The organism is Pseudomonas sp. DC3200b2, assembly GCF_049895785.1.
GTDB lineage: Bacteria > Pseudomonadota > Gammaproteobacteria > Pseudomonadales > Pseudomonadaceae > Aquipseudomonas > Aquipseudomonas massiliensis.
Genome location: NZ_JAFCTA010000003.1, coordinates 613,893 through 671,563 on the forward strand (window position 1 = coordinate 613,893; position 57,671 = coordinate 671,563).

46 protein-coding genes (2 of these 46 cut by a window edge) are annotated in these 57,671 nt (G+C 64.5%); 29 read left to right on the forward strand and 17 right to left on the reverse strand.

The genetic code is table 11. The annotated features are described in order from the left end of the window. On the reverse strand, positions 1-949 hold the start of the coding sequence (acnB, locus tag ACP691_RS12185; protein WP_426149718.1) for a bifunctional aconitate hydratase 2/2-methylisocitrate dehydratase. Its footprint begins 1,652 nt before the window's first position; 949 of the gene's 2,601 nt are visible here — the first part of the coding sequence; its start codon is at positions 947-949; its stop codon lies off the left edge, out of view. A 392-nt stretch (positions 950-1,341) separates the two neighbouring features. Between acnB and ACP691_RS12190 the strand changes: the two genes are divergently transcribed. From ACP691_RS12190 to ACP691_RS12230, 9 genes are all read left to right on the forward strand, one after another. Then, positions 1,342-1,809, forward strand: a complete 468-nt coding sequence (locus ACP691_RS12190) for a DUF1289 domain-containing protein (protein WP_426149667.1) — start codon at positions 1,342-1,344, stop codon at positions 1,807-1,809. A 49-nt stretch (positions 1,810-1,858) separates the two neighbouring features. Then, the gene (locus ACP691_RS12195) at positions 1,859-2,467 is read left to right on the forward strand and encodes a tRNA-(ms[2]io[6]A)-hydroxylase (protein ID WP_426149668.1); all 609 of its coding nucleotides are present in this window, start codon (positions 1,859-1,861) and stop codon (positions 2,465-2,467) included. Positions 2,468-2,574: 107 nt separating this feature from the next. Further along, positions 2,575-3,048 (forward strand): MarR family winged helix-turn-helix transcriptional regulator, encoded by a 474-nt coding sequence (locus tag ACP691_RS12200; RefSeq protein WP_426149669.1) that lies wholly within the window; start codon positions 2,575-2,577, stop codon positions 3,046-3,048. Continuing rightward, entirely contained in the window at positions 3,045-4,502 is a 1,458-nt protein-coding gene (locus ACP691_RS12205) for an efflux transporter outer membrane subunit (protein WP_426149670.1), read from the forward strand. Before ACP691_RS12200 ends, ACP691_RS12205 begins: the two co-directional genes overlap by 4 nt. A gap of 15 nt (positions 4,503-4,517) precedes the next feature. Continuing rightward, complete coding sequence (locus ACP691_RS12210) at positions 4,518-5,726, forward strand: HlyD family efflux transporter periplasmic adaptor subunit (RefSeq protein WP_426149671.1); 1,209 nt, start codon at positions 4,518-4,520, stop codon at positions 5,724-5,726. A gap of 52 nt (positions 5,727-5,778) precedes the next feature. After that, positions 5,779-7,308 carry a DHA2 family efflux MFS transporter permease subunit gene (locus ACP691_RS12215; RefSeq protein WP_426149672.1) on the forward strand — a complete coding sequence of 510 codons (1,530 nt, stop codon included), beginning with the start codon at positions 5,779-5,781 and terminating at the stop codon, positions 7,306-7,308. Between the two features lie 146 nt (positions 7,309-7,454). Continuing rightward, complete coding sequence (locus ACP691_RS12220; RefSeq protein ID WP_426149673.1) at positions 7,455-8,138, forward strand: response regulator; 684 nt, start codon at positions 7,455-7,457, stop codon at positions 8,136-8,138. Next, the gene (locus ACP691_RS12225; RefSeq protein ID WP_426149674.1) at positions 8,135-9,481 is read left to right on the forward strand and encodes an ATP-binding protein; all 1,347 of its coding nucleotides are present in this window, start codon (positions 8,135-8,137) and stop codon (positions 9,479-9,481) included. Before ACP691_RS12220 ends, ACP691_RS12225 begins: the two co-directional genes overlap by 4 nt. Positions 9,482-9,671: 190 nt before the next feature. Continuing rightward, positions 9,672-10,397, forward strand: a complete 726-nt coding sequence (locus tag ACP691_RS12230) for a gamma-glutamyl-gamma-aminobutyrate hydrolase family protein (protein WP_426149675.1) — start codon at positions 9,672-9,674, stop codon at positions 10,395-10,397. A 302-nt stretch (positions 10,398-10,699) separates the two neighbouring features. Here ACP691_RS12230 and ACP691_RS12235 read toward each other — a convergent pair whose 3' ends face one another. Next, a complete protein-coding gene (locus ACP691_RS12235; protein ID WP_426149676.1) occupies positions 10,700-12,148 on the reverse strand; it encodes a sodium:solute symporter family protein in 1,449 nt (482 codons plus the stop codon). A gap of 343 nt (positions 12,149-12,491) precedes the next feature. On the opposite strand from ACP691_RS12235, the gene ACP691_RS12240 reads away from it, so the two are divergent. Continuing rightward, positions 12,492-13,787, forward strand: a complete 1,296-nt coding sequence (locus ACP691_RS12240; RefSeq protein WP_426149677.1) for an MFS transporter — start codon at positions 12,492-12,494, stop codon at positions 13,785-13,787. On the opposite strand, the gene ACP691_RS12245 is transcribed toward ACP691_RS12240, so the two are convergent. Then, positions 13,781-14,710, reverse strand: a complete 930-nt coding sequence (locus ACP691_RS12245) for a DUF1853 family protein (protein ID WP_426149678.1) — start codon at positions 14,708-14,710, stop codon at positions 13,781-13,783. The genes ACP691_RS12240 and ACP691_RS12245 overlap by 7 nt on opposite strands. Positions 14,711-14,822: 112 nt before the next feature. Here ACP691_RS12245 and ACP691_RS12250 point away from each other — a divergent pair, with 112 nt between their 5' ends. The 8 genes from ACP691_RS12250 (at position 14,823) to ACP691_RS12285 (ending at position 24,850) form a co-directional block, all read left to right on the forward strand. Next, positions 14,823-15,713: an NAD(+) kinase gene (locus ACP691_RS12250; RefSeq protein WP_040260648.1), complete on the forward strand. Its 891-nt coding sequence runs from the start codon at positions 14,823-14,825 to the stop codon at positions 15,711-15,713. Continuing rightward, complete coding sequence (locus ACP691_RS12255; protein WP_426149679.1) at positions 15,713-16,684, forward strand: metallophosphoesterase; 972 nt, start codon at positions 15,713-15,715, stop codon at positions 16,682-16,684. The genes ACP691_RS12250 and ACP691_RS12255 overlap by 1 nt, the downstream gene beginning before the upstream one ends. Further along, positions 16,681-17,553 carry a rhomboid family intramembrane serine protease gene (locus ACP691_RS12260; protein ID WP_426149680.1) on the forward strand — a complete coding sequence of 291 codons (873 nt, stop codon included), beginning with the start codon at positions 16,681-16,683 and terminating at the stop codon, positions 17,551-17,553. Before ACP691_RS12255 ends, ACP691_RS12260 begins: the two co-directional genes overlap by 4 nt. A gap of 23 nt (positions 17,554-17,576) precedes the next feature. Then, entirely contained in the window at positions 17,577-17,837 is a 261-nt protein-coding gene (locus tag ACP691_RS12265) for a YeaC family protein (protein WP_040260645.1), read from the forward strand. Next, positions 17,834-18,664 carry a DUF2797 domain-containing protein gene (locus ACP691_RS12270; protein ID WP_426149681.1) on the forward strand — a complete coding sequence of 277 codons (831 nt, stop codon included), beginning with the start codon at positions 17,834-17,836 and terminating at the stop codon, positions 18,662-18,664. Before ACP691_RS12265 ends, ACP691_RS12270 begins: the two co-directional genes overlap by 4 nt. 12 nt (positions 18,665-18,676) lie before the next feature. Further along, positions 18,677-21,334 carry an aminopeptidase N gene (pepN, locus tag ACP691_RS12275; protein WP_426149682.1) on the forward strand — a complete coding sequence of 886 codons (2,658 nt, stop codon included), beginning with the start codon at positions 18,677-18,679 and terminating at the stop codon, positions 21,332-21,334. Positions 21,335-21,500: 166 nt separating this feature from the next. Then, positions 21,501-22,487 (forward strand): WD40/YVTN/BNR-like repeat-containing protein, encoded by a 987-nt coding sequence (locus ACP691_RS12280; RefSeq protein WP_426149683.1) that lies wholly within the window; start codon positions 21,501-21,503, stop codon positions 22,485-22,487. Next, positions 22,484-24,850, forward strand: coding sequence for an efflux RND transporter permease subunit (locus ACP691_RS12285; RefSeq protein ID WP_426149684.1), 2,367 nt, complete (start codon positions 22,484-22,486; stop codon positions 24,848-24,850). Before ACP691_RS12280 ends, ACP691_RS12285 begins: the two co-directional genes overlap by 4 nt. Before the next feature lie 47 nt (positions 24,851-24,897). Here ACP691_RS12285 and ACP691_RS12290 read toward each other — a convergent pair whose 3' ends face one another. Beyond that, positions 24,898-25,674, reverse strand: a complete 777-nt coding sequence (locus tag ACP691_RS12290; RefSeq protein ID WP_426149685.1) for a FadR/GntR family transcriptional regulator — start codon at positions 25,672-25,674, stop codon at positions 24,898-24,900. Positions 25,675-25,888: 214 nt separating this feature from the next. Further along, positions 25,889-26,641: a hypothetical protein gene (locus ACP691_RS12295; protein ID WP_426149686.1), complete on the reverse strand. Its 753-nt coding sequence runs from the start codon at positions 26,639-26,641 to the stop codon at positions 25,889-25,891. Between the two features lie 23 nt (positions 26,642-26,664). On the opposite strand from ACP691_RS12295, the gene ACP691_RS12300 reads away from it, so the two are divergent. Then, the gene (locus ACP691_RS12300; RefSeq protein WP_426149687.1) at positions 26,665-27,669 is read left to right on the forward strand and encodes a hypothetical protein; all 1,005 of its coding nucleotides are present in this window, start codon (positions 26,665-26,667) and stop codon (positions 27,667-27,669) included. 13 nt (positions 27,670-27,682) lie between these two features. Here the strand turns inward: ACP691_RS12300 and ACP691_RS12305 are convergent, their stop codons facing one another. Further along, complete coding sequence (locus ACP691_RS12305; protein ID WP_426149688.1) at positions 27,683-29,431, reverse strand: IlvD/Edd family dehydratase; 1,749 nt, start codon at positions 29,429-29,431, stop codon at positions 27,683-27,685. Positions 29,432-29,629: 198 nt separating this feature from the next. Here ACP691_RS12305 and ACP691_RS12310 point away from each other — a divergent pair, with 198 nt between their 5' ends. The 5 genes from ACP691_RS12310 (at position 29,630) to ACP691_RS12330 (ending at position 33,783) form a co-directional block, all read left to right on the forward strand. After that, complete coding sequence (locus tag ACP691_RS12310) at positions 29,630-30,940, forward strand: MFS transporter (protein WP_426149689.1); 1,311 nt, start codon at positions 29,630-29,632, stop codon at positions 30,938-30,940. Positions 30,941-30,961: 21 nt separating this feature from the next. After that, complete coding sequence (araD1, locus tag ACP691_RS12315) at positions 30,962-31,954, forward strand: AraD1 family protein (RefSeq protein ID WP_426149690.1); 993 nt, start codon at positions 30,962-30,964, stop codon at positions 31,952-31,954. 52 nt (positions 31,955-32,006) lie between these two features. After that, positions 32,007-32,279 (forward strand): DUF5629 family protein, encoded by a 273-nt coding sequence (locus tag ACP691_RS12320; RefSeq protein ID WP_426149691.1) that lies wholly within the window; start codon positions 32,007-32,009, stop codon positions 32,277-32,279. 65 nt (positions 32,280-32,344) lie between these two features. Then, a complete protein-coding gene (locus ACP691_RS12325; RefSeq protein ID WP_426149692.1) occupies positions 32,345-33,508 on the forward strand; it encodes a lactonase family protein in 1,164 nt (387 codons plus the stop codon). Between the two features lie 89 nt (positions 33,509-33,597). Then, entirely contained in the window at positions 33,598-33,783 is a 186-nt protein-coding gene (locus ACP691_RS12330; protein WP_426149693.1) for a hypothetical protein, read from the forward strand. 89 nt (positions 33,784-33,872) lie between these two features. On the opposite strand, the gene ACP691_RS12335 is transcribed toward ACP691_RS12330, so the two are convergent. The 9 genes from ACP691_RS12335 to moaA all read right to left on the reverse strand — a co-directional run bounded on the left by ACP691_RS12335 (position 33,873) and on the right by moaA (position 46,772). Further along, complete coding sequence (locus ACP691_RS12335; protein ID WP_426199702.1) at positions 33,873-37,508, reverse strand: AAA family ATPase; 3,636 nt, start codon at positions 37,506-37,508, stop codon at positions 33,873-33,875. After that, positions 37,505-38,737, reverse strand: coding sequence for an exonuclease SbcCD subunit D C-terminal domain-containing protein (locus tag ACP691_RS12340; RefSeq protein ID WP_426153907.1), 1,233 nt, complete (start codon positions 38,735-38,737; stop codon positions 37,505-37,507). The genes ACP691_RS12335 and ACP691_RS12340 overlap by 4 nt, the downstream gene beginning before the upstream one ends. 17 nt (positions 38,738-38,754) lie before the next feature. After that, the gene (locus ACP691_RS12345) at positions 38,755-40,362 is read right to left on the reverse strand and encodes a BatD family protein (protein ID WP_426153909.1); all 1,608 of its coding nucleotides are present in this window, start codon (positions 40,360-40,362) and stop codon (positions 38,755-38,757) included. 2 nt (positions 40,363-40,364) lie between these two features. Beyond that, a complete protein-coding gene (locus tag ACP691_RS12350) occupies positions 40,365-42,140 on the reverse strand; it encodes a VWA domain-containing protein (RefSeq protein ID WP_426154000.1) in 1,776 nt (591 codons plus the stop codon). Positions 42,141-42,148: 8 nt separating this feature from the next. Beyond that, positions 42,149-43,213, reverse strand: a complete 1,065-nt coding sequence (locus ACP691_RS12355; protein ID WP_426153911.1) for a vWA domain-containing protein — start codon at positions 43,211-43,213, stop codon at positions 42,149-42,151. Next, the gene (locus tag ACP691_RS12360) at positions 43,206-43,715 is read right to left on the reverse strand and encodes a DUF4381 domain-containing protein (RefSeq protein ID WP_426153913.1); all 510 of its coding nucleotides are present in this window, start codon (positions 43,713-43,715) and stop codon (positions 43,206-43,208) included. The genes ACP691_RS12355 and ACP691_RS12360 overlap by 8 nt, the downstream gene beginning before the upstream one ends. After that, positions 43,712-44,671: a DUF58 domain-containing protein gene (locus ACP691_RS12365; protein WP_426153915.1), complete on the reverse strand. Its 960-nt coding sequence runs from the start codon at positions 44,669-44,671 to the stop codon at positions 43,712-43,714. The genes ACP691_RS12360 and ACP691_RS12365 overlap by 4 nt, the downstream gene beginning before the upstream one ends. 10 nt (positions 44,672-44,681) lie before the next feature. After that, the gene (locus tag ACP691_RS12370) at positions 44,682-45,641 is read right to left on the reverse strand and encodes an AAA family ATPase (RefSeq protein ID WP_426153917.1); all 960 of its coding nucleotides are present in this window, start codon (positions 45,639-45,641) and stop codon (positions 44,682-44,684) included. 132 nt (positions 45,642-45,773) lie between these two features. Further along, positions 45,774-46,772 carry a GTP 3',8-cyclase MoaA gene (gene moaA / locus ACP691_RS12375; protein WP_426153919.1) on the reverse strand — a complete coding sequence of 333 codons (999 nt, stop codon included), beginning with the start codon at positions 46,770-46,772 and terminating at the stop codon, positions 45,774-45,776. 346 nt (positions 46,773-47,118) lie between these two features. On the opposite strand from moaA, the gene tpx reads away from it, so the two are divergent. The 5 genes from tpx to ACP691_RS12400 all read left to right on the forward strand — a co-directional run bounded on the left by tpx (position 47,119) and on the right by ACP691_RS12400 (position 56,829). After that, complete coding sequence (gene tpx / locus ACP691_RS12380; RefSeq protein ID WP_426153920.1) at positions 47,119-47,619, forward strand: thiol peroxidase; 501 nt, start codon at positions 47,119-47,121, stop codon at positions 47,617-47,619. 171 nt (positions 47,620-47,790) lie between these two features. Next, positions 47,791-49,098, forward strand: coding sequence for an MdtA/MuxA family multidrug efflux RND transporter periplasmic adaptor subunit (locus tag ACP691_RS12385; protein WP_426153921.1), 1,308 nt, complete (start codon positions 47,791-47,793; stop codon positions 49,096-49,098). Then, positions 49,095-52,283 (forward strand): efflux RND transporter permease subunit, encoded by a 3,189-nt coding sequence (locus tag ACP691_RS12390; RefSeq protein WP_426153923.1) that lies wholly within the window; start codon positions 49,095-49,097, stop codon positions 52,281-52,283. Before ACP691_RS12385 ends, ACP691_RS12390 begins: the two co-directional genes overlap by 4 nt. Then, positions 52,280-55,387: an efflux RND transporter permease subunit gene (locus ACP691_RS12395; RefSeq protein WP_426153925.1), complete on the forward strand. Its 3,108-nt coding sequence runs from the start codon at positions 52,280-52,282 to the stop codon at positions 55,385-55,387. The genes ACP691_RS12390 and ACP691_RS12395 overlap by 4 nt, the downstream gene beginning before the upstream one ends. Continuing rightward, complete coding sequence (locus ACP691_RS12400) at positions 55,384-56,829, forward strand: efflux transporter outer membrane subunit (protein WP_426153927.1); 1,446 nt, start codon at positions 55,384-55,386, stop codon at positions 56,827-56,829. The genes ACP691_RS12395 and ACP691_RS12400 overlap by 4 nt, the downstream gene beginning before the upstream one ends. A gap of 68 nt (positions 56,830-56,897) precedes the next feature. Here the strand turns inward: ACP691_RS12400 and ACP691_RS12405 are convergent, their stop codons facing one another. Together ACP691_RS12405 and ACP691_RS12410 are read right to left on the reverse strand one after the other, a co-directional pair. Beyond that, on the reverse strand, positions 56,898-57,230 hold the full coding sequence (locus tag ACP691_RS12405) for a hypothetical protein (protein ID WP_040260616.1): 333 nt from the start codon (positions 57,228-57,230) through the stop codon (positions 56,898-56,900). Between the two features lie 103 nt (positions 57,231-57,333). Then, positions 57,334-57,671: the end of an efflux transporter outer membrane subunit gene (locus tag ACP691_RS12410; RefSeq protein ID WP_426153929.1), read on the reverse strand. The gene runs 1,072 nt beyond the window's last position; only the last 338 of its 1,410 coding nucleotides appear in the window; its start codon lies beyond the right edge, outside the window; its stop codon occupies positions 57,334-57,336.

Here is a 57,671-nt window from a genome sequence, read left to right on the forward strand (position 1 = left end):
ACACCTTGCCAGCGTGCGGGTACACGTCGATCACGTCGCCCATGTTCAGGTTCGATACGTCGAACTCGATCGGCAGGGCACCGGCGTCTTCCATGGTGTTGTAGAAGATCGGGGCGATCTTGGTACCGAAGCAGAAGCCGCCGGCGCGCTTGTTGGGCACGTAGGGGATGTCGTCGCCGAAGAACCAGAGTACGGAGTTGGTCGCTGACTTGCGGGAAGAACCGGTACCGACCACGTCGCCGACGTAGGCGACCGGGAAGCCCTTGGCCTTGACTTCCTCGATCTGCTTGAGCGGGCCGATCGAACCGGGCTGCTCGGGCACGATGCCTTCGCGGGCCATTTTCAGCATGGCCAGGGCGTGCAGCGGGATGTCGGGGCGGGACCAGGCGTCCGGCGCCGGTGACAGGTCGTCGGTGTTGGTTTCGCCAGGCACCTTGAACACGGTCAGGGTGTACTTCTCGGCAATGGCCGGCTTCTTGGTGAACCACTCGCCGGCGGCCCAGGATTCCAGCACGGCCTTGGCGTGGGCATTGCCAGCCTTGGCTTTCTCCGCAACATCGTGGAAGGCATCGAACATCAGCAGGGTATGCTTGAGCTGTTCGGCGGCCACGCTGCCCAGCTCGGCGTCATCCAGCAGCTCGACCAGGGTATGGATGTTGTAGCCGCCCTGCATGGTGCCCAGCAGCTCGGTGGCGCGCTTCTTGTCGATCAGCGGGGAGGTGGCTTCACCCTTGGCCAGCGCGGACAGGAAACCGGCCTTGACGTAGGCGGCTTCGTCCACCCCTGGCGGTACGCGGTTGGTGATCAGGTCGACGAGGAAGGCTTCTTCGCCAGCGGGCGGGTTCTTCAGCAGCTCGACCAGGCCTGCGGTTTGTTCGGCGTTCAGCGGCTGGGGCACGATACCCTGGGCGGCACGCTCTTCGGAATGTTTGCGATAGGCTTCAAGCACAGTTATTACCCTCATCAGTGGTCCCGCGCAGGGACGCTTATCCAGCGGCGCTCCCGTACACCCGGGCCATGCGGCTTTGGGAGCCGGCTGACCGGTGTAGCGATGAGTGCCAGGCAGAAGCTGCTTTCAAAGTTTTACGCCGCAGAATGGCTGGGCTGATGAGGGGTGGCACGGTGAGGGGAGGCCGCGCCAACGCCATTCTGACGGATCGACTGTGCTCGTGACGCTTTGAAAACAGCTTCTAGATGGACATTGGTGCCTTCAAGCAGGCTGGATGATTCTACGGCAAAAATTTCCCGAAGGTAAGTTGCCCGTTCGTAGCGAAGGGGTGAAAGCGCTACGACGAAGGGCTAAGATGGCCGGCCCACCGCTTCGTCGATGCTGCTTTGACCATGGCCAAATCCCCGATCAAAACCCCCTGTGTAGGCCTCTGTTCCACCGTGTACGGGGACCTGGTATGCCGTGGCTGCAAGCGTTTCCACCATGAAGTGATCCACTGGAACAGCTATGACGAGGCGCAGAAGCGGGCGGTGTGGCTGCGCCTGGAGCAGTTGCTGGTGCAGGTGATGGTGGCCAAGCTGGAGGTCTACGCGCCGGCGCGCCTGCGTGGGCAACTGGAACAGCGACAGATCCGCTTCCAGCCGCAGCAGTCCGAATACTGTTGGGCCTACCAGCTCATCGCCCGGGGCGCGCGGGTCATCTCCAACCTCGACGCCTACGGTATCGCGCTCATGCCGGAATTTCGCGACTGGGACCTGCCCGCGCTGCGCGATGCCATCGATCGGGAATTCTTCCTGCTGTCCGAGGCGCACTACCAGCGCTATATCGCGCCGGCTTTCTTGCGCGAGGCCATGGGGTAGGGCAGGGACAGCGGGTATACTGCGCCGTTTCCCCTGCACGAGACGGCGCATGCTGCCTGAAATCCACGAATTCCTCGGTTGCCGCACGCCCCAGGCCTGGGTCGAGGCGGCCCTGGCGGACCAGGAAACCTTGCTGATCGACCACAAGAACTGCGAGTTCAAAGCCGCTTCCACGGCCCTGAGCCTGATCGCCAAGTACAACAGCCATGCGGATTTGATCAATTTCATGTCGCGCCTGGCGCGAGAAGAGTTGGTGCACCATGAACAAGTACTGCGTTGGATGAAAAAGCGCGGTGTGCCGCTGCGCCCGCTGAACGCCGGCCGCTATGCCTCGGGCCTGCGCAAGCTGGTGCGCGCCCATGAGCCGGTGAAGCTGGTGGATACCCTGGTGGTCGGTGCTTTCATCGAAGCGCGCAGCTGCGAGCGATTCGAAGCCTTGGTGCCTCACCTGGACGCCGACCTCGGCGGCTTCTATCACGGCCTGCTCAAAAGCGAGGCCCGGCATTTCCAGGGTTACCTGCGCCTGGCTTACCAGTACGGGGACGCCGGGGACATTGCTCACACCATCGACAAGGTGCGGGAGGCTGAAGTCCTGCTGATCCAGAGTCCGGACGAAGAGCTGCGCTTTCACAGCGGCGTGCCTGCTCTGGCCCACTGAAGACAGGTCGCGGGAGTTGGTCCGGCAAGGTAGATGCCTTGACATTATCTGCCTAGGCAGTAATATCTCGAAACATTCTCTGCCTGGGCAGTCATTGTTTCTTCCTCATGAGCCATTTCACTCCCGAGAACTTTTTCGATAGCCAGCTGGGCATGCTGCTGGGTCGCACGGCCAGTCTGAAGGACCGTATCCTGGACCAATACCTGGAGGTCCACGGCGTCACAGCGGCGCAGTTCAAGGTGCTGATCATCGTGGCGGAGTGGGGGCTGGACAGCCCTGGGGATCTGTGTCGCCACCTGTCTCTGGACAGCGGCTCGATGACCCGGATGCTCGATCGCCTGGAGCAGAAAGGGTTGATCCGCCGTGCCCGTAGCGAGGCGGACCGCCGGCAGATCTGTATCACCCTGACCCCCGATGGCCAGCAACTGGTGGCGCGCCTGCCGCATATCGGCGCCGACGCCATGAACCGGCTGGTCGGCGTGCTGGATACCGCCGAGCTGGCGGAGCTGGAGCGCCTGTTGAAAAAAATCCTTCTCAATGCCGGCGACCCTGTGGCCTGCTGGCGCATGGGTAAAAAATGAACGCCCGATTGCCTTTGTTCAAATGCTTGCCACTGGTACTGGCCCTGGCCGCGGCAGGCTGCGCCAACGACCATGGCCTCAAGCCGAACGCCAATCTGGCCAAGGCTGAAGGTCTGGGTGTCCAGGCCAGCCTGGCTGATGTCGCGATCAGCCCCGCGGCCTGGCCATCGCCCACCTGGTGGACAGGCCTCGGAGATCGCCAGCTCGATGCCCTGATCGATGAAGCGCTGCGTGACAGTCCGGACCTTCAGGTCGCCGCCGCGCGCGCGCACCAGGCCATGGCCGCAGCCAATGCCGCTGACGCCGATCGTCAACCCTACGTGGCGGCTGATGCCAGCGTGTCCCGCTCGCGCCTGGCCAAGGTGCAGGATCCCCTGCTGACCGGCGATCGCTATTCCACCCTGCGCAGCGCCGAAGTGACCTTCGACTACAGCTTCGATCTTTGGGGTGGTGAGCGGGCCGCCTGGGAAGCGGCCCTGGGCCGGGCCCGCGCGGCCGAGGTGGACCAGCAGGCGGCTCGGCTGACCCTGGCGGTGGACGTTGCGCGCGCCTACAGCGACCTTGGCCATGCCTATATCAGCGCGGACCTGGCCCGGGAAGATCTCGAGCGCACGCGGCAGATGCTTCAGCTAGGGCGTCAGCGCCTGGCCGCGGGCATCGATAGCCAATACCAGTTGCAACAGACCGAAAGCCTGGAAGCCAGCGCTCAGGAACAGGCGCTCAACGCCGACAAGCAGTTACGCAGCGCTCGTGTCGCCCTGACGGCGCTCCTTGGCAAGGGGCCTGACCGTGCCGGCGACATCGCGCGGCCGCGGATCCTTCAACCCGCCGCTGTGGCCTTGCCTTCCCAGTTGCCGGCCGACCTGCTGGGCCGGCGACCGGACCTGGTGGCCGCCCGGTGGCGCGTGGAAGCGGCCAGCCGGGATATCGACGTGAGCAAGACGCGTTTCTACCCCAACCTGAACCTGACCGCCGCCGCCGGGACCCAGTCCATGCTCGGCGATGCGTTGTTTGGCACCGCCAGTCGCTTCTTCAATGTGGCGCCCGCCGTCTCGTTGCCGTTGTTCGATGGCGGTCGCCTGCGCGCGGGCCTGGACGCCCGTGACGCGGACTACGAACTCGTCGTGGCCCAGTACAACAAGACACTGGTAGGTGCGCTCGCAGAAGTGGCCGATGCCATCAACCGGCTACAGGCCCTGGGCAACCAGGTCGCTGCCAAGCAGCATGCGGTGGACGTGGTGCGCCAGTCCTACGACACGGTTACCCAGCGGTACGGCTCGGGCATCGGCAACTACCTGGATGTGCTGACCCTGGAGCAACAGCTGCTTGGCGCCCAGCAGCAATTGGCCGCGCTCAATGCCGAGCGCATCGACGTCTCGATTCAACTCATGCAGGCCCTCGGTGGCGGCTACCAGGGGCAAACCCTGGCCAGCACCCAGGCCCCACGCGATTAACCAAGGTACCTTTCCATGGCCACTGCCAATTCCCAAGCTCACGGCGACCAGGCTGGAAATGCCCAGCCCCAGGGCAACCCGCGCAAGCGCAAGCTGATGCTTTTCCTTTTGCTGCTGCTGGTGGTCGCCGCCGGGGTGGCGGTATTCGCCTGGCACGAGCTGCATGGACGCTTCTATGAGGAAACTGACGATGCCTACGTCAACGGTAACGTCGTAGAGGTCACCCCATTGATCGCCGGCACCGTCGTCAGTATTGGCGCCGATGATGGTGACCTGGTACATGAAGGCCAGACGCTGATCACCTTTGACCCGGCCGATGCGCGCATCGCCCTGGAAAACGCCCAGGCCAATCTCGCCCGGACGGTTCGCCAGGTGCGTGGGATGTACAGCAACGTAGACAGCCAGCGCGCCCAGACCAACGCTCGCCGGGTCGAATTGCAAAAAGCCCAGGAAAACTACAACCGCCGCAAGACCCTGGCCGCTACCGGCGCCATTTCCCAAGAGGAGCTGTCGCACGCTCGCGATGACCTGGCCGCCGCCCAGGCCGCGCTCGGAACGGCCCAGCAGCAACTGGCCGGCACCGTCGCGTTGGTGGACGACACGGTGATTTCCTCGCACCCGGACGTACAGGCCGCCGCCGCGCAACTGCGCGACGCCTACCTGGCCAGGGCGCGCACCACCCTGGTGGCGCCGGTGACCGGCTATGTGGCCAAGCGCACCGTGCAATTGGGCCAGCGCGTGCAGCCCGGCACGCCGACCATGGCGGTAATCCCCCTGGATCAGGTTTGGGTAGACGCCAACTTCAAGGAAACCCAGCTGCACGACATGCGCATCGGCCAGCCGGTAACCCTGACTTGCGACCTGTATGGCGATGATGTCAGCTATCACGGCACGGTGCAGAGCATCGGCGCGGGCACGGGTAGCGCCTTCTCGCTGCTGCCGGCGCAGAACGCCACGGGTAACTGGATCAAGATCGTGCAGCGCGTGCCGGTGCGCATCGAGCTCGATCCCGAGCCGCTCAAGGCGCATCCGCTGCGCATCGGCCTGTCCACCGTGGCGACCGTAGACCTGCATGATCAGAGCGGCGCGGTGCTGACCCAGCAGGCGACCCAGCAGGCGGTGTTTTCCACCGCCGTCTACGAGCAGCAGCTCAGCGAAGCCGATGACATGATCGCCCGGCTGATCCACGACAACAGCGCCCAAGGCAAGACGGCCCGGCGCTGAGCCCAGTCGCGTCTCCCATGCGAGGCGCGCCCTTCGTTTGCAGGATACCGCGATGAGTTCCAACGCGTCCTTTACGCCGCCCAGCCTGGTGCTGAGCACCATCGGCCTGTCCCTGGCGACCTTCATGCAGGTGCTGGATACCACCATCGCCAACGTCGCCCTGCCGACCATCTCTGGCAACCTGGGCGTGAGCGCGGAGCAGGGCACCTGGGTCATCACCTCCTTCGCGGTCAGCAACGCCGTTGCCCTGCCGCTGACGGGCTGGCTGAGCCGCCGCTTCGGTGAAGTGAAGCTGTTCATCTGGGCTACCCTGCTGTTCGTGCTGGCGTCCTTCCTGTGCGGTATCTCCACGTCCATGCCCGAGCTGGTGGGCTTTCGCGTGTTGCAGGGCCTGGTCGCTGGGCCACTGTACCCCATGACCCAGACCCTTCTGATCGCCGTGTACCCGCCGGCGAAGCGAGGCATGGCGTTGGCGCTGCTGGCCATGGTCACGGTCGTGGCGCCCATCGCGGGCCCTATTCTGGGTGGCTGGATCACGGACAGCTACAGCTGGCCATGGATCTTCTTCATCAACATACCGGTGGGCCTGTTCGCCGCCGCCGTGGTGCGCCAGCAGTTGGCAAAGCGCCCAGTCCAGACCAGCCGCCAACCCATGGACTACATCGGCCTGCTGACACTCATCATCGGCGTGGGCGCGCTGCAGGTGGTGCTGGACAAGGGCAACGACCTGGACTGGTTCGAGTCCCGCTTCATCATCATCGGTACCGTGATCGCCGTCATAGCGCTGGCCGTTTTCGTGATCTGGGAAATGACCGACGCACACCCGGTGGTGAACCTGCGGCTGTTCGCCTTCCGAAACTTCCGGGTAGGCACCGCCGTGCTGGTATTCGGCTATGCCGGCTTCTTCGGTATCAACCTGATATTGCCGCAGTGGCTGCAGACCCAACTGGGCTACACGGCCACCTGGGCCGGGTTCGCCGTGGCACCGCTGGGTATCCTGCCTGTGCTGATGTCGCCCTTCGTGGGCAAGTACGCGCACAAGTTCGACCTGCGGATTCTTGCCGGTGGCGCCTTCACCGCCATTGGCCTGAGCTGCTTCATGCGCGCTCAGTTCAACACGGAAGTGGACTTCCTCCACGTGGCGCTGGTACAGCTGTTCATGGGTATCGGCGTGGCACTGTTCTTCATGCCTACCCTGAGCATCCTGCTCTCGGACCTGCCGCCCCAGCAGATTGCCGACGGGTCCGGGCTGGCGACCTTCCTGCGCACTCTGGGAGGCAGTTTCGCCGCCTCCCTGACCACCTGGATCTGGAGCCGCCGGGCCATCGAGCACCATGCCTACCTGAGCGAGAACATCAGCACACTGGACCCTGCCACCCAACAGATGCTCCAGCAACTGGGCGGCGCCAACGACAAGAGCTACGCCCAGCTCGAACAGATGGTCAATGCCCAGGCCTATATGTTCTCCACAGTGGATTACTTCACCCTGCTGGGCTGGATCTTCGCCGCGCTCATTCTGCTGGTGTGCCTGGCCAAACCACCATTCACGGCCAAGGCAGGGCCGGCTTCGAGTGGTCACTGACGCCTGGCCAGGGCCGCGTCGGGCATGCTGGAGCATCTCCGCCGAGTGTGCTCCGGGCGTACCCAGGCCTGCGCTCATGGCCACCTAATGCAGGCTTAATCACGTCAGCGTACGCTAGAAGCCTGTCAGCAACCATCGAAACGCCTATGCACCTTTTACTCTGTGAAGACCACGACCTGATCGCCAGCGGCATCGTTGCCGGGCTCGGTGCCCAGGGCGCGGTGGTAGACCGGGTGGACACCGCTCGCGCCGCCGAGGCATTGCTCAAGGTCGCTCGGTTCGATGCCATGATCCTGGACCTTGGCTTGCCGGACGAAGACGGGCTAAAACTGCTCAAGCGGCTGCGTCAGCAGGGCCAGGCCCTGCCTGTGCTGGTCTTGACCGCCCGTGACGCCATCACCGACCGGGTTGCGGGCCTCGAAGCCGGGGCCGATGATTATCTACTCAAGCCCTTCGACCTGCGCGAGCTCAATGCCAGGCTGCACACTCTGCTGCGGCGAATGGCCGGACGGGCTCAGAACCGCATCGAGCACGGTGCCCTTTGTCATGACCCTAGTAGCCGGGAAACCTGGCTGGGCGACGAGCCCGTGGACCTTTCACGGCGCGAGCAAGCGTTGTTGCATGCCTTGCTGCAGAACAAGGGGCGGGTGTTGAGCGCCGAGCAACTCAAGGACTGCGTCTATGGTTTTGGCGACGAAGTGGAAAGCAATGCCTTGAACGTGCATATCCACCATTTACGCCGCAAGCTCGGCAACAATATCGTCGAAACCGTCCGAGGGTTGGGCTATCGTCTGGGGCCGGCCGGCAGTGACCACCAGGAGCGCGCATGAGCCTGCGCTTGCGCCTGATCCTGATCCTCGGTGGTGCCTTCGTGCTTATCTGGGCCCTGGCCGCCGCCTGGATGTTCCGCGACCTGCGCGGGCAGATGATGTTTTCCCTGGATCAACGCCTGGTAGCCTCGGCGCGCATGGTGGCCGGGCTGGTGCAGCAGTTGCCGCACCCCCTTGGCGCACAGGCGGAGGGTGCGCGTATTTCCGCCGACCAGGCCAGCTTGCCGGATGGCATGGCCTGCAAGGTAAGCTCGCTGCGTGGCGAGATTCTGGCTACCAGCCAGCAGGGCGTTGAATCGGTCCTTGGTCAAGAAGGTAATGGCTTCCACGACCAGCTTATCGACGATGAGCACTGGCGCAGCTTCACCCTGGTTCACGCGGATGTGCGCATCACCACGGCCGACCGTCAGCAGGAGCGCGAAGCCCTTAACCGGTCGGTGTTGTTGGCGGCCTCCGCGCCTGTGCTGATGGCGCTATTGGGCAGCCTGGGTGTGCTCTGGCTGGGCGTGGGGCAGGGGCTGGCCCCGCTCAATCGCATCCGCGACGCGCTGACCCGACGCAGCCCTGATGCCCTTGAACCGCTGCAGGTTCACCCCTTGCCGAGCGAGTTGCGTCCGCTGGTCGATACCCAGAACCAGCTGTTCCAGCGCATCGCCCAGACCATCGAGCGAGAGCGGCGGCTCACCGACGATGCCGCCCATGAATTGCGCAGCCCCCTGACCGCGATCAAGACCCACCTGCAAGTGGCCAGGTTGACCGAGGGCGCCGCGCACGCTCAGGCGCTTGGCTGCGCGGAGGAGGGGGCCGATCGGCTTCACCGTACCCTGGAACAACTACTGCTGCTGGCGAGGGTGGAAGGGCGGCTGGCATTCGAGCAAGGGGGCGGTTGCGCGGTTGCCGAAGTCGCACGGCTGGCGATCAACGACACACCAGCCGATGAAGCCCCACGCATTCAGGCCTCGCTGGGCGAGGACAGTGCGCAGGCCCCGCTGGACGTGCCTCTGACCTTGGCGGTGGCGGCCTTGCGCAATTTGCTGGACAACGCCCTGTGCCATGGCGCGCCTGAAGCGCCAGTGGCGTTGGCGGTCAGTCGTGAACACGATCAGGCCCTTTTCCGCGTGCGGAACCACGGGCCAGGCCTGGCGCCTGGTGCCATGCTCCATATGACCGAACGTTTCTGGCGTTCCAGCCGGAGCCAGGGCTGCGGGCTTGGGTTGGCCATCGTGCAGGCTATCGTGCAGCGCTGCCAAGGCCGCCTGGAGTTTCACCCCCGGCCGGATGGGCTTGAGGTCGAGCTGCGCCTGCCATTGCAGGCACAGCGGGAGCAGTTGGCTGACCGATAGCGGAGCCGAGTTGCCGGCCGCCTGGGCAATCGTCTATTATGTTTGACATTGATCACCCTTCACCTTCGGATGCGCCCTGTATCCGGCCATCTCCGAAGCAAGATGATTGAAATGTTTTACAACTGACCAGCCTCGGCGGTGCTTCGTGAAAAGCGTAACTACAAAAAGCCGGTCCAAACCGGTCGTCCTCATGACCATGGGCGTGCAGGAACGGAAAGGCCACCTCTATCAGGTGATGACCCATAAATACATCACGCCTCTGGTGGATATCGCCGACTGCGTTCCAGTACTGGTCCCTACCTGCTGCGGCATCGAGGACCTGGAGCGTTACCTGGACATGGCCGACGGGGTGTACCTGACAGGGGCGGGCTCCAACATCGACCCTAGCCTTTATGGGCAGGAGAACCTGACCCCGGAGAAAACCCAGGACCCGGACCGGGACAATTTCGATATTCCGCTGATCCGCGCTGCCCTGGATCGGGGCATGCCCATCTTCGCCATCTGCCGCGGCATGCAGGAAATCAACGTGGCGCTGGGTGGCAACATTCACCAGAAGCTCTATACCGTGCCGGGTGTCATGGATCACCGCGAAAACCCTGAAGACCCGGTAGACAAGCAATATGCCGACAGTCACGGTGTAGCGCTCCAGGCCCAGAGCTGGCTGGCCGAAGCCGTAGGCCGTCAGGACATCCAGGTCAACTCCCTGCACGGCCAGGGCATCGACCGCCTCGCCGAAGGCCTGGAAGTGCTTGGGCGCGCGCCGGATGGCACCATCGAGGCCTTCCACGCGCCAGCCATTTCCCCGTTCATGGTAGGGGTGCAATGGCACCCGGAATGGCAAGCCATGAAGAATCCTGTATCCATCAAGCTGTTCGAGGCGTTCGGCGACGCCTGCAGGCGTTTCGCCAAGGCCTGACCGGATTCGCCGCGGCACGAATGGGGCGCAGCCGGATGCGCTCGCCCCTGGTCGAGGCCCTGTTCGAGGAATACCCAGGTCCTGCTCATTGAGAGCAGGGCCTGCGTCGAACAGGGCCTTGAAGCCTACCCAGGATACCGCGGGGCGAAAGCGCGCCGGAGTATCTTGCCTCCTTTGAAGTCTCCTTGAACTCCGTATCCGCCAGCCTCCACGCTAGGGTGAAACCGTAGCGGGAGGCGACATTACCGCGGGCCATGAAAAAGCCCGCTGGTCGCAGCGGGCTCTTGCGCTTCAAGGGCGGTTCAGCGCTGTGGCGCCGGGCTGAAATCCATCTTCTCGCCCCGATGGGCAGAGAATTGTGGCAGCAGCGAACCGACGATCATGCCCAAGGCACTGCACAGCAGCCCGGCCAACTGAGGCGGCCAGAAAGCATCGGGTTGTTGGGTAAGCTCCAGCGAGCCCCACACTGCCACGCCCATGAACATGGCCAGGAAGGCGCCCTGGGTGGTCGCCCTTTTCCAGAACAGCCCGAAGAACAAGGGCACCACGGCGGCGACCAGCGTCACCTTGTAAGCGTTGCCGACCATCTCATAGATGCTGGAATCCGAATGCAGGGCGAAGGCAATGGTGGCGGCGGTCATGCCCAGCACACTGCAGCGCATGGCCAACAGCGCCTGCCTGTCGGTCATGTTCGGCATCATTGGACGCAGGATATTTTCGGTGAAGGTCACCGAGGGGGCCAGCAGGGTGCCCGAAGCCGTGGACATGATGGCCGAAAGCACCGCGCCGAAGAACATCACCTGGGCGAACAGCGGGGTGCGCTCCAGGACCAGGCGAGGGAGGATCAACTGCGAATCGCCGGCCAGCAGTTCCTGGACCATGGCCGGGTCGATGAGCTTGGCCGAGTAGATCAGGAAGATCGGCAACATGCAGAAGCACAGGTAGAAGCAGGCGCCGGTCATCGCGGCGCGGGAGGCCACGGTCTCGTTCTTGGCCGACATGACCCGAGCGTAGACGTCCTGCTGGGGAATGGAACCGAACATCATGGTGACGGCCGCGCCTATGAAGGCCACGATGTCCTTGGCCGAGGTGCCTTCGAGGAAGTGGAACTTGCCTTCGGCCGCGGCATGGCCGATCACCACCGAAGGGCCACCGGCCATGCCGCCGATCAGCCAGGTCAGGTAGAACAGGCCCGCGACTATGATGATCATCTGCAGGAAGTCAGTCAGGGCGACCGACCACATGCCCCCGAACAGGGTATGCAACAGCACGATCAGGGTGCCCAGCAGCATGCCTTGGGTCAGCGTAAGGCCGCCATCGGAAAGGGCGTTGAAGATCACCCCCAGGGCGGTCAACTGGGCAGCCACCCAGCCCAGGTAGGAGGCAATGATCACCAGGCTGGTCAGTAGCTCGACCTGACGGCCGAAGCGCTTGCGGAAGAAGTCGCCGATGGTCATCAGGTTCAGACGATAGAGCGGGCGCGCAAAGACCAGGCCCACCAGCATCAGGCAACCGAAGGAACCGAACGGGTCTTCGACGATGCCGGCAAAGCCTTCCTCGAGGAACGTCGCTGGAATGCCCAGAATGGCCTCGGAACCGAACCAGGTGGCGAACACCATGGCGACCACCAGCGGGAACGACATGCTGCGCCCCCCGGAAGCGAAGTCCCCGGCATTCTTGACTCGGGTCGATGCGTAGAAGCCTACGAAGACGGTGATAAGCAGGTAGATCGCGACAAACCAGATCAGCATGTGTTTGTTCCGTGTGTTCGGCCGGTGCGACTGGCCGAGGCCGGTGCACCGCGAATGGCTGTTTATTTTTGTTGGCACGCGGCGAGGCTTGCAAGGCACTGGCGGCACGGAACGGAAGTCTGCCAACCCTGTAAAATATGTCAAACGATATTCGGTGCCACAGCTTAAAAAAATAGACAGCAGGGAGAGGGGTCGCTGCCTTGGTCTATGGCTACAAAGGTGGGCGAACAGCGCGAGCCGTACCTGTCTTGACGTCAAGTCACGTCATCCCTCGCAATATTGTTATCCTTCGCGCTTTTGCATCGCCACAAGGAAGTGGGCCTGATACGAGACCGCCATCGCCATGTTTCCAAGCCGCGCAAGTCCTGCCTCGCTCACCCGCGCCGATCACAAGACCCTGGCCTTGGCGGCGCTGGGCGGCGCGCTTGAGATCTACGACTTCATCATCTTCGTATTTTTCATGCTGACCCTGTCGACCCTGTTCTTTCCCCCGGAAATGCCCGAGTGGCTGCGGGTGTTGCAGAGCTTCGGCATTTTCGCCACCGGCTACCTGGCCCGCCCCCTGGGTGGCCTGGTCATGGCGCACTATGCCGATCGCCTCGGGCGCAAGCGGATGTTCAGCCTCAGTATCCTGATGATGGCCGTGCCTTGCCTTTTGGTCGGGATCATGCCGGTCTACGCCGACATCGGCTACCTGGCGCCGTTGGCCTTGCTGGCGTTGCGAGTGTTACAGGGGGCGGCCGTGGGCGGCGAGGTGCCCAGCGCCTGGGTATTCGTTGCCGAGCATGTTCGCGTCGAGCGCCGAGGTTATGCCTTGGGCTTCCTGCAGGCCGGATTGACCTTCGGCTACCTGCTCGGAGCCTTGGTCGCCACGGCCCTGGCACGCTCGCTTACCGCCGAGCAGATGCTCGATTACGGCTGGCGCCTGCCGTTCTTGTTGGGCGGCCTGTTCGGCGTGCTGGGCGTGTGGTTGCGGCGCCTGCTCAGCGAAACCCCGGTGTTCCTGGCCATGCGCGAGCGCCGTCAGGCCATGGCCGGGCTGCCCTTGGCCCAGCTGCTGCGCAGACATCGGGCGAGCCTCCTGCCTGCTGTTGTGTTGACCTGCGTGCTGACCACCGCGGTGGTGATTCTTGTGGTGCTGACGCCCACCTTGATGCAGCAGCGCTTCGGCCTGGCGGCGGCGGATACCTTCGCCTTGAGCAGCCTGGGCATTGTCTTCCTGAACATCGGCTGCGTCCTGGCCGGCCTGCTGGTGGACCGGGTCGGGCCGCGCCGCGCGCTGCTGCTCTACAGCCTGTTGCTGCCGCTAGGCACCCTGGCTCTCTATGGCGACCTGATCCTGGATTGGGGCTTGACCGGTCCGGCCTATGCATTGGCCGGTTTGTGCAGCGGGGTCGTGGGGGTGGTGCCGTCGGTGATGGTAGGCCTGTTCCCCGCGCAAGTGCGAGTATCCGGCATTTCTTTGACCTACAACCTGGCCTATGCGCTCTGGGCGAGCCTGACGCCCTTGGCTGTGTTGGCGTTGGTGCCCGACAGCGCCTGGGTACTGCCGGGCTACAGCCTGCTCATGGGACTCGTAGGGATCGCCTGCGCGCTGGCTTGGCGCAGCGCCATGATCCCCCAGGCCGAGTTTCAATGAGGCCAGCCGTCGCTGACCAGGAACAGCCGTTGAGCCTCGTGGGCGAACTCTCCCTCTGGAACCATGCGAACGAGAAGCTGGGCGGGCGCGTCGGCGGGTAGCGCCTCCAGCCAATGCTGAAGGCTGAACGCATCGGTCAGTTGGGCGGTAGGGCAGCGCGCCGGCGCCAGCCAACTGGCCCGAGGGAGCGGCTGCCAGTACCCCCTTGCGGTAGCCGCCACCGCCGGCCACTGGCAGCGGTGCAGCCACTCTCCACGTGCATGCTGCGCATTGGCACCAGCGGGAGGCTCGCCATGGGCATGCCAGGGGTAGAACAGGTAGCCACCCAGCCAGAGCCAGGGCTGCGGCGCATCCAGGCCGAGACTGTGCAAGCGCTGCCGGGCGGCGGGATGTCCGGACAGCGTCAGTTGATGGCTGCTCAGGTGCAGCAGCTTGCGGTCCAGGCGATCATCGCGTCCAGGCCCGAGCCAGTGCGAGGTTTCTTCGCCGCTGGCATCGTCGCGGCCAAGGTAGAATTTCACCGCCAGCTCCAGATGGTGCACCCCGTCGCGGTCGCGCAACAGGGCGTCCATCTCGCCAAGGGTCTGGTTGCCGTTGCGCACGGGCAGATTGGCTGCCAACAGCTCCACCCCGGGGGCTTCGCGCAAGGCGAACTGCCACAGGCGCTCGTAATAGACGCCAAGCCGGTGCGTCGAACTCAGCGCCAGCCAGTCACTCAAAAGCCTGTCGTCACTGTCCAGCAGGCACACCCAGTGGGCCAGCCGTTCAGGGTCGCGCGCCCAGTCACTGCCCTGCAGTGGATGGCGTTGAGCCCAGGGGGCCTGGCTGAGTATCGCTGGCGACGTCAGCACCCAGGCCAGGTCCCGCACGGCGGGCCGACGCAAGGCGCGAGGCAAGTGGGCAAGTTCGGAAAAAGGGTTCATTCGGGCAGCATAGCCGCTCGAGCCGGGTTTATCCGCCTCGTCGCTTTTTGTCTGGGATGCCGCTTTGGCTCATAATCGAGGCCTTTGCCTCACCTGAAAGCCCGGGAGCCCCATGGAGCAGTTTCGAAATATCGGTATCATCGGCCGCCTCGGTAGTACTCAGGTGCTGGACACCATTCGGCGCCTGAAGAAATTCCTCGTCGAACGGCATTTGCATGTGATCCTGGAAGACACCATCGCCGAGGTGTTGCCCGGCCATGGCTTGCAGACCTCCACGCGCAAGATGCTGGGGGAAGTGTGCGATCTGGTCATCGTGGTAGGCGGCGATGGCAGCCTGCTGGGCGCGGCCAGGGCCCTGGCGCGGCATCATATCCCGGTGCTGGGGGTCAACCGCGGCAGCCTCGGCTTCCTTACCGATATTCGCCCGGACGAGCTGGAAACCAAGGTGGCGGAGGTTCTGGCCGGGCACTATCTGGTGGAAAGCCGTTTCCTGCTCGAGGCCGAGGTGCGCCGTCACGGCGAAGGTATCGGTCAGGGTGATGCGCTCAATGACGTGGTGCTGCACCCCGGTAAATCCACTCGCATGATCGAGTTCGAAATCTACATCGATGGCCAGTTCGTATGCAGCCAGAAGGCTGACGGCCTGATCGTTGCCACCCCCACCGGGTCCACGGCCTATGCCCTGTCCGCGGGTGGGCCGATCATGCACCCCAAGCTCGATGCGATCGTGATCGTACCCATGTATCCCCATACCCTGTCCGGGCGGCCCATCGTGGTCGATGGCAACAGCGAGCTCAAGATCGTGGTGGCCAAGGACATGACCATCTATCCCCAGGTGTCCTGCGATGGCCAGAACCATTTCACCTGCGCTCCGGGCGATACTGTCACGGTCAGGAAAAAACCGCAGAAGCTGCGCCTGATCCACCCTCTGGACCACAACTACTACGAGGTCTGCCGCACCAAGCTGGGTTGGGGTAGCCGGCTCGGCGGCGGGGGCGAGTGATGCTTGACCCGTGCCGAAGTTACGACCTGATCGGCGACGTGCATGGCTGCGCCCGCACCCTGGAGCATCTGCTCGATACCCTGGGCTACCGGCGCCAGGGTGGGGTATGGCGCCATGCACAGCGCCAAGCGGTTTTCCTGGGCGATATCATCGACCGCGGGCCGCGTATCCGCGAGGCGCTGCACATCGTGCATGACATGGTCGAGGCGGGACAGGCGTGGTGCATCATGGGTAACCACGAATTCAACGCCCTGGGCTGGATCACTCCGGCCCTTCCAGGGTCGGGAAAGGATTACGTGCGTGAACATACGCCTCGCCATCAGCGCCTGATCCAGGAAACCCTGGACCAGTTTGCCCAGCACCCACGGGACTGGGAAGACTTTCTCGAGTGGTTCTACCAGTTGCCGTTGTTCGTGGACGCGGGCCGCTTCCGCCTGGTCCACGCCTGCTGGGATGGCGACCTGATCGCATCGCTGCGCCAGGCGTTTCCCGATGGCCGGGTGGACCCTCATTTCGTCCAGGCCTCCAGCGTGGCGTCGAGCTTCGCAGCCAGGTGTTTCGACCGGCTGCTGCGCGGCACCGACATGCGCTTGCCGGGCGGGCAGGCCATCGTCGGGCGTGACGGCCTGAGCCGGTCGCTGTTTCGTACCAAGTTCTGGGAAGACGACCCGCAAACCTATGGCGATGTGGTCTTCCAGCCGGACGGCTTGCCCGAGGACGTCGCCAGGTTGCCCCTGAGCCCCAGCGAGAAGCAGGCCTTGCTGCGCTATCGGCCAGACGAGCCATTGTTGTTCGTAGGGCATTACTGGCGCAGTGGTCGCCCCGCCCCCATACGTCCCAACCTGGCCTGCCTGGACTACAGCGCGGTGCTGTACGGGAAGCTGGTGGCCTATCGGCTGGATCACGAGACGATGCTGGACCCGGCCAAGTTCGTATGGGTGGATGTGGGTCGGCCGGAGCATGGGCAATGAAGCCCATTGCGGCATTAAGGCTTCCGGTGGCCGAGAACCTGGCAGGCTTCGTCATGCTGTTGCGTCGCTTGCAAGTGCCGCACCGGGTCACGGAGGAAGGGCCGGAACAGGTGCTCTGGGTGCCGACCCCACAGTTGGCCGAGCAGGTGCGGGCGCTGCACCAGCGATATCCGGAAGGGGACAACACCCCAGGCATCGCGCCCGCGGCGCTTGCCGTTCCGCGCCAGCCATCGGGCTTGTGGCGGCAATTGCGAGCGAGCCCGGTGACTGCCATGGTATTGCTGGCATGCCTGCTGGTGGGCGTTATCAGCCTGCTGGGGGACAACCTGGCGCCGCTGCACTGGCTGACCTTCGTCGATTTCCACCTCGAAGGCGACTACGCCTGGTTCGTGCCCTGGTTGCCGACCCTGGAGGCAGGGCAGTGGTGGCGCCTGGTCACGCCGATGTTCATCCATTTCGGGGTCTTGCACCTGGTGATGAACGGGCTCTGGTACTGGGAGCTGGGCCGCCGGATCGAATGGCGCCAGGGGTCGCTGGTCCTGGCCGGGCTCACCTTGCTCTTCGCGACCGTCTCCAATCTCACACAGTACCTGTGGAGTGGCCCTGCCTTGTTCGGCGGGCTTTCCGGAGTGCTCTATGCGTTGTTGGGCCATCTCTGGCTTTTCAACTGGCTCGCGCCCTCGCCTCTGTATCGAATGCCCAAGGGCGTGCTGATCATGATGCTGGCCTGGCTGGGCCTCTGCCTGATGGGGGCCGCCAGTGCGCTGGGCTTTGGCGAGATCGCCAATGGGGCGCACCTGGGCGGGCTATTGATCGGTTCTATCACTGGGCTCTTGGGTGGGGCGCTCGCTCGCCGTAAAATGGGCTGACTTTCCAATCGCCGGATGCCTCGATGACCACCTTCGCTGACATGATCGAAAACATTACGCCTGAAATCTACGAGAGCCTGAAACTGGCCGTGGAGATCGGGAAATGGTCCGATGGGCGCAAGCTGACCCAGGAACAGAAGGAGCTGTCGCTGCAGGCAGTGATCGCCTGGGAAGCGCAGAACCTTCCCGAAGAACAGCGCACCGGCTACATGGGGCCGCAGGAGTGCAGCTCCAAATCCGTGCCCGTGGCCAATATCCTGTTCAAGTCGGATGCCATCCATTGATCGAACTCGGACGTGGTTCCGTCAGCAAAATGGCCATTCGCATCGAGAACGAGCAGGCCTGCTATGACCTGCGCCTGGGCGAGACGCGGGTGCCCCTCAACCCACTGATCGGTCGCACGCTCAAGCTGGAATATCTGGGCGCCATCCATTGCAGTCACTGTGGCAAGCGCACCAAGAGCAGTTACAGCCAGGGGTATTGCTATCCCTGCATGATCAAGCTCGCCGCCTGCGACCTGTGCATCATGAGCCCGGAGCGCTGCCACTATGAGCATGGCACCTGCCGGGAGCCATCCTGGGGCGAGCAATTCTGCATGACGGACCATATCGTCTATCTTGCCAATAGCTCGGGCGTAAAGGTGGGCATTACCCGCGCCACCCAGGTGCCCACCCGCTGGCTCGACCAGGGAGCCAGCCAGGCGCTGCCGATCCTGCGAGTGGCCACCCGGCAGCAATCGGGCCTGGTGGAAGATCTGTTCCGCACCCAGGTGCCGGACCGCACCAACTGGCGCGCGCTGCTCAAGGGCGATGCCGAGGCCGTGGACCTGCCCGCTTTGCGCGAGCGACTGTTCGACAGTTGCGCCGCGGGTATCAGCCGGTTGCAGGAGCGTTTCGGCCTGCAGGCGATCCAGCCGATCCCGGACGCCGAAGTAGTGAACATTCGCTATCCGGTGCAGGCGTATCCGGGCAAGATCACCAGCTTCAACCTGGACAAGGCCCCGGTGGCCGAAGGCACGCTGACCGGCATCAAGGGTCAATACCTGATATTCGACACCGGCGTGATCAACATTCGCAAATACACGGCCTACCAGCTCGCCGTGCACCAGTAGAAGGACGAGGCCATGCGCACCGAACAGCCAAAGACGATCTACCTGAAGGACTATCGGGCCCCCGACTACCTGATCGACGAAACCCACTTGACCTTCGAGCTTCACGAAGACCACACCCTGGTGCATGCCCAGTTGGTGATGCGGCGCAACCCCGCGGCCGGCCCGGGCCTGCCACCCCTGGTGCTGGACGGCCAGGAACTGGAACTGCTGGCCTTGAAGCTCGATGACCGGGACCTGGGCAGCGATGAATACCAGGTCGACGACGCGCACCTGACCTTGCATCCCACGACCGAAAACTTCGTGGTGGACAGCAGCGTGCGCATCCATCCGGAAACCAATACCGCCCTGGAAGGGCTGTATAAGTCCGGGAAGATGTTCTGCACCCAATGCGAAGCCGAAGGCTTCCGCAAGATTACCTGGTACCTGGACCGCCCTGACGTGATGAGCCGGTTCACCACCAGCCTGAGCGCGGACAAGCAGCGTTACCCTATCCTGCTTTCCAACGGTAACCCTATCGCCAGCGGGGAGGGCGAGGACGGCCGTCACTGGGCCACTTGGGAAGACCCTTTCAAGAAACCGGCCTACCTTTTCGCCCTGGTGGCCGGAGACCTTTGGTGCGTGGAAGACAGCTTCACCCGCGCCTCCGGACGGGACGTGACCCTGCGCATCTATGTCGAGCCGGAGAACATCGACAAGTGCCAGCACGCCATGACCAGCCTCAAGAAGTCCATGCGCTGGGATGAAGAGGTGTATGGCCGTGAGTACGACCTGGACATTTTCATGATCGTGGCGGTCAACGATTTCAACATGGGCGCCATGGAAAACAAGGGGTTGAACATTTTCAACTCCAGTTGCGTCCTGGCCCGGGCCGAGACGGCTACCGATGCCGCCCACCAGCGCGTGGAGGCGGTGGTTGCCCACGAATATTTCCATAACTGGACCGGCAACCGCGTAACCTGCCGCGACTGGTTCCAGCTGTCCCTGAAAGAAGGCTTCACGGTTTACCGCGACGCCGCGTTCTCCGCCGACATGAACTCGGCCACGGTTAAACGCATCGAGGACGTCGCCTACCTGCGTACACATCAGTTCGCCGAGGATGCCGGCCCCATGGCCCATCCGGTGCGCCCGGCCAGCTACATGGAGATATCCAACTTCTACACCCTTACCGTGTACGAGAAGGGCTCGGAAGTGGTCGGAATGATTCGGACCCTGCTGGGCGCCGAAGGCTTCCGCAAGGGTAGCGACCTGTTCTTCGAGCGCCATGATGGCCAGGCAGTGACCTGCGATGATTTCGTAAAGGCCATGGAAGACGCCAATGGCGCCGACCTCACCCAGTTCAAACGCTGGTACAGCCAGGCGGGCACCCCACGTCTGGCTGTGAGCGAAGCCTACGACCAGGCCGCGCAAACCTACACACTGACCTTCCGCCAAAGTTGCCCGGCCACCCCGGAAAGCGCCGAGAAGCTGCCGTTCGTCATTCCCGTGGCCCTTGGGTTGCTGGACGCCGAAGGCCGCGATATCGCGCTGCGCCTGCACGGCGAGGCCGCGGCCACCGGCACCGAACGCGTGCTGGCGGTGACCGAAGCCGAGCAGTCCTTCACCTTCGAGGGCGTGGCCGCCAAGCCCTTGCCGTCCTTGCTGCGTGGGTTCAGCGCGCCGGTGAAGCTGAGCTTCCCGTACGACCGTGACCAGTTGATGTTCCTCATGCAGCACGACAGCGATGGTTTCAATCGCTGGGACGCCGGCCAGCGACTGGCGGTACAGGTGCTTCAGGAGCTTGTAGGCCAGCACCAGGCTCATCAGCCCCTGCACATGGACGAGCGCTTGATCACAGCGCTGGGCACGGTATTGGCCGATACGAGCCTGGATCAGGCCATGGTCGCCGAAATGCTGTCCTTGCCTGGTGAAGCCTACCTGATGGAGCTAAGCGAAGTGGCCGATGTGCAGGCCATTCATGCCGCTCGTGAATTCGCCCGCCAGCGCATTGCCGAGGCCCTGTTCGACGGGCTCTGGAAGCGCTACAGCGCCAATCGGGACGTATCGCGGGCCACCGCCTACGAAGCCAGCGCCGAGCATTTCGCCCGCCGCAGCCTGCAGAACATCGCTTTGTCCTATCTGATGCTCAGCGGTCGTCCAGAAGTGCTGCAGGCCACGCTCGAACAGTATGACCATTGCGACAATATGACCGAGCGTCTGGCGGCCCTGGCGGTGCTGGTCAACTCCTCCTTCGAGGCTGAACGGGCCAAGGCCCTCGAGGCGTTCGCCGAGCATTTCAAGGACAATCCCCTGGTCATGGCCCAATGGTTCAGCGTGCAGGCGGCCTGCACGCTTCCCGGCGGCCTGGAGCGCGTCAAGGCCCTCATGCAGCACCCGGCCTTCAGCCTGCGCAACCCCAACAAGGTGCGGGCGCTGGTCGGCGCCTTCGCCGGGCAGAACCACATCAACTTCCATGCCCCGGATGGCAGCGGCTATCGCTTCCTGGCAGACCTGGTGGTCCAGCTCAATGCCTTGAACCCGCAGATCGCCGCCCGCCAATTGACGCCGCTGACCCGCTGGCGCAAGTTCGGTGGCGCCAGCCAGGCGTTGATGAAGGGGGAGCTGGAGCGCATCAAGGCCAGCGGGCCGCTGTCCAGCGATGTGTTCGAAGTGGTGAGCAAGAGCCTGGCCTGACGCAGGCAGGCGCCCCGGCGCCTGTCGGACCCTCAAGGGGCGCTCGACGCCATGCGACGGGCCACACCTGCTTCATTGCTGGCGTGAATGGGGCCTCCCATGGCCCCTGACTTCGCTATAACCTTCTCCAGCAGCCACCGATAACAACACAACAAGGGAAGGCTCCATGGGGAAACCCCTTTTTCTTGCCCTGGCGCTGCTCGCGGCCTGGGCCTTGCCAATGCGGCCCACGCAGGCCGAGCCGGCTTCTACAGCGGCGCAGCGCGCCCTTCGGAGCCTATTGGTCGACGTGGCGACGGCAGGCGACCGCCTGGTAGCCGTAGGTGCCCGCGGGCAAATCCTGTATTCCGATGACCAAGGGCGGAACTGGCAATTGGCGGATTCGCCTACCCAGGCCCTGTTGACGGCAGTGTTCTTCGCCGACCCTCAGCATGGCTGGGCTGTCGGCCACGACGCCCAGGTTCTCGCCACTGTCGACGGCGGCAGCCACTGGACGATCCAACGGCAGGCACCAGAGCGCGAGGCGCCCTTGCTGGATGTCTGGTTCGCCAATGCCCAGCATGGCATCGCAATCGGTGCCTATGGGGAACTGCTGGCTACCGAAGACGGTGGGGCACATTGGGAAGAGGCCGGGACTCGACTCGACAATCCCGATCAATTGCACCTCAATGCCATCTGCGCCAGTGGCGACGGCACCCTGTTCATCGTGGGCGAGCAGGGCGGATTGTTTCGCTCGCGTGATCAAGGCCTGAACTGGGAGCGGCTGGACAGCCCCTACCAGGGCTCGTTCTTTGGCGTACTGGCGACCCATGCCCCTGGCACCCTGCTGGTGTACGGGCTACGAGGCAATGTGCTGCGCTCGACCGACAGCGGCGACTCCTGGCAGGCGGTGACCATCGTAGGCGGCCAAGGGGCCCTGGACAGTGGCCTGGCGGGAGGGGCGCTGCTTTCCGACGGTGCCCTGGTGATCGTCGGCAATGGAGGCGCGGTACTTTACAGCCAGGACGACGGCGCTACCTTCAGCAGCCGCACGCGACCGGACCGCCAGGCGCTGGCGGCGGTAGCCCAGGCACCCGGTGGCGACCTTTGGCTGGTCGGGCAGGGCGGCGCCCATCAGGCCCGGCCCACAGAGCTTACGGAGCGCATGCCATGAACCAGGCCCTGGTACCACCTCCGGCGGAGTCGCAGCGTGTCGGTGTGCTCGAGCGCTTGATCTTCAATCACCGCCCCGCGGTCATCGGGCTATGCCTGCTGACCAGCCTGCTCTTGTTCTGGCAAGCGCTGCAGATCCGGCCGTCGACCAGTTTCGAAAAGATGATTCCCCTGGGTCATCCCTACGTCCAGAACATGCTCGCCCATCGCAACGACCTGGCGAACCTGGGAAACAGCCTGCGAATCGCAGTGGAAAGCACGGAAGGGGATATCTTCCAGCCGGCGTACATGGAAACCTTGCGCCAGATCAACGACGAACTGTTCTACCTGCCCGGAGTGGACCGGGCCGGCCTCAAGTCGCTCTGGAGCCCCAGCGTGCGCTGGACCGAGGTCACCGAAGAAGGGTTCGCCGGTGGGGAGATCATTCCGCCAGGTTACGATGGTTCGGCGGCAAGCCTGGCGCGCCTGCGTGACAACGTGCTCAAGTCGGGCCTTGTGGGGCGAATGGTGGCCAATGATTTTCACTCCAGCATCATCGAGGTGCCTTTGCTGGAGCGCTATGCCGACCCGCAGGATCCCGGCTCGGTGACACAGCTGGATTACCGCGCGCTGTCCCATGCCCTGGAAGCCCAGGTGCGCGAGAAGTACCAGGCCCAGAACCCGCAGGTTCGCATCCACATGGTCGGCTTTGCGAAGAAAGTAGGCGACCTGATCGACGGCCTGGTGATGGTGGTGATGTTCTTCGCCGTAGTGCTGGTGGTGACCCTGGTACTGCTGCTGGGGTTTACCCGCTGCCTGCGAGGCACCCTCGCGGTGCTGTTGGCGACCCTGGTCGCAGTGGTCTGGCAACTGGGCCTGATGCATGTGCTGGGTTTCGGTCTGGACCCGTATTCCATGCTGGTGCCGTTTCTGATCTTTGCCATTGGCATCTCTCACGGCGTTCAGAAAATCAACGGCATCGCCTTGCAGTCCAGTGAAGCCGACAACGCGCTGACGGCCGCCAGGCGCACCTTCAGGCAGCTCTTCCTGCCCGGGATGATCGCCATCCTCGCGGACGCGGTAGGCTTCATCACCCTGCTGGTGATCGATATCGGCGTCATCCGCGAGCTGGCCATCGGTGCCTCGGTGGGAGTGGCGGTGATCGTATTCACCAACCTCATTCTGCTTCCGGTGGCGATCTCCTATGTTGGCATCAGTCCTGGCGCCGTGGCACGCAGCCGGCGGGACGCCCACCGTGAGCATCGCTTCTGGCGCCTGTTGTCGACGTTCGCCAGCCCGCGGGTAGCGCCGGTTTCGCTGCTGCTGGCATTGATCGCCTTCGGGGTTGGCCTGTGGTACAGCCAGCGCCTTCAAATTGGCGACCTGGACCAGGGCGCGCCGGAGCTGCGGGCGGACTCACGCTACAACCAGGACAACGCCTTCATCATCGGGCATTACTCCACCAGCTCGGACGTACTGGTGGTGATGGTCAAGACCGGTGCAGAGCAATGCTCCAGCTACCGGGTGATGGCGGCCATCGATGAGCTGAGCTGGGCCTTGGAGGGCACGCCGGGGGTGCAATCGGCGGTGTCCCTGGTTACCGTTTCCAAGCAGGTGATCAAGGGCATGAACGAGGGTAGCCTCAAGTGGGAAGCCTTGTCGCGCAACCAGGATGTGCTCAACAACTCCATCGCCCGGGCCGACAGTCTGTATAACGCCAACTGCTCCCTGGCCCCTGTACTGGTGTTTCTCAATGACCATAAAGCCGAGACCCTCAAGGCGGTCACCGCGGCGGTGCAGGCTTTCGCCGCCGGTCACGACCGGGACGACCTCAAGTTCCTGCTGGCCGCCGGCAATGCCGGGGTCGAGGCGGCTACCAACGAGGTGATCGCCTCGGCTGAACGGACCATTCTCGCGCTGGTGTACCTGTGCGTGGCCGTGATGTGCTTCATTACCTTCCGCTCGGTCGCGGCCACGCTCTGTATCGTATTGCCTCTGGTGCTTACTTCCGTGCTTGGCAATGCCCTGATGGCGGCCATGGGCATTGGCGTGAAGGTGGCGACCTTGCCGGTGATCGCGCTAGGGGTAGGTATTGGCGTGGACTATGGGATCTACATCTACAGCCGATTGTCCACTTTCCTGAAAGCCGGTCTGCCGCTACAGCAGGCCTACTATGAAACCCTGCGCTCCACCGGCAAGGCCGTGCTCTTCACTGGCCTGTGCCTGGCCATCGGGGTGGCGACCTGGATGTTCTCAGACATTAAATTCCAGGCGGACATGGGGCTGATGCTGACTTTCATGTTGCTTTGGAACATGTTCGGCGCCCTGTGGCTGTTGCCGGCGCTGGCCCGTTTCCTGGTAGCCCGAAGGTCTGAACGTCGGTAGCCCCTTCCCATGGTACCCAGCGCAAGCTGGGTCTCCTTGCCGATCATCTAATGATCGGGCCGACTATCGCTTCTGCCAGCCTCGCCCGCGGTGGCGGGATGGGCAAGCCCGAGCTGTTGGCCCAGCACCACGTTGAGCGCTGTGCGGGCATCGTCCAGTTGAACAAGGGCCGCATGCTGGGCGCCAAGGGGGTCGCGGTTTTCGATGGCGGTCAGAATCGCCTTGTGTCGAGGCAGGGCCAGCTCGTGAAGGTTTGGGCGTTGGTTGGAGTGACGCAGGGCCTCGCGCAAGGCCATGGCTAGCATGTCGCACAGGTGAGCGAGTAGAGGGTTGTGGGTGGCATCGGCGATACGGCTATGGAAGTCCAGATCCGGCTGCAGCACCGCATCGGGCGTCTTGGCCGCCTCCATGCGCTGGTAGGCCTCGCTGATGCCCGTCACATCCTCGTCCGTGGCGTTCTGTGCCGCCAAGGCCGCCGCCGCCGGTTCGATAATGGCCCGCACGCTGGTGAGCAGGGCGAAAAACTCGTTCTGTGGCGTGGTCTGCATCACCCAATGCAGTACGTCCGGGTCCAGGAGGTGCCATTCCTTGCGCGGCTTGACCACGGTGCCAACCCTGGGGCGCGAGTACACCAACCCCTTGGCCACCAGTACTCGGGTGGCTTCCCGGAGCACCGGCCGGCTGACGGCGTATTCCTCGCACAGGGTCGCTTCAGGCGGCAGCTTCTGATCCGGCGGAAACCGGCCAGACACGATATGCATGCCCAGCTCCTGGACGATTCGGGCATGCATGCTCTTGCGATCTGAAGGTTTGCGATAATCCATGGGGTGGGGCAAGACCTGAAACGGGCGAAGCCAACATGATAGCGCAAGCGGCTTGGGGGCTGTACCAGGGTTTGGCTTGATGCCCGTACGCTTCGCTGTTCAAACTTCCCGATTGAATTAGGAAAACGATATGTCCCGCGGCGGCTCGGCGCGAAACTTCGTTGGGTTCGCCCGTTGTTGATTGACGGATGGTGTAGGTTTTAACGGTCGGCCATCAGCCGCCCCAGCAGTATCGATAAAGAGTATGTTCGACCCATTTCGAAGTATCTTGATAACGGGTGAACAGGCCGAAATGGCCTACCATATTGTCAAAGCAGATAAGCGCCTGGGTGCCGTCATCGTCAATCTCGCAGAGTGCGCCGTAATAAGTATTGTTTTCCGGGCCCAAGTCTATGAGGCGTGTTTTATCGCAATAGCGCAAGGGAATATTGAAGCCTAGATCCTGGATGTCCGTATCCAGCATGGTCATAACGGGGCGCTTGTCGCCCAAACCAAGTTCCGCCAGGGTAGTGTCATCTTCCGTGCCATCGGCGTTGAGCGGGTCGCGCTTTGAGCCGATGTCCGGGTCTCGTACAAAGACACCGCCGCAACCATGCAGCGTGGCATCGCCTATCCAGGCCGGCTTCGCCGCATGGGTTTTTCGTGTATACCCATAGTGCTCGGCTGACTCCGTCCAGCAGAAAAAGCCCTGTAACCCTTCATGACGGGTTCTGCACAGGCTGGCGTAGCTGACCACCTGGCCAGTTGAATCCAGCAGGCGGTAGACGTCTTCACAACTTTCCCTGGCCCCGCGCATCCGCTGGAATTCACGGTTGGCGGCCAGTTGGTCCAGTGCTTTCTCTTTCAGGGGCGAAGAAAGTGTTTCCAAGATATAACCGTTGCGCTGATAGAAAGGAAGTTCTTCAGCCTGAATGGTCGCCGCCCAGCCGAACACAATGACGGCGAGCAAACAAGATCGTTTGTTCATTCGTGCACTAAAGGATGAGTGAAATGGGAAACGAGATTGAATCACAGGGTGCGCAAAGGGTAAAAGGTCCATCCCCGGCGGTTTTGCGACAGTTTGTGTACCTTGCCGTGAAAAGTGGCGAGGTAGCAAGAACCAATCCCTATAAGGCCAGCATTTCAACGGGAAAGAGCGGCCTGGCGTTTGGCAAGATGCAGCATGACACGGGCAGTCATGCTGAAAACTCAAGGGCGCAGGAATATTTCAAGAAAATTCTGGATGCGGACGTAGCCGCTGGGCACCTGGCCAGGGACAGGGCGCAAGCGATTTACAAAACCGCGCTCAACAAACCGCAGTCACTGGGCAAGGGCGACATAGCCCTGGTGGATGCGGCGCTTATGCGGCAGAAGGCTTTGGTGGATGAGGTGGACAAGCTTCAGCTCGATGCCATCATGCAGGAGGTGGAGCGTGCCCTGCGGGCGGCCGAACGCAACCCCAACGGCCCGGGCGAACTTGACCGGGAGCACCCGAGCCTGGGTTTCATCGCCGAACTGGCCATGTGGTCTAACCGGACCGGCGATCTGGTGAAGTCCAGCGACACTATCTCGACGATGCCCCGAATTACTCAAGCTGCCTTCACGCGCGACTACCTGAGCAAGCAGCGGCAGTTCACCCGAAAGAACAAGCCGGAGAGCTGGCCGGGGTGGCGCAAGAAGGTCAACCGCGCCGTGCGGGACGCGGAGCAGGGCATACGCACGGCGCCGACGCCAGCACCCACCCCAACGCCGGACACCGAAGGCGCATCGGAGGCCGCCAGCGTCATGCAACCTTATGCCAGCCCGAACGGCAACAGCGGGGTGGTGGCTTATCGCATTGACGGCGATAGCATCACGCTGCGTTTTGTCGGCCGTTCGACCCTCTACCTCTACGATGGCAACCGCCCGGGGCTGGCAGCGGTTTACCAGATGCAGCGACTGGCCAGGCGGGGTACCGGCTTGACCAGCTATGTCAACCGACACGTGCGCAATAACTACGCGCTGAAGTTCGGTTGACGTAGCTCCCGCCTCAATGCGAGTGCCGCGGCACCTCTGATCCCCGGCAGCCTACCAGGAAGTCGAAGTCGCAGCCTTGGTCTGCCTGCATCACATGGTCGATGTAGAGCTGGCGGTAGCCGCCGGGGATCAGGTTGCTCGCCACCGGTTGCCAGTCCGCCAGGCGAGCGGCGAGCTCTTCATCGCTGATGTCCAGATGCAAGCGGCCGCTGGCGCAATCGAGTTCGATCCAGTCGCCTTCGCGAACCGCGGCCAGGGGGCCGCCGGCGGCCGCTTCCGGGGCTACGTGCAAGACCACCGTGCCGTAGGCGGTGCCACTCATGCGGGCGTCTGAAATGCGCACCATGTCGGTCACGCCCTTGGCCAGCAGCTTGGCAGGCAGGCCCATGTTGCCCACCTCGGCCATGCCGGGGTAACCCTTGGGTCCGCAATTCTTCATCACCAGGATGGAATCGGCGTCCACATCCAGATCCGGGTCATTGATCCGCGCCTTGTACATCTCGAAGTTTTCGAACACCACGGCGCGCCCACGGTGTTGCATCAGCGCCGGCGTGGCCGCCGAGGGCTTGAGCACCGCGCCATTGGGGGCCAGGTTTCCACGTAGCACGCAAATGCCGCCGTCAGCGACCAGGGGATTATCGATGGCCCGGATCACTTCATCCTGGCCATAGATAGGCGCGGCCTTCACGTTCTCCCAGAGCGACCTGCCATTGACGGTCAGGGCGTCGGGGTGGGGCAGCAGGTTATGTTCGCCAAGGCGGCGCAGCACCGCGGGCAGCCCGCCGGCATAGTAGAACTCTTCCATCAGGAAGCGGCCCGAGGGCTGCAAGTCCACCAGGGTGGGGGTACCCCGACCGATACGCGTCCAATCGTCCAGTTCCAGATCCACGCCGATGCGTCCGGCAATGGCTTTAAGGTGGATGACCGCATTGGTGGAGCCGCCAATGGCGGCATTGGTGCGGATGGCGTTTTCGAAGGCCTCCCGGGTCAGAACCTTCGACAGGCGCAGGTCTTCCTTGACCATTTCCACGGCGCGCATGCCGGACATATGCGCCAGTACATAGCGCCGCGAGTCCACCGCCGGAATGGCGGCGTTATGGGGCAGCGAAACCCCCAGGGACTCGGCCATGCAGGCCATGGTCGAGGCGGTGCCCATGGTGTTGCAGGTACCCGCCGAGCGGGACATGCCGGCCTCGGCGGAAAGGAACTCATCCAGGCCGATGAGGCCGCCCTTGTAGGCTTCGTGCATCTGCCAGACGATGGTGCCGGCGCCGATGTCCCGGCCGTTGTGCTTGCCGTTGAGCATAGGCCCGCCGGTGACCACTATGGCCGGCACGTCGCAACTGGCGGCGCCCATCAATAGGGCCGGGGTGGTCTTGTCGCAACCGGTGAGCAGCACCACGCCGTCGACCGGATTGCCGCGAATGGCTTCTTCTACATCCATGCTTGCCAGGTTGCGGGTGAGCATGGCGGTGGGGCGCAGGTTCGACTCGCCATTGGAGAACACCGGAAACTCGACCGGAAAGCCGCCGGCCTCGAGCACGCCGCGCTTTACATGCTCGGCGATCTGACGGAAGTGGGCATTGCAGGGGGTGAGCTCGGACCAGGTATTGCAGATGCCGATGATAGGCTTGCCATGGAACTGGTGATCGGCAATGCCCTGATTCTTCATCCAGCTGCGGTACATGAAGCCGTTCTTGTCGTTGGTCCCGAACCATTGGGCCGAGCGCAGGGTGGGTTTCTTGTCAGGCGTATCAGACATGGCGGGCTCTCTTATTGTAAGACTAATGATGGCGCGTTCCTCTAAAATAGGCGTAGTCTCGCCTAATTGGAAGCACTTGTTGCTCAAATAGTAATACTATATAGTCCAGCAACCTCTAAGAGGGGTGTTGGCCATAACGTCCGGTCGAAGCCCCGCCCTAGACAGGTTCATAACAACAACAGACCTGGAGACCGCCTCATGAGCCAGGAACTCGGGCTTATACGCCGCATCACCTTCAAGCTGATTCCGTTCCTTGTCCTGCTGTACCTGATTGCCTACGTGGACCGCTCCGCGGTGGGCTTCGCCAAACTCCACATGGGGGCAGACGTCGGCATCGGGGATGCCGCCTATGGCATGGGTGCCGGCCTGTTCTTCATCGGTTACTTCCTGCTGGAAATCCCGAGCAACCTGATGCTGGAGCGCTTCGGCGCGCGTCGCTGGTTCGCCCGAATCATGCTTACGTGGGGCGCCATCACCATCGGCATGGCGTTCATCCAAGGACCGACCAGCTTCTATGTCATGCGCTTCCTGCTCGGGGCCGCCGAGGCAGGGTTCTTCCCTGGCGTGCTCTATTACATTACCCAGTGGTTTCCAGTCCGCCACCGCGGCAAGATCCTGGGGTTGTTCATCCTTTCCCAGCCTATCGCCATGATGATCACCGGCCCGGTTTCCGGCGGCCTGTTGGGGCTGGACGGGGTGCTGGGCCTGCACGGTTGGCAGTGGCTGTTCATCGTCATCGGCGTGCCGGCGATTCTGCTGACCTGGCCGGTATTGCGTTGGCTGCCGGACGGCCCAGGGCAGGTGACCTGGCTCAGCGACGCTGAGAAGGCCTGGCTGGCCGCCGAACTGGACAAGGATCTGCGCGAATTCGGACAGACCCGCCACGGCAACCCCCTGCATGCGCTCAAGGACTTTCGGGTACTGCTTCTGTCGCTGTTCTACTTGCCGGTTACGCTGAGCATCTACGGCCTGGGCCTGTGGTTGCCCACCCTGATCAAGCAGTTCGGCGGCAGTGACCTGACAACGGGCTTCATTTCGGCGGTGCCCTATGTGTTCGGCATCATTGGCCTGCTGATCGTGCCGCGCAGCTCGGACCGTCTTAATGATCGCTATGGCCACCTCGCCGTGCTCTATGTGCTGGGGGCCGCCGGCCTGTTCGGCGCGGCCTGGCTGGCCGGCCCGGCCCTGCAACTGGCGGCCCTGTGCCTGGTGGCGTTCTCGCTGTTCTCCTGCACGGCCGTATTCTGGACACTGCCGGGTCGCTTCTTCGCTGGCGCCAGCGCCGCGGCAGGCATTGCCTTGATCAACTCGGTCGGCAACCTGGGCGGCTACCTGGGCCCCTTCGTGGTGGGCGCGCTGAAAGAGGCCACCGGCCAACTGGCCAGCGGCCTCTATTTCCTCACCGGAGTCATGCTGTTTGGCCTGGTGCTGACGTTCATCGTGTACCGGGTGCTGGAGAAGCGCCATGCCTTGCCCGCGGAAAAATTCGCCGCCAGCGCCCGTTCCTGACCTGCCAGAGAGAGCCTCACCATGCGTCTAGTACAAGTGCAAACTGCCGATGGCAACCGCCATGTAGGCCTGGTCGAAGAACAACAGGTCCAGTTGCTGCTGGGTGTCACCAGCACCCGCGAACTAGCCTTGCAAGCCATAGGCGAGGGGCGTGACCTGGCAACCCAGGTTGACAGCTACCGCCGGGGCGAGCGGCTGGACTACCAGCGACTGCTCGAAGAGCAGCGCATCCTTTCGCCCCTGGATCACCCTGATACCGCCCATGTGCTGGTGACCGGTACCGGATTGACCCACCTGGGCAGTGCCTCTACGCGGGACAAGATGCACCAGCAAGCTCAGGACGATAGCGCCATCACCGACAGCATGAAGGTGTTCAAGTGGGGCGTGGAGGGCGGCAAGCCGCCGGCGGGCCAGGCAGGCGTGCAGCCGGAATGGTTCTACAAGGGTGACGGCAGCATTTTGGTACGCCCGGGCGCTGCCTTCCCGCTTCCGCCCTTCGCCGAGGACGCTGGCGAGGAACCGGAATTGGCCGGTCTGTACGTGATCGGCCCGGACCACCGGCCTTACCGCCTGGGTTACGCGTTAGGCAACGAGTTCTCCGACCATGTGATGGAGCGCAAGAACTACCTCTACCTGGCCCATTCGAAGCTGCGCGCCTGCTCGTTCGGCCCCGAGCTGCGCGTTGGCCCGCTACCCGAGCATCTGGCCGGGACCAGCCGCATTCACCGGGACGGCAAGGTGCTATGGGAGAAAGAGTTTCTCAGCGGCGCGGCCAATATGTGCCACAGCTTCGAGAATCTGGAATATCACCACTTCAAGTACGCGCAGTTCCTCAGGCCAGGCGACGTGCATGTGCACTTCTTCGGCACGGCAACGCTATCCTTCGCTGACGGCATCGCCGCGCGCCCCGGTGACCGCTTCGAAATCGACCTGGATGCCTTCGGCGCGCCCTTGGTCAATGGCATCGTCCCGGCCGAGGCCGTGTTCCACCCAGGCGGCGTGAAGGTTTTGTAACTCGCCAACACCGCAGGGGTAGAATGCCGCCTTTTACCTCTGTGGAGTTTCCATGAGCCTATCCCTGGCCCAAGCGCTGGAAAGCGCTGACATGCTCGTCATCGATGAGCTCTACTGTTTCGAATTCGGCCTGGCCGATGACGGGCTCGGCTTGCTGTGCATGGATGGGCGAACGGAACGGCGCTGGCATTTCGACCTCCAAGCGGTTGCCGCCGCAAGCTTCGACGGTGAACAGGACTGCTGGAAGATTGCCGCGGCAGGTGTCGAACACCGGCTGCGCTTGCTCAGTGCCTTTTCCGCCGACGAAGATGATGACCAAGAATAAGATCCGCCAGCCGTCTGGGCTTCAACTTTTGCGCGCGTGTACGGTCTTCACGAGAGGATTAATTCATGCTGCGAGTACTGATGTCGCTTACCCTTGCCGGCGCCGCCCTGGGCGCCCCCCTGGCCCAGGCCAGCTCCTATGACCTCCTGGTTGGAACCTATACCCAAGGCGCGAGCCAAGGCCTTTACCGCCTGACCTTCGACAGTGACAGCGGCCAGATAGCCAGGGCACCCGCGCAGGTGGTAAAGGCAGACAACCCGTCCTGGCTGACCCTCAACAAGGCCCAGGACAGACTGTACGTGGTCAATGAAAATGGCCCCGGGCAGAAAGACACGATAGGCCGGGTCAGCAGCTACCGCATTGACCCGACCACCCATGAGCTGACCTTGATCAACCAGGTCGAGACCCGCGGGGAGGAGCCGACCCACTCCAGCCTCAGCGCGGACGAGTGTTTCCTCTTCGTTTCCAACTATGCGGTACAGCCGAACCCCGGCGGCAGCCTGGCGGTGCTACCTGTGGAGCGAGACGGGCGGCTGGGCGAGGTGGTCCAGCAGCTCAGCCACGCGGCCAGCAAGGTGAACGCCGAGCGCCAGGCCAGTGGGCATGTGCATTCGGTCGTCAGCAACCGGGGTTTTGTCTACGCCAATGACCTGGGCGCCGACAAGGTCTTCATCTATCGCTACCAGCCGGACGCCAAGATGCCTCTGAGCCCCGCCAGCCCAGCGGCTGTCACCTTGCCGCCTGGCAGCGGTCCGCGCCACCTGCTGTTCGACCGCAGTGGTGAACATGCCTGGCTTACCCTGGAGATGCCCGCTCAGGTGGCAAGCTTCAGCTGGCAGGCCGGCAACCTGGTGCGTACTCAGCTGCAAGACCTGGCTCCAGGGCAAACGCCCGTGACAGGCGCCGGTGCGGGCCTGCACCTGGCCCCTGACGGCAAGTTCCTCTATGTGAGCAACCGGGGCAGCGTCAATGAGCTGGTGGTCTACGCGGTGGACCAGGCCGGTGGGCTTAAGCCGATCCAGCGGCGATCGGTGGAAGGGGACCACCCACGGGAGTTCACCCTCGATCCTACCGGCCGTTTCGTGCTGATCGCCAACCAGAAGAGCAATGAGATCGTGGTCGTTGCTCGGGACCCGCGTACCGGGCAACTGCAGGGTACGGTGCAGCGTTATGCGATCGATGCGCCTTCGGACGTGAAATTCCTCCAGGCCTCGCATCAATCTCAGTAATAACGGCTAACGGCCCAATGAATTTCAGCGGGCCCGCTTCGGGGAGTAAGTTGGCTTCACAGTCACTCACTTCCCGGAGGAACGCCATCATGAACTTCAATCTCTTCTCTGTTATCGCCGCATCCGCCATCTCCGCTTCGGTCGCCCTGCCAGCCAGCGCCAGCGGCCAAGCCGACAAGAACGGAGCGTCCACCCAGAGCTATACCCAGCAGTACTTGCGCAAAAGCGCCCATTTCTACGCTGCCCTCAGCCACAAGGTCGGTGACGCTCAATAAACCGCGGGAACCCTCGCAGGCGTCAGCGACGCTGGCAACGTTGTCCTGATCGCGAGCCAAGCGGCGGGCGCTTGAGCGGCCGCCGCCGTTCAAGGCACCACCCGTACCTCGCTCAAGCCGTTACCCTGACGCTGCACCTGAATCTGCACCGGGATGCGCTCGTGCATTTCCTGCACGTGGGAAATGACCGCTACCTTGCGACCTTGGGCTTGCAGATTATCGAGGGCGTCCATGGCCAATTGCAGTGATTCGGGGTCCAGGCTGCCGAAGCCTTCATCGATGAACAAGGATTCGATCTTCAAGCTGCTCGATGCCATGGAGGCCAGGCCCAGCGCAAGTGCCAAGGAAACCAGGAAGGTTTCGCCGCCACTCAGGGAATGGACCGAACGCACTTCATCCCCCATTTCGGTATCTACCACCAGTAGCCCAAGTGCGCTGCCGCCACGCTTGAGCCGGTAGCGACGCGCCAGTTGCAGCAGCTGCGCGTTGGCGTGGCGGACAAGCAAGTCAAGGTTGTAGGCCTGGGCGATCTTGCGTAGCCGATCACCTTCGGCCGAACCGATCAGGGCCGATAGGCGGGCCCAGCGCGTATGTTCAGCCTGGGCCTGGGCAAGCTGCGCGGCGAGCGCATCCCGGGCCTGTCGGCGCCGATCGTCTTCCAATTGGGCGGCACGCAACTCGGCGCATCGTTGCTCCTGCAACTGGCAGGTGCTTTCGATTTCAACGAGTGCCGCGGCCAAGTCTTCGGCGGGCCGGCTGGCCGCGGGCGCCTGCCCTTGATGAGCCTGGACGCGCGCCTGGCGCTCGGCAAGCACAGCCTGAGCCTGTTCCAGCGACCGCTGGGCCTGGCCCAGCCTTGCCTGCATGGCCTCGATGTCGGATTCGCCCAAGGTCAGTAAATGCGCCAGGGTCGAATCGTCCAGGGTTGGATGCCCGGCGCGCCAGCTTGCCAGCCGCTGGGTCAGCTCCGCGTATTCGGCTTCGTTGGCGGTCAGTTGCTCTTCGAGGCTTCGCGCCTGGGCCTGGGCTTGCAGAGCTTGATCGCGCGCCAGTTGCAGCGCTTGATTGGCCTGCGCCTGGGCATCCCGCGCCTGAATCACGGCTGTGTCCAGCTGCGCCTGCCAGGCCGTCACGCTCGCATGAGGCGCCAGCTGCTCGGTCAGCGTCTCGCGCAGCGCTTCCAGGCGCTTCTGGGCCTGCTCAAGGGCGACGCGCTGTTCCCGCGCCTGATCGTCCAGTAGGACGAGCTGGGCCTGCGCCACCTGGATATGCTGGGCCCGTTGGCTTTGACTGAGGCTCTGTGCCTGATGCTGTTCCTCCAGGCTCAAGCGTTCAGCCAGGGTGCGTTCCAGCGCCTCGCGCGCCTGAACCGGCTCTGCCCTCAGGGCGACAAGGGTAGCGGACGGCAGCAGGCTACCGAACCCGTCCAGCTCATCCTCGAAGCGTTGCCGCTCACGCTCGAGCGATGCCTGGTGCTCACGCCACTGTGCAGCCGCCTCGTCGCTGCGCTGCTGCGCCTGACGCAGCTGTTGCTGCAGCTGCGTTGCCTCGGCCTGGGCGGCGAGCAACGCCTGAAGTTGCTCTTCATCGCGGGAGATCTGTTCGCGCAGCCGGGCCACGGCGTCGTTGAGCCAGGCCTGGCGCCGGGGCTCGGGTATCGCCAGCAGTTCGTCCTGGCGCGCGAGCGTTCCCAAGGCGTCCAGCGCGGCGGTGAGTTGAGCCTGCTCGCGCTGTTGCTGCTCATGCAAGGCTTTGAGCCGATCGATGAGGCCCCGTACCTCGGCACGCAGCTCGGCCAGCTGTTCGGCGAGCGCATTGACCCGCGCCTGGGCCGTTTCGATTTCGGCCAGGTCCTGTGCTTCCAGCGTCTGCAGCGCGACCTCGGCGCGGGTTGCCGTCTCGCCGGGGTGATCCTCGCTGCCGCACACTGGGCAGGGCGCGCCCGGCACCAGACCGGCGCGAAGCCGGGCCAGATGCTGCCGCTCCAGTACCTGCGCGGTCACGTCCAGGGCCTGGCTGGCTCTTTCGTGTTCCGCCTTGACAGCCTGGCCTTGCTCGATGCAGGTATGGCGCTTCTTGGTCAAGGCCTGCTGTTGCGCCTTCAAGTCCGCCAGGCGCTCTTGTGCCTGGGCACAGCGGCGCCAATGTTCATCCAGAGAGGTCAAGGCCTGCAGGCCGTCGCGGTTGTCGCGCAGCAGATCGGTCAATAGCTTGAGTCGCTCGCCCAAGTCTTCGGTGCCGCCGAGCCTGGCCGCCAGTTCGTGCAAGCGGGCCTGAAGGTCAGCCTGGACCTGGCCTGCCCGTTCGGCGTCCTGCTTCAGTGGCGAGGCTTTGGCCTGGAGATCGCTGACCCGCTGGGCTGCCTCCACGGCCTGGCGCAGCCGCGGCTGGTAGGCAGTCCAGGCACTGGCCAGGCGGGCCAGCCCGGCGCTTGCCTCCAGACGCGCCTGTACCGCGTGCAGCACCGTATCTCCCTGGGCCTGTGCCTGTTCTAGCGCGGTCAGCGCCGTGCGCCCGGCCTCGACATCACGCTCCACCTGGGCCCATTGCGCCTGGCGCGGCGCGAGTTCCTGTTCCAACAGCTGCAGGGTGGCTTGCAGGTCCTGGGCCTGGCGCAAGGCGGGCGCCGCCTCGGCCTGAGCCTCGGTCGCCCGCTGCAAGCAAGCCATGGCTTCGGCGACCTTTCCCTGCTCGACTTCACTGGCCTGCTCGGCGATAGCCCTGGCTGTCAGGGCCTCGTTGAGCGCCTCGACCAGTTTCTGGTGATGTACATCCAGGCGACGGCTTTGCTCGAGCACGGCTCTCTGGGGCGCCAGGGCCTGCAGCAGCGTGAGCGTTTGACGCTCCCCCTCCTGCCGCTGCCACTGATTCTGCGCTTGAGCCACAGCCTCGGTGGCGGCATGGGCCTGTGCCAGCAACAGCTCGGTCTCCAACTGGTGCTGTCGCTGGACCTCAAGCATTCGCCGCTCTTCCTGAGAGCCGCTCAAGGTTGTCCGGGCCATGACGAGGCGCTCGTCCAGGTCCCGGCGAGCCTGTTCATCCAGGGCTTGGATCGCGCCATCCTGAGCCTGCAGGTTTTCCAGGTGCTGGCGCGCACTCCGTGCCTTGTCGTAGGCACGGCGGCCAAGGCGGCTGTAGAGCGCGGTGTCGGTAAGCTTCTCCAGCAGTTCACTGCGCTCGTTGTCGTTGGCCTTGAGGAAAGCGCTGAACTCGCTCTGGGCCAACAGCACGGCGCGGGTGAACTGCTCGAAATTCAACCCCAGGCGCGCTTCCAGCAGTGGTCGGTACTCGTTCTTCTGGGTTGCCAGCAGGCGGTCGCTGTCCAGGTCCAACAGGCTTTGCCGGCTCGGTTGCAGCTTGGCTCCAGCCTTGTCCCGGGCGCGGTTGGCTTCCCAACGGGCCCGGTAGCGCACCCCGTCCACCCCGAGGAAGTCCACTTCGGCAAAGCCTGCGCCGGCCCCGCGGCGCAGCAGGTTGCGCGGGTCCCAGATGGCAATTTCGCCGTCGGCGTCGGGTACCTTGGCGTCCCGGGCAGTGGCCCCGAGCCGGGGCACCGCGCCGAACAACGCCAGGCAGAGGGCATCGAGCAGGGTGCTCTTGCCCGCGCCGGTGGGGCCAGTGATCGCGAACAGGCCGGCGCTGGCCAGGGGTTCGGTGGTGAAATCCAGGGCTACGGGCCCGGCCAGGGAAGCCAGATTCCGCAGTCGAATGGCAAGAATCTTCAAGGCTGGTGCTCCGTCTGCTCTTCCTGCAGCAGAGTCAGGAAGTCTGCCAGGGTGGCGTCATCCACCTGGCTTGCGTATTGCTCCTCCCAGGCGCGGCTGAAAACCTGCTGCGGGCTGAGCTGTTCCAACTGCTCCAGGGGACCTTCGCAACCGCCAGCGCTCCGGCCCTGATACTCGACCGCGATGCGCACCAGACGCGCGGCCTTGCCATCGAGCGCCGCCTCTACCCGGGCGCGCAGTTCGGGCTGGGGTTCATTCAAGGTGACCCGCACTTCCAGCCAGGGATGCTGCACCACCTCGGCGAGCAGGTCAGGCTGGGGCAGCGCGGCCAGCCGCGCCAGTACTTCATCGAGCGGGGCCGGGCCGACCCGTAGCAGGTCCACCGCCCGTGGAACCCGGTGCGGCTGCACCTGCTCCAGGCGGTCGCCGACGAAATCCACCTGCAGCACCTGATGGGGGTAGTCCACTTCTGAGAAAGACAGTGGAATGGGCGAGCCACTGTAGCGCAGTCGCTGCTCGCCGTTGACCTGCTGCGGCTTGTGCAGGTGCCCCAGGGCAACGTAATTCACGCTGTCGTCGAACAGGCTGGCCGGCAGCGCTTCGGCGTGGCCAATGACCAGGCTGCGTTCTGAGTCCAGGGAAACCGCGCCGCCGGCCATGTGTGCATGACTGATCGCAATCAGCGGCTGGCCGGGGGCGCGGCGTGCATTGGCCGCGGCGATAAGGCGCTGGTGCACCAGGGCGATGCCGCTCAGGTAGTTCTCACCCAGATGAGGCCCGGTGACCTCCGCCGGGCGCAGGAAGGGCAGCGCCAGGCACCAGCCGGCGATGGCGCCATGGGCGTCAGGCAAGGGGATGAGCAACCGTTCGCAATCGAGCTGGCCATCGTCCAGCCAGAGCACGCGCCCCAGGGCGTGGGTGCGCAGTCGACGCATGAGCGGGGCGGGCAATTCGATGCGCGAGCCAGAATCATGATTGCCGGCGATCATCACGATGGTCAGGGAGGGCAGGGCCTCATGGGCGCTGACGATGAAGTCGTAGAGCCGCTCCTGGGCCTTGAGCGGGGGGTTCACGGTGTCGAAGATGTCGCCGGCGATCAGCAGGGCGTCCGGTACCAGCGCCTGGATGCGTGCCAGCAGCCAGCCCAGAAAGGCCTGGTGTTCATAGTCGCGGTCCTGGCCATGGAGGCTCTGCCCCAGGTGCCAGTCGGAAGTGTGCAGCAAGCGCATTGGCAGGCCTCGAGAAACTATTTGGGGTAGAGCGGCGGCAGGCTTTCCTCGGCCCCTGCGGGGCGGCCACCATTGGGTAGGCTACTGACGGCCTGCCACAGGCGACGGCCTTGCCAGTAGCGGCCGGCTTCGCTGTAGAGCGCGCCGTTGAGGCCATCAAGGGCATCGGACAGCGGCGGATGACGCACGGCCATCTGCGCCAGGGTCTCGGACTGTTGACGCGCCCAGGCATCCAGCGCCTGGCGCGACGACTGAGGATCATTGTTCAGGCAGGCTCGCTTGAGATCGTCGAGCAGGCCGCGACTGCTGGGGCCGGCGGCTGCAAGCCGGGCCACCGCGGGCCGGGAGCGGGCCCGCCACCACAGGCCGAAGCCGAGCAGGGTGGTGAGCGACAATAGCGCGGTCGCCAGTTGCCACGGCCACAGCGGGCCCGGCACGGCGGGCCCGGGCAGCGAAGTGACGCCGGTTGGCTCGGCCGCCGGCTGGACTTCGAACGCACGGGCGGGGAGGCTGGTATGTTCCAAATGATCTTCCCGGGTATTCCACCAGACGATGTCCACGGCAGGCAGCTCGCTGCGGCCAGGCCGGCTGGGCACCAGGGCCTCGCGCTCCTGTCGGCTTCCCACCAGTCCGCGCTCGGTGTGCTGGTCGTCCAGCCGCGGCTGGTCGGGATAGCGACGCATTGCATCCACCGCGCCATCGGGCAGCGGTGGAAGCTGTGCGCTGGAGAGCCCTTCGGCCTTGAGCGTCAGGGTGCGCGTCAGGGACTCCCCCACCGAGGCCGTCTCCGGTGCAGGGTTCCAGGTTTCGCTCAGGCTCAGGCCGCGGGCCGGCAGCCAGGCCGCGTCGGCCGGGTAAACGCCGGGCTTGGGCAATACCTTCAGGCTCAGGCTCGCCGAGGCGACCCGCACCTGCGCGCCAGGGCGAGGACGTCCATTGTCATCGCTGGCCACCGTGGTGGCGGTGAACATCAACGGGGGCAGGACAAGCTCACCGCTGCGTTGCGGATAAAGGGCATAGCGAGTTTCGATGACTCCATGACGCACCCCATCGATTACCTTCTCGTAGGCGCGCCGTGGGCCCAGCGGCTCTACTCGGGCGTCACTGAGTTCAGGAGGGGTGAACAGACTGTCATCGTACAGGGCCACGCTGTGGTACGCCCGCAGGGTCAGAATGGTCTGGGCCTGCACATACACCCGCTCCTGGTCCAGGCTGGCCTCGATGAACACAGGCGCAGTACTGGCTGGGGTGGCCGTCGGGGCGTCCAGCACCTGTACGACGATAGGCTGGCTGCGCAGGTCGCCGACCTGCAGCGCAGGAATGGTCAGGGTCCCACTGCCAAGCGGGACCAGGGAAACAATCCAGCGGGTACTGGCAGCCCGGTCGTCGGCAATGCTGGCTGGTCGGTTTACCTGGCGAACATCGCCAACGCGGAAGTCCGCTTCCAAGGGCGCGGTGTCCGGCCGGCCGAACAGGGTCGCGTCACCGGTTTCAAGGCTTAGCTCGAAGGATTCGCCCACGGCCAGATGAGCGCGGTCCACGCTGGCGACCAGTACCGCAGCCACTGTCGGGAGCGGCAGCGCCAGCGCCAGCACGCATAGAAGAAAGGCGTAGAGCCGACTCATCACTATTGTTCCTGCCGTTGTCGCTGTTCATACCAGAATTTGCGCCGGAGCAATTCTGACGGATCGTCCGGTATCTGTCGCAGCCATTGCTCCAGCGATTGCCGGGCTTCGTCTTCCGGGTAGCGCTCCAGCGCCGGGCCGTTGTTCAGGGATGCGCTCGCCTGCGAAGCGCCCGATTGGTTGCCAAGGCGGTCGTCTTTATTCCCATCGGCAGTGGCACCGGACGCTAGGGAGCTAGTGGTCGATGCGGCGCTGTCCGGGGTCGCCGTGCCTGTATGGGCTGGCGGCATGGCCGCCGATGGAACGCCCGGACCCGGTGACGGCCCACTGGGGGCGATAGAGGCAGCCGGCGGTTCTTTCGCTGGCGCCGAAGGGGCGGCGGGCGGTGTCCCGGGTACTGACGCCTGCCGCGCTTGCAGCATGGACCTGACCAGAGCCTGGTTGTCACGGGCGATGGCCAGGGCGGGGTCGCGTTCCAGTGCCTGCTCGTAAGCATCGAGCGCGCTTTCCAGCTTCCCGGACATCGCCAGTGCGTTGCCGCGGTTGTAATGGTCGGCTGCGCTGTCGCCCTGGGCGAAACGTTTGGCCGCCTCGGCGTATTGTCGGGCCCGGTAGAGGGCCACGCCCTGCCAGCGAGGGTCGCTGAACCGCGCGGCCGCCTCGTCTGGCGCTTGAATGAGCAGACGCTGGCCTTGCTGGTCCGGGCGCCACCAGAAGTCGGCCAGGCTGAAGGCATAGACCGGCGAAGGCGTTGCGCCCAAGGCCAGCGAGAGGGGTAGGCACAGCAGCCAGCCACGTCGTCCGGCCAGGGCAGCGAGCCCCAGCAAAGGCAAGAGCAGCCAATACCCCTGGTCGGCCCAACGGTCCGATGGGCTTTCCAGTGCCGCTTCGGCACCGAACGACCCGTGACCACCATCGAGCATGCCCAGGGCGCGCAGGTCATGGCTGTCGATTCGCGCTGTCTCATAGCGGCCATGGGCACTGGCCGCGGTGGCCGTCAAGGCATCCGCGTCGAGGCGGGCAAGGGCGATACCACCACGGGGGTCCTTGAGCAACTCACCGTTCTCCAGCGGCACCGCGGCGCCTTCCCGGCTGCCCACACCCAGTATGAACAGGGGCGGCGCCCGCCGACCCAGCCAGTGGTCGATGCCGGCGCGCTCCTCGTCGGTCAGGCTGGAAGCGATCAACAGCAGACGCCCCGGACCCTGGCCGGCCTGGGCCAGCAGGTCCAGGCCCTGGCGCACGGCCAGGTCGGCGCGCTGCCCGGGTTCGGGCATGAGGGAAGGCTTCAAGGCCTCGAGCAGGTTGGCGCTGGTGGCCTGATCATCGGACAGCGGCACCAGGGTATGCGCACTGCCGGCATAGACGACGATGGCCGTCTGCGCCTCGGCGCGCCGCTGCAGCACATCGAGTATCTTGCGCCGCGCCTGGCTGAGACGGTCTGGCGAGACGTCCTGGGCGAGCATGTCGGGCGTCAGCGCCAGCAGGATCACCAAGGGGTCGTCAGGGCGCTGGCTCAGCGGCTGGTCCCGCCGCCAGCCCGGCCCCGCGAGGGCCAGTCCTGCCAACACGGCCGCCATGGCGAGCAGCACCCGTGGCCAGTGCTGGGCCCGAGCCTGGCTGCCGCGCAAAAGCGTGCCGTGAAAAGCCCGCGGCAATAGCGCCTGCCAACGCCCGCTGCGGCGTCGGCGCAACCACAGGCCCCAGCACAACCCTGCGAGCAGGGGCCAGGCAAGGAACCAGCCTGGCCGTGACCAGTGCGGCAAGCATGCAAGCAAGGCATCGATCATGGGCGGGGCCTCAACCGAGCCAGGCGAGCGCGAAGAGCGGCCAAGGCCGGTAACAGCGGCGCGAGCCAGGGCAGGCGTCGGGCGAGGGGGAGCAGCCGTTGGATCATCAAGGCGGCGGTAGCCAGCACAGCCGTGACCAGGGGCCAGTGATACAGTTCCTGGACAGGTCGTACTCGGGTCGGCTGCTGGTTGACCGGCTCCAGTCGGTCAAGGGCCTGGCCAATGGCGTCGAGTTCGCGTCCGTCGCGAGCGCGGAAATATTCACCGCCCGTAGCGCTGGCGATCGCCTGCAACGCGGCTTCGTCCAGATCATTGCGCGGGCTGGTGCCCAGAGGCGTGCCAGCAACCGCTGCCGTCGGGTCCGCGCCGATGCCGATGGCATGGATGCGCACCTGCTCGGCGGCGGCCAGGCGGGCGGCGGTCAATGGCGAAATGTGCCCGCCGTTGTTGGCCCCGTCGGTGACCAGCACCAGCACGCGACTGTCAGCCGGCCGGGCCCGCAGGCGCTTGATCGCCAGCCCGATGGCATCGCCGACGGCGGTGGTCTGGCCGGCGATGCCCACCTGGGCTTCGTCGAGCCAGGTGCGTACCGTGCGCCGGTCGAAGGTGAGCGGCGCTTGCAGATAAGCCTGGGTGCCGAAGAGAATCAAGCCCACCCGGTCCCCTTGGCGCGCTTCAAGGAAATCGCCAAGAAGATGCTTGACCAGGCTCAGGCGGCTTACGCTTTCCCCGTGCCATTGCATGTCGGGGTAATCCATGGAGCCGGAAACGTCCACTGCCACCATCAGGTCGCGTCCCGTGGCCGGCATGGGCAACGGCGGCCCCAGCCACTGAGGGCGGGCGCACGCTAGCACCAGGCAGAGCCACACCAGCGCGTAGGGCAGTTGCTGACGCCAGCCGGGCAGGCCCCGGCTGACGCGACCCCGGCTGAGAGCGGCCAGTTCGTCAAGAAAACCGACCTGCAGCACCTGCTCGCCGGTTTCCGCTGGCGGCAAGGTTCGCCGTAGCACCCAGGGCAGTGGCAGCAGCAGGAAGACCAGCGGCCAGGCGAACTCAAGCATGTTTGCGAATCCAGGTGTCCACGGCCTGGTAGAGACCCTGGATCGCCTTGTCATCGAGCCTGCATTCGGGCCGGTAGACCCCCTCCACCAGGATCATCCAGCGCGTAAGGCCCGCCGCCGGGCAGCGATTGTCCAGGAACGCCAGCCAGGTCCGACCGTTGAGGGTATGGCTGTTGGCATTGGGGTAGTGGTTGCGGCAGATGCGTTTGAGCAGGGCGTTGAGCTGGGCAAGCCAGGCGCCGGCCGGGGCGCCGCCATAGGGACGCGGCATCAGCGCCAGCTCGGCCAGGGCTTCCAGGCGCACCGGGTCGATGCCCGGGTCGTTGAGGGGGGCCGGCTGGGCCGGTTCATCCACTGCCGGGGAGGGGCGACGGTACCAACGCAGGGCGGCGGCCAAGGTCAACAGCAACGCGGCCGCGAGCAACCACCAACCGGGCGCTGGCGGCCAGAAGGGCACTGGCGTCGGCTCGATCAAGGGATGCAGGCGGTCCAGGGGGTTCATGGGGCAGTCCCGGCCCAGGTACCCGGGCGTGGGCGGCTACTGGTGTATTCACGCAATTGATCGACCGGGTCGGCCTGGGTACTGAGCGGCAGCACCAGAACGCCAAGCTTCTGCGCCAGCCGCTGCCACCGGCCGCGTCGGTGTTGTGCCGAGGCCTTGTAGGCGCGCAGCAGCTCAGTGTCATTGGTGTCCACTTCCAGCTGCGCGCTGCCCAGACCGAAGCGCAACAAGCCGGCGGCTGGCAAGGCGTGGTCCATGGGATCGCTGATCGGCAACAGCAACAGGTCGCAGTGTCGTGACAGCAGGCTCAACTGCTGCTCGGCCGCGTCGCTCAGCGCGCGTTCATCGCAGATCACTATGGCTAGACTGCCGGGGCGCAGCACTTCCCGGGCCCGGCGCAGCGCGCTGCCCAAGGGGTCCGAAGCGGGGCGGGCATCGGTGGTGAGCGCGGCATTGACTCGAACCAGGCGGTTGAGCAGTTGCAACAGGCTTTGCTTGCTGCGCCGTGGCTTGATTTCGTAGTGATCCAGGTCACCGAACACTAGCCCGCCTACCCGGTCGTTATGCTCCAGGGTCGCCCAGCCGAACAGGGCGGCAATCTGCGCGGCCAGGGTGGACTTGAAGGCTCGGGCCGAGCCGAAGAACAACTGCCGGCTCTGCTCTACCAGGATGAAGATCGGCCGCTCGCGCTCTTCATGGAACAGTTTGGTGTGGGGCTCCTGGGTGCGCGCTGTGACGCGCCAATCGATGTTGCGTACATCGTCCCCGGCCTGGTAGACCCGCACCTGATCGAAATCCACCCCGCGGCCGCGCAGCTTGGAGTGGTGCAGGCCGATCAGCGGGCTGCGCTGGCCAGGGCGCGAAAACAGCTGGACCTCGCGCACCCGGTGGCGCATCTCGATCAGTTCGGCCAGGCTTACGGCGATGGTGGGCGCGGCCCGGGCAAGGCTCTTCATGGGGCTGACCCTAGGCCACGGCCACGACGTCGAGGATGCGCTGGATGACCCGATCCTGGTCGACCCCCGCGGCCTCGGCTTCGAAGGACAGGATGATGCGATGACGCAGCACGTCGAAGATCATGGCCTGGATGTCCTCGGGGCTGACGAAGTCGCGCCCGGCCAGCCAGGCATGGGCCCGGGCGCAGCGGTCCAGGGAAATCGAGCCACGCGGGCTGGCGCCGTAGGCCAGCCATTCGGCCAGCTCGGCGTCATATTTGGCCGGCGCGCGCGTGGCCATCACCAGTTGGACCAGGTATTGCTCCACGGCATCGGCCATGTACAAGCCGAGTATCTCCTTGCGTGCCGCGAAGATCGCCTGCTGGCTCACCCGACGTTCCGGCTTGGCTTCGCCATTAAGCGCCTCGCCACGGGCCTGCTGGAGGATCTTGCGCTCCACCGAAGCGTCTGGGAAGCCAATCTTCACGTGCATCAGGAAACGATCGAGCTGCGCTTCGGGCAACGGGTAGGTGCCTTCCTGCTCGATGGGGTTCTGGGTAGCCATCACCAGGAACAACGGCGAAAGGTCATACGTACTGCGGCCCACGCTTACCTGCCGCTCCGCCATGGCCTCCAGCAGCGCCGACTGTACCTTGGCCGGAGCCCGGTTGATTTCATCAGCCAGCACCAGGTTGTGGAAGATCGGCCCTTGCTGGAACACGAAGCTGCCGGTTTCGGGTCGGTAGATTTCCGTGCCGGTGATGTCCGCCGGAAGCAGGTCGGGAGTGAACTGGATGCGATGGAACTGCGCCTCGACGCCCTCGGCCAGCTCCTTGATCGCCTTGGTCTTGGCCAACCCGGGCGCGCCTTCCACCAGCATGTGGCCGTCTGCCAGGAGCACGATCAACAACCGATCGATGAGTTTGTCCTGGCCGAGAATCTGGGTGGAGAGAAAGCTGCGCAGCGCGATGAGCGCTTCACGATGTTCCATCGATGAGTACCTGGGTGGCCGCCGGAAAAGCTGGCGTAACGGGCGAGGCCTTGGCCTCGAGGGCCACTATTTTAATGCATGGCGCCGGGGAAAGGTATTCCGTTGCGCTTGCCGGGCAGCGCTCTGTGGGGCTCAGCCGCCGGTCATGTTCATGAAGCGCACTACCTGTACCTGGTCATCCAGCCTGAAATCATGCCGTGCCGGCTTGATCGCCATGGCCTCGATGATGGCGCGTTCCAAACGCTCCGGCTGGCCGGGGTGGGCACGAAGCATGGCCTTCAGGTCGACCGAGTGTTCGTTGCCCAGGCAGAGTAGCAGACGGCCTTCCACGGTAAGGCGGACACGGTTGCAGGTGGCGCAGAAGTTGTGGCTGTGGGGCGAGATGAAGCCGATCCGCGTATCCGGGGCCTGGGCCAGGCGCCAATAGCGGGATGGGCCGTGGGTGGTATCCGTTGCAGGCACCAGGGTGTAGCGTTCGGCGATGCGCTCGCGTACCTGCTCGCTGGAAAAAAAGGCTTCGGCCCGGCTGTGCTCGGTGATCACGCCCAGGGGCATTTCCTCGATGAAACTGATATCCAGCCCGCGGTCGATGGCGAAGGCGACCAGGTCGTTGATTTCGTCATCGTTGCGCCCTTTCATCACCACGCAGTTGAGCTTGGTATAGGTGAAGCCCGCCGCGTTCGCCGCGTCTATACCGGCGACCACCCGGGCCAGGTCGCCGGTGCGGGTGAGCTGCCGGAAACGCTCCGGGTTCAGGCTGTCCAGGCTGATATTGAGGCGGGCGAGGCCAGCTTCGCGCAAGGGAACGGCCAGGCGCGCCAGCTGCGACCCGTTGGTGGTCATGCACAGTTCTTCGAGGCCGGGGAGGGCGGCGATTCGCGCGCAAAGCTCGACCACCCCCGCGCGTACCAGCGGCTCGCCTCCCGTAAGGCGGATCTTGCGCGTGCCCAGAGCCACGAAGGCCCGCGCCATCTCATGCAGCTCTTCAAGGGTGAGGATGCGCTGGCGCGGCAGGAAGGTCATATCTTCGGCCATGCAGTACACGCAGCGGAAATCGCAGCGGTCGGTCACCGACATCCGAAGATAGTCGACCCGTCTCGCAAAACCGTCGGTCAGATGCCGCTGCGCCATTGAGGCCTCATGAATGATGTTTCGGTTGCGCTGGCTTGACAGGCGGCCCCTTAAGGCACTTCCTGACAGGCCACAAAGATGCCCAGCCACGATGTCACGGTCCGCGCCAGATCGTCTGTGGACCTCAGGCACGTTAAGACCGATACCGCTCAGCGTCCAATCGCTTGTAGCGATCATCTCATAGACCTTATCAATGGTGGCCGGTTCGTCTTTGCTGAGCCCGGGCATCAAGACTGGCTTGATATAGCCGCGCTCCATGGATTTTGATACGCATGGCACATGGTTCCGCCTGGCGATTCGTGCTTAACTCGCGACTTCTGTTAAACCCGATAGAAGGAATCGCTCCATGGCTCAAGTGACCCTCAAAGGCAACCCGGTCCGCATCGACGGCCAGCTTCCGCAGCCAGGCGACATCGCGCCCGCTTTCTCCCTGGTTGGCGGCGACCTGAGCGACAAGTCCCTTGAGAGCTTCGCCGGCAAGCGCAAGGTACTGAACATCTTCCCCAGCGTGGATACCCCCACCTGTGCCACCTCCGTGCGCAAGTTCAACGCTGAGGCCAGCAAGCTCAGCGATACGGTGGTGCTATGCATCTCGGCGGACTTGCCCTTCGCCCAGAGCCGCTTCTGCGGCGCCGAGGGGTTGGAGAACGTAGTCAACCTGTCCACGTTGCGCGGCCGTGAGTTCATCGAAGCCTACGGGGTGGCCATTGCCGAGGGCCCGCTCAAGGGGCTGACCGCCCGCGCCGTGGTGGTGCTGGACGAGCAGAACAAGGTCCTGCACAGCGAACTGGTGTCCGAAATCGGCCAGGAGCCCAACTATGACGCGGCTCTGGCGGTATTGAAGTAAGCTTTTCCCCTGGCGCGCCGCGGTCGTGGTGCGCCTTCCCCGCGCTGTCATCTGAAGTGTGTCAGTTTGGTAACACCCTGTTGCCAATACGTAAAAGACCGGTAAATGCGCTTTGCGAATGGCGCCGCAGTGCTTATCGTTCAGCCTCCCGAAGGAAAGCTGAGCCGCGCCATGGTCGATCGTTCGCATAACTCCCGTTCCCCACTGCTTAGTCGTGGGGCAATCGCCGTCGTGCTCCTGGTGGCCATTGGCGCTGCCGCCTGGTACTGGACGCACCGTGGCGCCAACAAGGGCGCTGCTGGCGAGCAGGCAACGGCCAACGGGCAAAGCCATGCGCGCCGGCCGGGCGCCAACCCCATGCGCCCGGGTTGGGGCGATGCTGGCGGGCCCACTCCCGTGCGGGTGGGGGAGGTGGTGCTGGGGGATTTCCCGGTTTACCTGAAGGCCTTGGGTACGGTGACCGCACTGAACACGGTCAACGTTCGCCCCCGGGTGGCCGGCGAGCTGGTCAAGGTCAATTTCCGCGAGGGCCAGGCCGTCAAGGCCGGTGATCTGCTGGCGCAGATCGACCCGCGCAGCTACCGCATCGCCCTGGAGCAGGCCCAGGGGACCTTGGGCGAAAACCAGGCCCAGCTCAGGAACGCCCAGGTCGATCTCAAGCGCTATCGTGAACTCTTCGCCCAGGATTCCATTGCCCGGCAGACCCTCGACACTCAGGAAGCCCTGGTCGCCCAGTACCAGGCGACCGTCAAGACCAACACCGCGGCCGTTGAAAACGCGCGTCTGAACCTGCAGTTCACCGATATCCGCGCCCCCATTTCCGGTCGGGTCGGCCTGCGCCAGCTCGACGCGGGAAACCTGCTGTCCGCCAATGACACCACGGCGGTGGCGGTGGTGACCCAGACCCAACCGATCAGCGTGGCCTTCACGCTGCCGGAAACCCAGATCGACCCTGTGCTGGCCCAGTATCGCCAGGGACGCAGCCTGTTGGTCGAGGCCTGGGACCGCGCCGACCGTGAGCGGGTGGCCAATGGCGTGCTCGCCAGCCCCGACAACCAGATCGACACGGCCACCGGTACGCTGAAGTTCAAGGCGCGCTTCGAGAACCAGGATGAGCGTCTGTTCCCCAACCAGTTCGTCAACGTGCGCCTGCTGGTGGATACGCTCCGCCAAGCCGTGCTGGCCCCCGCCCCGGCGATCCAGTTCGGCGCCGAGGGCACTTTCGTCTATGTGCTCGAGGGCGCGAGCAAGGTCCGGGTGCGGCAGGTGAAGGTAGGCCCCAGCGACGGACAGCGCACGGTTATCGAAAGCGGGCTGGCCCAGGGCGATCGCCTCGTGCTCGAGGGCACCGACCGCCTGCGCGATGGTGGTGAGGTGGAAGTGGTCAAGGACAACCGCGCCTTGCCGTCCGGCGCCGGCGAACAACTGCAAGGCACCCCAGCCAGCGAAGTCGCGCCTGGCGCCAAGGCTGGCGCATGAACCTGTCGCGGCTGTTCATCCTCCGTCCGGTCGCCACCACCCTGAGCATGCTGGCGATCGTGCTGGCCGGGCTCATTGGCTGGCGGCTGATGCCTGTCTCGGCGTTGCCGCAGGTGGACTACCCCACCATACGGGTGATGACCCTTTACCCCGGGGCAAGCCCTCAGGTGATGACCAGCGCCGTGACCGCGCCCCTGGAACGTCAGTTCGGTCAGATGCCCGGCCTGGCCCAGATGACCTCCACCAGCTCCGGCGGCGCCTCGGTGATTACCTTGAGGTTCAGCCTGGCCCTGGACATGGACGTGGCCGAGCAGGAAGTGCAGGCGGCCATCAACGCGGCCAACAACCTGTTGCCCAACGACTTGCCCGCGCCTCCGGTGTACAACAAGGTAAACCCGGCCGATACGCCGGTGCTGACCATCGCCATCAGTTCCAAGACCCTGCCCCTGCCCAAGGTGAACGACCTGGTGGACACCCGGATGGCCCAGAAGATCGCGCAGATCGGCGGCGTCGGCATGGTCAGCATCGCCGGTGGCCAGCGCCATGCGGTGCGCATCAAGGTCAACCCCCAGGCATTGGCGGCGGCGGGCCTGAACCTGGCGGACGTCCGCAGCCTGATCGGGGCCTCCAACGTCAACCAGCCCAAGGGCAACTTCGACGGGCCCACTCGGGTGTCGATGCTCGACGCCAATGACCAGCTGCGCTCCCCGGAGGAATACGCCAACCTTATTCTTGCCTACAAGAACGGCGCGCCCCTGCGCCTGCGCGATGTGGCCGAGATCGTCGACGGTGCCGAGAACGAGCGCCTGGCCGCCTGGGCCAATCGCAGCCAGGCCGTGCTGCTCAATATCCAGCGCCAGCCGGGGGCCAACGTGATCGAGGTGGTGGACCGGGTCAAGGCCGTGCTGCCCGGCCTGACCGCCAGCATGCCTGCCGGGCTCGACGTGACCGTTCTGAGCGATCGCACCCAGACCATCCGGGCCTCGGTGCGCGATGTGCAGAAAGAGTTGTTGTTCGCCATTGCCCTGGTGGTGCTGGTCACCTTCCTGTTTTTGCGGCGGCTGAGCGCAACCCTGATTCCTTCCATCACTGTTCCGCTGTCGCTGATCGGTACCTTTGGCGTCATGTACCTGGCCGGCTTTTCGGTGAATAACCTCACGCTCATGGCCCTGACCATCGCCACGGGGTTCGTGGTCGACGACGCCATCGTGATGCTGGAGAACATCGCCCGCCATATAGAAGAAGGCCAAACGCCATTCCAGGCGGCCATCCAGGGCGCCCGGCAGATCGGTTTCACGCTCATTTCGTTGACCTTCTCCCTGATCGCGGTACTCATTCCGTTGCTGTTCATGGGAGATGTGGTCGGCCGTCTGTTCCGGGAATTCGCCATTACCCTGGCGGTGGCCATCCTGATTTCCCTGGTAGTGTCTCTGACGCTGACCCCCATGATGTGCGCCCGCATGCTCAAGCGCGAGCCGGCGCAGAGCGAGCAGTCTGGCTTCTATCGCGCCAGTGGCGCCTGGCTGGACTGGCTGGTGGCACGCTATTCCATCGGGCTGGGCTGGGTGCTGCGTCACCAGCCACTGACCCTGTTGGTGGCGCTCGCGACCCTGGCCCTGACAGTGGTGCTGTACCTGCTGGTGCCCAAGGGCTTCTTCCCGGTGCAAGACACCGGCTTCATCCAGGCGGTGTCCGAGGCGCCCCAGGCGGTGTCCTTCCAGGCCATGAGTGAACGCCAGCAGGCGCTGGCCGAGATCATCCTGCGCGATCCCGCCGTGGAAAGCCTGTCTTCGTACATCGGCGTGGATGGCGACAATGCCACCCTCAACAGCGGCCGCTTGCTGATCAATCTCAAGCCCCACGGGCAGCGTGACCTGAGCGCCGCCGAGGTGATCGACCGCCTGCAACCCCAGGTGGATCATCTGGTAGGGGTGCGTTTGTTCATGCAGCCGGTCCAGGACCTGACCATCGAAGACAGGGTCAGCCGTACCCAGTATCAGTTCAGCCTGGCCTCGCCAGACGCGGAACTGCTGGCGCAATGGTCCGGCAGGCTGGTCAATGCCCTGCGCCAGCGTCCGGAATTGCGCGACGTGGCCAGTGACCTTCAGGACAAAGGCCTGCAGGTGTACCTGGATATCGACCGCGACGCGGCCATGCGCCTGGGGGTGAAGGTTACCGATATCACCAACGCGCTCTATGACGCTTTCGGCCAGCGGCAGATCTCGACCATCTATACCCAGGCCAACCAGTACCGGGTGGTGTTGCAGTCCGCCGATGGCGGGCGTATCGGCCCCCAGGCGCTGGAGCAGTTATATGTGAAGGCCAGCGCCGCAGGCTCGGCCAGCAGCGACAGCGGTACGTCGCTGAGCAGCGGTACCGGGTCGGCGGCCAACGGCAGCACCGGTGACACCGCGATCACCGCGGCTACCCAGGTACGTCTGTCCAGCCTGGCGCGGATCGAGCAACGCCAGGCCCAGCTGGCCATTTCGCACCTGGGCCAGTTCCCGGCCGTCACCCTGTCCTTCAACCTCGGCGAAGGCGTAGCGCTCGGCGATGCGGTAAAGGTGATCGAGCAGGTGCAGCAGGACATCGGCATGCCGCTGGGCGTGCAGACGTCGTTCCAGGGCGCGGCGGCGGCTTTCCAGGCCTCTTTGTCAAGTACCCTGCTGCTGGTGCTGGCGGCCGTGGTCACCATGTATATCGTGCTTGGCGTGCTGTATGAGAGCTACATCCACCCCATCACCATTCTTTCGACCCTGCCTTCGGCGGCGGTGGGGGCGCTGCTTGCGCTGCTGCTCAGCGGCAAGGACCTGGGCATGATCGCCATCATCGGGATCATCCTGCTCATCGGGATCGTCAAGAAGAACGCCATCATGATGATCGACTTCGCCCTGGAAGCCGAGCGTGGTCGCGGCCTGGCGCCCGAAGCCGCCATCCATGAAGCCGCCTTGCTGCGCTTCCGCCCCATCCTGATGACCACCCTGGCCGCGCTCTTCGGCGCCCTGCCATTGATGTTCGCCAGCGGCTCGGGCGCCGAGCTGCGCCAGCCCCTGGGGCTGGTGATGGTAGGCGGCCTGTTGGTCAGCCAGTTGCTGACTCTGTTCACTACCCCGGTCATCTACCTGTGGTTCGACCGGATGAGCCGCCGCTTCGCCCGGCGGGTGCCGGCCCAGGTACAAGCATGAACCTCTCAGGCCCGTTCATCCGGCGACCCGTAGCGACCATGCTGTTGAGCCTGGCGATCATGCTCTTGGGCGGGATCAGCTTCGGCCAGTTGGCGGTGGCCCCGTTGCCGCAGATGGACTTCCCGGTGATCGTGGTCAGTGCCAACCTGGCCGGGGCCAGCCCGGAAGTCATGGCCTCGTCGGTCGCCACGCCACTGGAGCGCGCCTTCGGCGCCATCGCCGGGGTGACCAGCATGAACAGCCGTTCCAGCCAGGGCTCGACCCGGGTGATTCTGCAGTTCGAGCAAGGTCGGGACATCAACGGCGCGGCCAGGGAAGTGCAGGCGGCCATCAACGCCTCCCGCAACCTGTTGCCCAGCGGCATGAAAAGCATGCCTACCTACAGGAAGATCAACCCGTCCCAGGCGCCGGTCATGGTGCTGGCGCTGACCTCGCCCTACTTGGATAAAGGGCGCCTGTATGACCTGGCTTCGACCATTCTCTCCCCGACTCTCGCCCAGGTCAGCGGGGTGGGGGAGGTGCAGATCGGCGGCAGCTCGCTGCCGGCGGTGCGCATCGAGCTGGAGCCGGCCCGGCTGAACCAGTACGGTATCGCCCTGGATGACGTGCGCAGCGCCATCGATGGCGCCAATGTGCGCCAACCCAAGGGCTTCGTCGAGGACGCCCAGCATGCCTGGCAGGTCCAGGCCAACGACCAGCTGGAGCAGGCCAAGGACTATCGACCGTTGATCATCCGTCAGCAGGATGGGGCCATCCTGCGCCTGGGCGATGTGGCCAAGGTCAGCGACGCCGTGGAGGACCGTTACAACAGCGGATTCTATAATCGCCAGGACGCCGTGCTGCTGGTGATCAACCGGCAGGCCGGGGCCAACATCATCGAGACGGTAGAGGCCATCAAGGGGCACCTGCCGGCCCTGCGCTCTCTGCTGCCGGCCAACGTGGCACTGGACGTGGCCATGGACCGCACCACGGTGATCAAGGCTACGCTGCACGAGGCCGAGCGGACCCTCCTGGTCGCGGTGGTGCTGGTGGTGCTGGTGGTGTTCCTGTTCCTGGCCAATGCCCGGGCGGCGCTGATTCCTACCCTGGCGGTGCCGGTGTCGCTGATCGGTACCTTCGCGGTGATGTACCTGTATGGCTTTTCCCTGAACAACCTGTCGCTCATGGCGCTGATTCTCGCCACCGGGCTGGTGGTGGACGATGCGATCGTGGTACTGGAGAACATCGCCCGGCATATCGACGATGGCGTGGCGCCGGTCGAGGCCGCCTACCGAGGCGCCCGCGAAGTAGGCTTCACCCTCCTGGCCATGAACCTGTCATTGGTAACCGTCTTCCTCTCGATCCTGTTCATGGGCGGAATCATCCAGAACCTGTTCCGGGAGTTTTCGATCACGCTCGCGGCCGCGGTGCTGGTGTCTTTGCTGGTGTCGCTCACGCTCACTCCCATGCTGTGCTCGCGGTGGCTCAAGGCCCGGCAGCCCGGCCAGCCCAATCGCCTGGAGCGCTGGAGCGAGGCGGCCAATCAGCGGCTGATGGCCGGGTACGACCGCACCCTCGGCTGGGTGCTACGCCACCCGGTACTGACGCTCTTGTCGCTGCTGGCGACCATCGTACTCAACGTGGCGCTCTACGTTGTGGTGCCCAAGACCTTCATGCCGCAACAGGACACCGGCCAACTGATGGGCTACATCCGAGGCGACGATGGGCTGTCCTTCACCGTCATGCAGCCCAAGATGCATCAGTTCCGCGACGCTATCCTGGCCGACCCGGCGGTGGCCAGCGTGGCAGCGACCCTGGGCGGCAACAACGGCACCAACAACGCGACCATCCTGGTGCGGCTCAAGCCCCTGGCCGAACGCAAGGTGTCGGCTCAGCAGGTGATCGAGCGGCTGCGCCGCAGCGTGCCGAAAATCCCTGGCGGCCGCCTGATGCTGTTCGCGGACCAGGACCTGCAATTCGGCGGTGCCCGGGACAACGCCAGCTCCCAGTATCAATACGTGATCCAGAGCGGTGACCTGGCAACCTTGCGGACCTGGTTCCCCAAGGTGGTGGCCCTGTTCCGTGGCCTGCCCGAACTGACCGCCATCGATGCCCGGGATGGTGCCGGCACCGCGCAGGTCACCCTGGTGGTGGATCGCGACCAGGCCAAGCGCCTGGGGGTGGATATGGATACCGTGATGACCGTACTGAACAACGCCTACAGCCAGCGACAGATTTCCACCATCTACGACACCCTCAATCAGTACCAGGTAGTGATGGAGGTGGACCCTCGCTACGCCCAGGACCCGATCACCCTGGACCAGGTTCAGGTGATCGCCGCCAGCGGCAAGCGAATCCCGCTGGCCAGCATTGCACGCTACGAGAACAGCCTGGCCGACGATACCGTCAGCCACGATGGCCAGTTCGCCTCCGAGGCCATTTCCTTCGACCTGGCGCCCGGCGTGCCCCTGGACCAGGCCACGGCTGCCATCGAACGCGGCCTGGCGGGCCTGGGGATTCCCGATGAGTTGATCGTCAAGGCCGGTGGCAACGCCAACGCCTTCATGGATGCCCAGAAGAGCCAGCCGTGGATGATCCTGGGCGCACTGGTGGGCGTTTATCTGATCCTGGGCATTCTTTATGAAAGCTACATTCATCCGCTGACCATTCTCTCTACGCTACCCTCGGCAGGCGTGGGGGCGTTGTTGGCGATTTACCTGACCGGGGGAGAGTTCAGCCTGATATCGCTGCTTGGGCTGTTCCTGTTGATCGGTGTGGTCAAGAAAAATGCCATCCTGATGATCGACCTGGCCCTGCAGCTGGAGCGAGAACAGGCCCTGGCACCACTGGAATCGATCCGTCAGGCGTGCCTGCTGCGCCTGCGACCCATTCTGATGACGACCCTGGCCGCGGTGCTGGGCGCGCTGCCCTTGTTGCTTGGCACGGGAGATGGCGCAGAGATGCGCCGGCCCCTGGGGCTGGCCATCATCGGCGGATTGCTGTTGAGCCAGATTCTGACCCTCTATACCACCCCTGTGGTGTACCTCGCCCTGGACCGCCTGCGCCATCGCTATAACCGTTGGCGCGGCGTGCGTACCGATGCTGCCTTGGAAACCCCCATATGACCCTGCCGCCCCTGTATTGCGTTTCCCGCCTGGCTTTGAAGCCCTTGCTGCTGGCCTGCTGCGCGGGCTGGCTGGCCGGTTGCGCGGTGGGCCCCGACTACCAGCGCCCGGCCGTGGCCACCCCGGCGCAATTCAAGCAGGCCGAGGGATGGCGTCAGGCAGCGCCGGCTGATGAGCTCGAGCGCGGGCAGTGGTGGGCACTGTACCGGGACGCGCAACTCGATGCGCTGGTCGCTCGCCTCGATGCCGGTAACCAGACTGTAGCCCAATACGAAGCCCAGTACCGCCAGGCCCAGGCCCTGGTGCGGAGCGCCCGCGGCGCCTTCTTCCCCAGCGTGGGACTCAACGTGGGCAAGACCCGCGCCGCCCAGGGCAGCGGCAGCAGCGGCTCGAGCCTGAGCAATGCCAGCAGCGGCATTCGCGATACCTATAACGCCCAACTCGGGGTGAGCTGGGAAGCCGACCTCTGGGGCAAGCTGCGCCGTGGGTTGGAAGCCGATATTGCCAACGCTGGGGCAAGCCAGGCGGATTTGGCTGCCATGCGCCTGAGCTTGCAGGCTCAATTGGTGCAGAATTACTTGCAATTGCGGGTGCTCGATGCGCAGAAACGGCTGCTGCAGGCCACGGTCGACACCTATCGTCGCTCGCTGACCCTGACGGAGAATCAATACCGGGCCGGCGTGGCAGGTAGCGATGCCATTGCCCAGGCGCGTACCCAGCTCAAGACCACCGAGGCCGAGCTGGTCGACCTTCAGTGGCAGCGCGCTCAACTGGAAAACGCCATCGCCGTGTTGGTAGGAGTGCCCCCAGCCGATTTCAGCCTGGCGGAAGCTGCCGACGTACCGGCGCTGCCTGCCGTGCCGGTACAGGTGCCTTCCCATTGGCTGGAGCGGCGTCCCGACATCGCCGCGGCGGAGCGTACCGTGATCGCCGCCAACGCCCAGATCGGAGTGGCCAAGGCTGCCTATTACCCGGACTTCACCCTCAGCCTGAGCGGTGGCTACAGTTCGAGCAGCTCCGCGCGCTGGCTCAGCCTGCCGAACCGCTACTGGTCGGTGGGGCCGCAACTCGCCTTGACCCTGTTCGATGGCGGGCAACGCTCGGCCGAGGTTCAGCGCACCGAAGCGGCCTATGACCAGACCGTGGCCCAGTATCGGCAAACGGTTCTCGATGGCATGCGCGAGGTGGAGGACTACCTCAGCCAGCTGAAGGTGTATGAGGATGAAGCGGTGCTCAGGGATGAGGCGCTGGGGGCGGCACGGGAGTCGTTGCGTCTGACCACCAATCAATACCGGGCCGGCCTGATCGGTTACCTGGATGTGGTCAATGTCCAGGCCACCGCGCTGAGCAATGAGCGCAGCGTGCTGGACCTGCTGCAGAACCGGCTGGTAGCCAGTGTCAACCTGATCGTGGCGCTCGGCGGGGGCTGGCGTGCGGAATGAGGGGTAGGCAAATGAAAGCCGGCGGCTGCACAAGGCAGCGAGCCGGCTGGGTCATCTGCCGCTAAAGATCAGCCTCCCGAGCCGCCACCGCCGGAGCCACCGCCGGAACCGCCCGCGCCGCTGCCACCGCCACTGGAGCCGCCGCCGTCACCCGCGCCACCGCCATCCGCGCCACCGCCAGTGCCGTTGCTCATGCCGCCAGTGCCTGTACCCGGGGTGCCGGGGGTGCTTTGACCCATGCCAGCCGCATCGTGGCCGTTGCCACCGCCGGTAGTGGAGGGGTTGGTGGTGTTACCGCTCGAAGGCGGGGTGGTGGTGGTCGATTCCGCCGCGACGGCGCCCACCGAGGCCACGCCCAGCAGGCTGGCGAAGACCAGGCCGGCAATCTTGTTCATATTCATGGGTAAATCTCCGAAGGTGGGGATTACCTTTCATTGGTGTCGCGGCTGCGCTGTAGGTGCCGGGGCGGCGACGGACGGTCCGCCCACCGCCGCGCTGGCTCTTCTACACAGGATCTGGCGTTGGCCAGCCGCCACCAAGGGCCTTGTACAGGCGCACGCGGTCCAGGGCGCTCTGGGTCGCGCTCGAGACCTGGGCGCTCTGGGTATCCAACAGGGCCCGCTGCACGTTGAGCACGTTGAGGAAATCGATGGCGCCTTCACGATAACGCTGGCGCGCGGCCGCCAGGGCCAGATCGTTCTGGTGCACCGCTTCGGCCAGGGCCTGCTGATGGCGCTGTTCGGCGGCGTAGTCGCTCAGTGCGTCATCGACCTCATGCCAGGCATTGAGCACGGTACGCCTATAGTCCAGGGCAGCCGCTTGCTGCTGGTGCTCACGCAGGG

Excerpts from the sequence above, each read along its gene's own strand:
- ACP691_RS12400 (WP_426153927.1), top strand. The coding sequence starts at position 55,384 with ATGACCCTGCCGCCCCTGTATTGCGTTTCCCGCCTGGCTTTGAAGCCC.
- ACP691_RS12240 (WP_426149677.1), top strand. The coding sequence starts at position 12,492 with ATGTTTCCAAGCCGCGCAAGTCCTGCCTCGCTCACCCGCGCCGATCAC.
- ACP691_RS12310 (WP_426149689.1), top strand. The coding sequence starts at position 29,630 with ATGAGCCAGGAACTCGGGCTTATACGCCGCATCACCTTCAAGCTGATT.
- ACP691_RS12345 (WP_426153909.1), bottom strand. The coding sequence starts at position 40,362 with ATGAGTCGGCTCTACGCCTTTCTTCTATGCGTGCTGGCGCTGGCGCTG.
- ACP691_RS12245 (WP_426149678.1), bottom strand. The coding sequence starts at position 14,710 with ATGAACCCTTTTTCCGAACTTGCCCACTTGCCTCGCGCCTTGCGTCGG.
- ACP691_RS12405 (WP_040260616.1), bottom strand. The coding sequence starts at position 57,230 with ATGAATATGAACAAGATTGCCGGCCTGGTCTTCGCCAGCCTGCTGGGC.
- ACP691_RS12395 (WP_426153925.1), top strand. The coding sequence starts at position 52,280 with ATGAACCTCTCAGGCCCGTTCATCCGGCGACCCGTAGCGACCATGCTG.
- ACP691_RS12360 (WP_426153913.1), bottom strand. The coding sequence starts at position 43,715 with ATGAACCCCCTGGACCGCCTGCATCCCTTGATCGAGCCGACGCCAGTG.
- ACP691_RS12340 (WP_426153907.1), bottom strand. The coding sequence starts at position 38,737 with ATGCGCTTGCTGCACACTTCCGACTGGCACCTGGGGCAGAGCCTCCAT.
- ACP691_RS12300 (WP_426149687.1), top strand. The coding sequence starts at position 26,665 with ATGGGAAACGAGATTGAATCACAGGGTGCGCAAAGGGTAAAAGGTCCA.
- ACP691_RS12385 (WP_426153921.1), top strand. The coding sequence starts at position 47,791 with ATGGTCGATCGTTCGCATAACTCCCGTTCCCCACTGCTTAGTCGTGGG.
- ACP691_RS12215 (WP_426149672.1), top strand. The coding sequence starts at position 5,779 with ATGAGTTCCAACGCGTCCTTTACGCCGCCCAGCCTGGTGCTGAGCACC.
- ACP691_RS12205 (WP_426149670.1), top strand. The coding sequence starts at position 3,045 with ATGAACGCCCGATTGCCTTTGTTCAAATGCTTGCCACTGGTACTGGCC.
- ACP691_RS12190 (WP_426149667.1), top strand. The coding sequence starts at position 1,342 with ATGGCCAAATCCCCGATCAAAACCCCCTGTGTAGGCCTCTGTTCCACC.
- ACP691_RS12230 (WP_426149675.1), top strand. The coding sequence starts at position 9,672 with ATGACCATGGGCGTGCAGGAACGGAAAGGCCACCTCTATCAGGTGATG.
- ACP691_RS12370 (WP_426153917.1), bottom strand. The coding sequence starts at position 45,641 with ATGGAACATCGTGAAGCGCTCATCGCGCTGCGCAGCTTTCTCTCCACC.
- ACP691_RS12355 (WP_426153911.1), bottom strand. The coding sequence starts at position 43,213 with ATGCTTGAGTTCGCCTGGCCGCTGGTCTTCCTGCTGCTGCCACTGCCC.
- ACP691_RS12295 (WP_426149686.1), bottom strand. The coding sequence starts at position 26,641 with ATGAACAAACGATCTTGTTTGCTCGCCGTCATTGTGTTCGGCTGGGCG.
- ACP691_RS12325 (WP_426149692.1), top strand. The coding sequence starts at position 32,345 with ATGCTGCGAGTACTGATGTCGCTTACCCTTGCCGGCGCCGCCCTGGGC.
- tpx (WP_426153920.1), top strand. The coding sequence starts at position 47,119 with ATGGCTCAAGTGACCCTCAAAGGCAACCCGGTCCGCATCGACGGCCAG.
- araD1 (WP_426149690.1), top strand. The coding sequence starts at position 30,962 with ATGCGTCTAGTACAAGTGCAAACTGCCGATGGCAACCGCCATGTAGGC.
- ACP691_RS12235 (WP_426149676.1), bottom strand. The coding sequence starts at position 12,148 with ATGCTGATCTGGTTTGTCGCGATCTACCTGCTTATCACCGTCTTCGTA.
- ACP691_RS12290 (WP_426149685.1), bottom strand. The coding sequence starts at position 25,674 with ATGGATTATCGCAAACCTTCAGATCGCAAGAGCATGCATGCCCGAATC.
- moaA (WP_426153919.1), bottom strand. The coding sequence starts at position 46,772 with ATGGCGCAGCGGCATCTGACCGACGGTTTTGCGAGACGGGTCGACTAT.
- ACP691_RS12260 (WP_426149680.1), top strand. The coding sequence starts at position 16,681 with ATGAAGCCCATTGCGGCATTAAGGCTTCCGGTGGCCGAGAACCTGGCA.
- ACP691_RS12365 (WP_426153915.1), bottom strand. The coding sequence starts at position 44,671 with ATGAAGAGCCTTGCCCGGGCCGCGCCCACCATCGCCGTAAGCCTGGCC.
- ACP691_RS12225 (WP_426149674.1), top strand. The coding sequence starts at position 8,135 with ATGAGCCTGCGCTTGCGCCTGATCCTGATCCTCGGTGGTGCCTTCGTG.
- ACP691_RS12390 (WP_426153923.1), top strand. The coding sequence starts at position 49,095 with ATGAACCTGTCGCGGCTGTTCATCCTCCGTCCGGTCGCCACCACCCTG.
- ACP691_RS12285 (WP_426149684.1), top strand. The coding sequence starts at position 22,484 with ATGAACCAGGCCCTGGTACCACCTCCGGCGGAGTCGCAGCGTGTCGGT.
- ACP691_RS12265 (WP_040260645.1), top strand. The coding sequence starts at position 17,577 with ATGACCACCTTCGCTGACATGATCGAAAACATTACGCCTGAAATCTAC.
- ACP691_RS12220 (WP_426149673.1), top strand. The coding sequence starts at position 7,455 with ATGCACCTTTTACTCTGTGAAGACCACGACCTGATCGCCAGCGGCATC.
- ACP691_RS12250 (WP_040260648.1), top strand. The coding sequence starts at position 14,823 with ATGGAGCAGTTTCGAAATATCGGTATCATCGGCCGCCTCGGTAGTACT.
- ACP691_RS12330 (WP_426149693.1), top strand. The coding sequence starts at position 33,598 with ATGAACTTCAATCTCTTCTCTGTTATCGCCGCATCCGCCATCTCCGCT.
- ACP691_RS12210 (WP_426149671.1), top strand. The coding sequence starts at position 4,518 with ATGGCCACTGCCAATTCCCAAGCTCACGGCGACCAGGCTGGAAATGCC.
- ACP691_RS12195 (WP_426149668.1), top strand. The coding sequence starts at position 1,859 with ATGCTGCCTGAAATCCACGAATTCCTCGGTTGCCGCACGCCCCAGGCC.
- ACP691_RS12200 (WP_426149669.1), top strand. The coding sequence starts at position 2,575 with ATGAGCCATTTCACTCCCGAGAACTTTTTCGATAGCCAGCTGGGCATG.
- pepN (WP_426149682.1), top strand. The coding sequence starts at position 18,677 with ATGCGCACCGAACAGCCAAAGACGATCTACCTGAAGGACTATCGGGCC.
- ACP691_RS12305 (WP_426149688.1), bottom strand. The coding sequence starts at position 29,431 with ATGTCTGATACGCCTGACAAGAAACCCACCCTGCGCTCGGCCCAATGG.
- ACP691_RS12280 (WP_426149683.1), top strand. The coding sequence starts at position 21,501 with ATGGGGAAACCCCTTTTTCTTGCCCTGGCGCTGCTCGCGGCCTGGGCC.
- ACP691_RS12320 (WP_426149691.1), top strand. The coding sequence starts at position 32,007 with ATGAGCCTATCCCTGGCCCAAGCGCTGGAAAGCGCTGACATGCTCGTC.
- ACP691_RS12255 (WP_426149679.1), top strand. The coding sequence starts at position 15,713 with ATGCTTGACCCGTGCCGAAGTTACGACCTGATCGGCGACGTGCATGGC.